37 protein-coding genes are annotated in these 40614 nt (G+C 58.9%); 20 read left to right on the forward strand and 17 right to left on the reverse strand.

Annotated elements, in window-relative coordinates; translation table 11 throughout:
* The coding region (locus QVF59_RS17535) for a response regulator (protein WP_287881478.1) at positions 1-2768 on the forward strand (2768 nt) is incomplete at its 5' end.
* Positions 2769-2780: 12 nt separating this feature from the next.
* Positions 2781-3905, forward strand: a complete 1125-nt coding sequence (locus QVF59_RS17540; RefSeq protein WP_159877340.1) for a response regulator — start codon at positions 2781-2783, stop codon at positions 3903-3905.
* Positions 3906-3951: 46 nt separating this feature from the next.
* Here the strand turns inward: QVF59_RS17540 and QVF59_RS17545 are convergent, their stop codons facing one another.
* Positions 3952-4077: a hypothetical protein gene (locus QVF59_RS17545; RefSeq protein ID WP_287881480.1), complete on the reverse strand. Its 126-nt coding sequence runs from the start codon at positions 4075-4077 to the stop codon at positions 3952-3954.
* A 182-nt stretch (positions 4078-4259) separates the two neighbouring features.
* Here QVF59_RS17545 and QVF59_RS17550 point away from each other — a divergent pair, with 182 nt between their 5' ends.
* Complete coding sequence (locus tag QVF59_RS17550; RefSeq protein ID WP_287881482.1) at positions 4260-5996, forward strand: PHA/PHB synthase family protein; 1737 nt, start codon at positions 4260-4262, stop codon at positions 5994-5996.
* Positions 5997-6060: 64 nt separating this feature from the next.
* On the opposite strand, the gene QVF59_RS17555 is transcribed toward QVF59_RS17550, so the two are convergent.
* On the reverse strand, positions 6061-6369 hold the full coding sequence (locus QVF59_RS17555) for a hypothetical protein (protein ID WP_159877342.1): 309 nt from the start codon (positions 6367-6369) through the stop codon (positions 6061-6063).
* Positions 6370-6650: 281 nt separating this feature from the next.
* On the opposite strand from QVF59_RS17555, the gene QVF59_RS17560 reads away from it, so the two are divergent.
* The 3 genes from QVF59_RS17560 (at position 6651) to QVF59_RS17570 (ending at position 9969) form a co-directional block, all read left to right on the forward strand.
* On the forward strand, positions 6651-6932 hold the full coding sequence (locus QVF59_RS17560) for a DUF3761 domain-containing protein (RefSeq protein ID WP_287881484.1): 282 nt from the start codon (positions 6651-6653) through the stop codon (positions 6930-6932).
* 533 nt (positions 6933-7465) lie between these two features.
* Complete coding sequence (locus QVF59_RS17565; RefSeq protein WP_502866815.1) at positions 7466-8056, forward strand: substrate-binding periplasmic protein; 591 nt, start codon at positions 7466-7468, stop codon at positions 8054-8056.
* A gap of 518 nt (positions 8057-8574) precedes the next feature.
* Positions 8575-9969, forward strand: a complete 1395-nt coding sequence (locus QVF59_RS17570) for a B12-binding domain-containing radical SAM protein (protein WP_287881486.1) — start codon at positions 8575-8577, stop codon at positions 9967-9969.
* Between the two features lie 114 nt (positions 9970-10083).
* Here QVF59_RS17570 and QVF59_RS17575 read toward each other — a convergent pair whose 3' ends face one another.
* From QVF59_RS17575 to QVF59_RS17585, 3 genes are all read right to left on the reverse strand, one after another.
* The gene (locus QVF59_RS17575; protein WP_287881488.1) at positions 10084-10509 is read right to left on the reverse strand and encodes a hypothetical protein; all 426 of its coding nucleotides are present in this window, start codon (positions 10507-10509) and stop codon (positions 10084-10086) included.
* Between the two features lie 270 nt (positions 10510-10779).
* Entirely contained in the window at positions 10780-11127 is a 348-nt protein-coding gene (locus QVF59_RS17580; protein WP_287881490.1) for a hypothetical protein, read from the reverse strand.
* On the reverse strand, positions 11124-11480 hold the full coding sequence (locus QVF59_RS17585) for a hypothetical protein (protein ID WP_159877354.1): 357 nt from the start codon (positions 11478-11480) through the stop codon (positions 11124-11126). Before QVF59_RS17585 ends, QVF59_RS17580 begins: the two co-directional genes overlap by 4 nt.
* A gap of 142 nt (positions 11481-11622) precedes the next feature.
* On the opposite strand from QVF59_RS17585, the gene QVF59_RS17590 reads away from it, so the two are divergent.
* Positions 11623-13731 (forward strand): TonB-dependent siderophore receptor, encoded by a 2109-nt coding sequence (locus QVF59_RS17590; RefSeq protein ID WP_287881492.1) that lies wholly within the window; start codon positions 11623-11625, stop codon positions 13729-13731.
* Positions 13732-13762: 31 nt separating this feature from the next.
* Positions 13763-14857, forward strand: coding sequence for a PepSY-associated TM helix domain-containing protein (locus tag QVF59_RS17595; RefSeq protein ID WP_287881494.1), 1095 nt, complete (start codon positions 13763-13765; stop codon positions 14855-14857).
* Positions 14858-14994: 137 nt separating this feature from the next.
* Here the strand turns inward: QVF59_RS17595 and QVF59_RS17600 are convergent, their stop codons facing one another.
* The 7 genes from QVF59_RS17600 to QVF59_RS17630 all read right to left on the reverse strand — a co-directional run bounded on the left by QVF59_RS17600 (position 14995) and on the right by QVF59_RS17630 (position 22444).
* Positions 14995-15180 carry a hypothetical protein gene (locus tag QVF59_RS17600; RefSeq protein WP_159877360.1) on the reverse strand — a complete coding sequence of 62 codons (186 nt, stop codon included), beginning with the start codon at positions 15178-15180 and terminating at the stop codon, positions 14995-14997.
* A gap of 645 nt (positions 15181-15825) precedes the next feature.
* Positions 15826-16461: a peroxiredoxin gene (locus QVF59_RS17605; RefSeq protein ID WP_287881496.1), complete on the reverse strand. Its 636-nt coding sequence runs from the start codon at positions 16459-16461 to the stop codon at positions 15826-15828.
* A 195-nt stretch (positions 16462-16656) separates the two neighbouring features.
* A complete protein-coding gene (locus QVF59_RS17610; protein WP_287881498.1) occupies positions 16657-17592 on the reverse strand; it encodes a TauD/TfdA dioxygenase family protein in 936 nt (311 codons plus the stop codon).
* 154 nt (positions 17593-17746) lie between these two features.
* Positions 17747-18676, reverse strand: coding sequence for an AEC family transporter (locus tag QVF59_RS17615; protein ID WP_287881500.1), 930 nt, complete (start codon positions 18674-18676; stop codon positions 17747-17749).
* A gap of 139 nt (positions 18677-18815) precedes the next feature.
* Positions 18816-19721 carry a LysR substrate-binding domain-containing protein gene (locus QVF59_RS17620; RefSeq protein WP_287881502.1) on the reverse strand — a complete coding sequence of 302 codons (906 nt, stop codon included), beginning with the start codon at positions 19719-19721 and terminating at the stop codon, positions 18816-18818.
* A gap of 127 nt (positions 19722-19848) precedes the next feature.
* The gene (locus QVF59_RS17625) at positions 19849-21258 is read right to left on the reverse strand and encodes an MFS transporter (protein ID WP_287881504.1); all 1410 of its coding nucleotides are present in this window, start codon (positions 21256-21258) and stop codon (positions 19849-19851) included.
* 70 nt (positions 21259-21328) lie between these two features.
* Positions 21329-22444 carry a porin gene (locus tag QVF59_RS17630; protein ID WP_287881506.1) on the reverse strand — a complete coding sequence of 372 codons (1116 nt, stop codon included), beginning with the start codon at positions 22442-22444 and terminating at the stop codon, positions 21329-21331.
* A 262-nt stretch (positions 22445-22706) separates the two neighbouring features.
* On the opposite strand from QVF59_RS17630, the gene QVF59_RS20880 reads away from it, so the two are divergent.
* Complete coding sequence (locus QVF59_RS20880; protein ID WP_353851354.1) at positions 22707-22979, forward strand: TetR/AcrR family transcriptional regulator; 273 nt, start codon at positions 22707-22709, stop codon at positions 22977-22979.
* Entirely contained in the window at positions 22861-23358 is a 498-nt protein-coding gene (locus QVF59_RS17635) for a hypothetical protein (protein ID WP_287881508.1), read from the forward strand. The genes QVF59_RS20880 and QVF59_RS17635 overlap by 119 nt, the downstream gene beginning before the upstream one ends.
* Before the next feature lie 23 nt (positions 23359-23381).
* On the opposite strand, the gene QVF59_RS17640 is transcribed toward QVF59_RS17635, so the two are convergent.
* On the reverse strand, positions 23382-24752 hold the full coding sequence (locus QVF59_RS17640) for an MFS transporter (protein ID WP_287881509.1): 1371 nt from the start codon (positions 24750-24752) through the stop codon (positions 23382-23384).
* Positions 24753-25488: 736 nt separating this feature from the next.
* Here QVF59_RS17640 and QVF59_RS17645 point away from each other — a divergent pair.
* The 5 genes from QVF59_RS17645 to QVF59_RS17665 all read left to right on the forward strand — a co-directional run bounded on the left by QVF59_RS17645 (position 25489) and on the right by QVF59_RS17665 (position 31380).
* Positions 25489-26328, forward strand: a complete 840-nt coding sequence (locus tag QVF59_RS17645) for a sugar phosphate isomerase/epimerase family protein (protein WP_287881511.1) — start codon at positions 25489-25491, stop codon at positions 26326-26328.
* A gap of 93 nt (positions 26329-26421) precedes the next feature.
* Positions 26422-28173, forward strand: a complete 1752-nt coding sequence (locus QVF59_RS17650; RefSeq protein WP_287881513.1) for an FAD-dependent oxidoreductase — start codon at positions 26422-26424, stop codon at positions 28171-28173.
* Positions 28174-28185: 12 nt separating this feature from the next.
* Positions 28186-29001: a shikimate dehydrogenase family protein gene (locus QVF59_RS17655; protein ID WP_287881515.1), complete on the forward strand. Its 816-nt coding sequence runs from the start codon at positions 28186-28188 to the stop codon at positions 28999-29001.
* 8 nt (positions 29002-29009) lie between these two features.
* Positions 29010-30734, forward strand: coding sequence for an FAD-dependent oxidoreductase (locus QVF59_RS17660; RefSeq protein WP_287881517.1), 1725 nt, complete (start codon positions 29010-29012; stop codon positions 30732-30734).
* Positions 30735-30753: 19 nt separating this feature from the next.
* Positions 30754-31380, forward strand: a complete 627-nt coding sequence (locus tag QVF59_RS17665) for an NIPSNAP family protein (protein ID WP_287881519.1) — start codon at positions 30754-30756, stop codon at positions 31378-31380.
* A gap of 77 nt (positions 31381-31457) precedes the next feature.
* Here QVF59_RS17665 and QVF59_RS17670 read toward each other — a convergent pair whose 3' ends face one another.
* Positions 31458-33383 carry a bifunctional sugar phosphate isomerase/epimerase/4-hydroxyphenylpyruvate dioxygenase family protein gene (locus QVF59_RS17670; protein ID WP_287881521.1) on the reverse strand — a complete coding sequence of 642 codons (1926 nt, stop codon included), beginning with the start codon at positions 33381-33383 and terminating at the stop codon, positions 31458-31460.
* A 235-nt stretch (positions 33384-33618) separates the two neighbouring features.
* On the opposite strand from QVF59_RS17670, the gene QVF59_RS17675 reads away from it, so the two are divergent.
* The 3 genes from QVF59_RS17675 (at position 33619) to QVF59_RS17685 (ending at position 36243) form a co-directional block, all read left to right on the forward strand.
* Positions 33619-34482 (forward strand): shikimate dehydrogenase, encoded by an 864-nt coding sequence (locus tag QVF59_RS17675; RefSeq protein ID WP_287881523.1) that lies wholly within the window; start codon positions 33619-33621, stop codon positions 34480-34482.
* 62 nt (positions 34483-34544) lie between these two features.
* A complete protein-coding gene (locus tag QVF59_RS17680; RefSeq protein ID WP_287881525.1) occupies positions 34545-35378 on the forward strand; it encodes a 4-hydroxyphenylpyruvate dioxygenase family protein in 834 nt (277 codons plus the stop codon).
* Between the two features lies 1 nt (position 35379).
* A complete protein-coding gene (locus QVF59_RS17685) occupies positions 35380-36243 on the forward strand; it encodes a sugar phosphate isomerase/epimerase family protein (protein ID WP_287881527.1) in 864 nt (287 codons plus the stop codon).
* A 117-nt stretch (positions 36244-36360) separates the two neighbouring features.
* Here the strand turns inward: QVF59_RS17685 and QVF59_RS17690 are convergent, their stop codons facing one another.
* A complete protein-coding gene (locus QVF59_RS17690) occupies positions 36361-37278 on the reverse strand; it encodes a LysR family transcriptional regulator (protein ID WP_287881529.1) in 918 nt (305 codons plus the stop codon).
* A gap of 84 nt (positions 37279-37362) precedes the next feature.
* Between QVF59_RS17690 and QVF59_RS17695 the strand changes: the two genes are divergently transcribed.
* On the forward strand, positions 37363-37713 hold the full coding sequence (locus QVF59_RS17695) for a protocatechuate 4,5-dioxygenase subunit alpha (RefSeq protein WP_287881531.1): 351 nt from the start codon (positions 37363-37365) through the stop codon (positions 37711-37713).
* A 2-nt stretch (positions 37714-37715) separates the two neighbouring features.
* Entirely contained in the window at positions 37716-38558 is an 843-nt protein-coding gene (locus tag QVF59_RS17700) for a class III extradiol dioxygenase family protein (protein WP_287881533.1), read from the forward strand.
* Between the two features lie 300 nt (positions 38559-38858).
* Here the strand turns inward: QVF59_RS17700 and QVF59_RS17705 are convergent, their stop codons facing one another.
* Together QVF59_RS17705 and QVF59_RS17710 are read right to left on the reverse strand one after the other, a co-directional pair.
* Positions 38859-39866, reverse strand: coding sequence for an aldo/keto reductase (locus QVF59_RS17705; protein ID WP_287881535.1), 1008 nt, complete (start codon positions 39864-39866; stop codon positions 38859-38861).
* Positions 39867-40047: 181 nt separating this feature from the next.
* The coding region (locus QVF59_RS17710; protein WP_502866816.1) for a Gfo/Idh/MocA family protein at positions 40048-40614 on the reverse strand (567 nt) is incomplete at its 5' end.

A 40614-nucleotide genomic window follows, 5' to 3' on the forward strand; every position in this document is an offset into this window, starting at 1 on the left:
TTTCCATCAGCGGCCTGCTTGGCGCAGGACCACAATCCACTGCATGGCTGTATATGTTCTGGCATGGCGGTTTTCCCCTGCTGCTTGTCGCCTACATGCACCAGGCGAAAAAGACGTCTGCCACTCCAGGCGTAAAAGTAAAAGCGGCCCGAGAAATTGCCCTTGCCATCATGGCCGCACTCTGCCTGACCGTATTGTGTACCCTGCTGGCTACCCGCTTGCATGGCAACTTGCCAAGCATCATGCACGGCAATCACTACACCCCGACCATGCGCATGGTCGTGGGAAGCGTATGGGGGCTCAGCCTGCTGGCATTCCTGCAACTCTTGCGACGCAGCAAGCATACCGTGCTGGATTTGTGCCTGAGCATGGTGATGTTTTCCTGGCTCTGTGATATTGCCTTGTCCGCCATGCTGAATGCAGGCCGGTTTGATTTGGGATTTTATGTAGGCCGGATTTATGGTTTGCTGGCGGCTAGCTTTGTATTGATCATGTTGCTGATGGAAAACAGCTTGTTGTATGCACGGATGCTGAAAACGGCAACCATGTTGCGTGAGGCAAAACTGGTGGCAGAAGACGCAACGCACGCCAAATCCATGTTTCTGGCCAATATGAGCCATGAAATCCGCACCCCGATGAATGCCATCATCGGCCTGTCCTACCTCGCGCTGAAAACCGCGCTGGCACCCCAACAGCGAAGTTATGTCAGCAAAATCCATAATGCGGGCACCTCGCTGCTGGGTGTGGTCAACGATATTCTCGATTTGTCCAAAGCAGAAGCAGACCGTATTGAGCTGGAGAATGTCAGTTTCTGCTTGGACGATATTCTCGACCATATCTCATTGCTGCTAGCCCAGAGTGCTGCCGACAAAAACCTGGAGCTGCTGTTCGAATACAACCAGACAGTGCCGCAAGGGCTGGTGGGAGACCCGCTAAGGCTAGGCCAGATCTTGACCAATCTGGTTGGTAATGCCATCAAGTTTACCGATAGCGGGCAAGTCAAAATCAGCATCGGCGTGCTGGAACAAGTGGGAGACAAGCTGAAAATACATTTTAGCGTTCGCGACACCGGCATCGGCATGGATGAGGCCCAGCGTGCCAACCTGTTCCAGCCCTTCCAGCAGGCTGATGGCTCCACCACCCGCAGGTATGGCGGTACCGGACTGGGCCTGGTGATTGCCAAACGACTCATCGAACTGATGGGTGGAGAAATTCAGCTTGAATCCCGCCCGGGTCACGGCAGCGCCTTTATGTTCAGCATCTGGCTAGGGATGAATACACGGGCAATTAAATGCCTGCAGGATCTGCCAACCAGCCTGAAAGGCAAGCGGGTTCTGGTTGTAGACGATAACGCTTCTGCACGCGACATCCTGTCCGAGCAGTTACGGTCAATGGACTTTTCCGTCAGCGCCACCAACTCCGGCCACAATGCACTGGAATGCTTGCAGCAGGCCAGTACGGACCACCCGTTCGACATGGTTTTTATCGACTGGATGATGCCGGAAATGGACGGCATTGAAGTCAGCAGGATAATTCGTACCCGCTATCCTGAAATATGCATCGTGATGGTGACGGCATTTGGTCATCACGATATCCGTGCACAAGCCGAGGCCATCGGAATCCAGGCATTTCTGGTCAAGCCGGCAAACCAGTCGTCGCTGCTAAATGTCATGCTGCAGCTTGCCGGCATGGAAGCACGCCAGGATTTCAGCCAGAAAACCGCTGACGACCAGTTGCCCAGGCTAAATGGCATGCGGGTTCTGCTGGTTGAAGACAACAAGATCAACCAGCAGATTACGCTTGAGCTGCTGGACTGGGCTGGTGCCAGCACGACGCTGGCAGAAAACGGCCAGCAAGCGATAGATCTCTTGCAGCTACATGGCCCTTCCAGATTCGATATCGTGCTGATGGACGTACAGATGCCGGTTCTGGATGGCATGGAAGCCACGCGCCGTATCAAGCAAGACGCACGCTTCGAGAACCTGCCCATCATTGCCCTGACCGCAGATGCGGTAAACAGGGAAAGGGAGCACTGTGCCAGGGCCGGCATGGTGGACCACATCATCAAGCCCATCGACCCGCATCTGATGTTTGAAACCATGCTCCGCTGGGGGCAAGCTGCCATGAACGACACAAACGGCTTACCACTGACAATGGAAGTACTGGATAAACACGACACTATCCCGGGACTGGCTGAAGTCGCAGGCCTGGACCAGGCGCTGGGGTTGGTCCATGTCGCAGGCAACCAGGCCTTGTATCTTCATTTGTTGCAGCAGTTCATCGCCGAGGAATCCACTGCGGTAACAAGGCTGACCGCAGCACTGCAGCAGGGCGATGCAAGCACCGCCGGGCGCATCGTCCACAGCCTGAAAGGCATTGCCGGCAGCATCGGCTTGTCACGACTGCAGGCCGTGTGCATTGATTTGCAGGAAACAATCCGGCAGGGACAGGATGCAACTCCCCTGCTGTCGATACTGGATCAACAGCTGTCCGAAATCATCACCGCCATGCGCGCTTCCCTGCAGATGCAACAGCAAGCCACGCACACCACCACAAGCCGGCCTGAAACCATATTGCAGACACTGGCGGAACTGCTGGCTAGCGGTGACGGTGAAGCACTAAGCTATTTTCTGGAGATGGCAGTCTCCATCAGGAGCATACTGCCAAGCGATGACTTTAGCGCACTTGAACAGGCAATCCGTCAGTTCGACTTTCTTGTCGCCTTGCATATCGTGACCACGACTCAAGGCCATCTCGACCCAGGATGAGAGCGTTTCACCATGATTTCCATTGCTGAATCCATGGCCCGGCAAACCGTGCTGATTGTCGACGACACCCCGGAAAACCTTACCCTGCTTTACAGTCTGCTGAAAGACAAATACCGGGTATTGGTGGCAAACAGCGGCGAACGGGCCTTGCAATTACTGGCAGCAGAGGCCCTGCCCGACCTGGTATTGCTGGATGTGCTGATGCCGGGAATCGGCGGCATTGAGGTATGCCAGCAATTGAAGAGCACCGCACGCACTGCGCACATTCCTGTCATTTTCCTGACCGCCATGGTTGAGCGTGAAGCAGAACAGGCTGGGTTTGACGCCGGTGCCGTGGATTACATCGTCAAGCCATTCTCACCACTGGTAGTGCTGGCTCGCGTCAGAACGCACCTGAAACTAAAGGCCGCAGCCGACTTCCTGCAGGACCAGGCCGCCTTTTTGCAAAAAGAGGTAGAAAAACGCACCCAGGAAGTCCAGGTCATTCAGGATGTCACCATCATGGCTATGGCCTCTCTGGCCGAAACCCGTGACCATGAAACGGGCAATCACATCCGCAGGACACAAAACTATGTCCGCATCCTGGCCCTGCAACTGCAATCGCACCCACGATTCCAGCATTTTCTGGACGAACAGACCATCGAATTGCTGTATAAATCCGCGCCCTTGCACGATATAGGCAAGGTAGGCATCCCGGATTACATCCTGCTAAAACCGGGCACCCTGACCGCAGAAGAGTTTGAAATCATGAAAACCCATACCATTCTGGGGCGGGATGCCATTGCTGTGGCTGAAAAGCTGCTTGATGCCCCCAGCAGTTTTTTGCGGCTGGCACGTGAAATTGCCAACTACCACCAGGAAAAGTGGGATGGCAGCGGCTACCCGGAAGGATTGGCTGGCGATGCCATTCCAATCTCAGCACGCCTGATGGCTGTTGCCGACGTTTATGATGCGCTGATCTCACGTCGCGTCTATAAACCGCCATTTCCGCACGCCACTGCCGTAGAGATGATTCAGGCAGGCCGTGGTCAGCACTTTGACCCGGACATCGTCGATGCCTTCTTGTATGTGGCAGATGACTTTCACCAGATTGCCTTGCAATTTGCAGATAAACACGAGCAAGACGAACAGGATTAAGCAGTATCTGCCATCCACAGCACGCCGGCATGTTTCTGCTGCCAACTCACCAGGCGTCACCACCAGCGCCAAGGCCGCAGACATAAGGGAGCAAATACTGCTCGCCATTCAGGAAGAACAAGACCGCATTGGATCTGGTGTTGGGATAAGCACCGATGGCATGCACATCCATACCTGACACCAACAGTCAGCCAGGGCCGCCACTTGCCGCCAGGAAGCCGGATGGTTCAATGCAGCATCACCTGCCGAAAAATCAGCCTTGCATCAAACAAAGCCGGTAAAGACATATTCTTGCAGGAAGTGTGCGCTATGCTTGAGACATTCATTTCAAGTGCATGTCTTCGGGAGATATTCATGACAAAACCAGCAGCACAACAGTCTTGGTTTATCGATTCTTTTGAGAATGCACAGCATTTTGGCAATATGCTGGAAAACATCTGCGACCCTTTCGGCATTGGCAAATCCGCCATACACACCCAGTTGGCCTGGCTATGCCACCCCGGCAAGCTCGCCGAGTCCAATGTGCAGCTGGCACAGAAGCTGTTTGACCTGCAACAGTATGCTGCCCGCCGCTACTGGGGAATGCAGGGGCCGGATGTAGAAGAAGCACATCCCGAAGACACCCGTTTTGTTGAGCCGGAATGGTCGGACAGTGTGTCTTTCGATATTGCCAAACAGTGGTATCTGATTCTCACCCATCACATTCAGGACATGCTGTACGAAACCCCAGGGCAGTCGGTACAGGCCAAGCGACAGACTGCTTTCTGGTGCCGTAACTGGCTAAATGCGCTCTCACCCAGCAATTTTTTCTGGACCAACCCGGTTGCCATGCGTCGGGCGGTGGAGAGTAATGGTGAAAGCATAAAGCGAGGCTGGCAGAACTTCCTGGAAGACGCCAAACTGGGCACGGTACGCATGAGCAGTACCGAGGAATTCAAAGTAGGGGAAAACCTGGGCACCACCCCAGGCAAGGTAGTCTTCCGCAATGAGCTGTTCGAGCTGATTCATTACACCCCTACCGCCAAGGCCGTACATCAGGTACCCGTGGTGATTGTGCCGCCCTGCATCAACAAGTTTTACGTACTGGACCTGACACCCAAAAAGAGCTTGATCCGCTATCTGCTGGAGCAAGGGCTGGATACCTACATCATCAGCTGGCGCAACCCCGGAGCCGAACAGGCCGGCACCACTTTTGACCAATATCTGCAAGAAGGGCTGGATCAAGCATTCCGGGTGGCACGCGAATTGTCCGCTCAGCCACAAGTCAATGCCGTCGGCTACTGCATAGGTGGAGCCATGCTGGCCACATGGCTGGCATGGAGCAGCCAGCAATACGCAGGCAGCGTCAACCCCGTAGCCAGCGCCACTTTTTTTGCCACCCTGGTGGACTACCACAGCCCTGGTGATATCGAAGTATTCATCGACCCGGCCACCCTGGATTGGCTGGATGGAAAAATGGCCGAAACCGGCTATCTAGATGGCAAGGACATGGCCATGTCCTTCCGTATGCTGCGCCCCAACAGCCTGATCTGGAATTACGTGGTACACGGCTGGCTGTATGGCGAGAAGTTGTCGGCCTTTGATGTGCTGTACTGGAATATGGATACAACCCGCATGCCGGCAGCCATGCACTCCTGGTATCTGCGCCAGTTTTACCTGCACAACAATCTGATCAAGCCCAATGCACTGAATGTTGCCGGGCATGACATCAATCTGGAAAACATCACACAGCCGGTATATGCCGTTGCCGCCGTGGATGACCATATCGCACCGTGGAAGCAGTCCTTCCGGCTCAATCACCTGTTAACCGGCGACAAGCGCTTTGTGCTGTCTACCTCTGGCCACATCCTAGGCATTGTCAACCCTCCGGTCAGCCCGCCCAAACGAGCATTCTGGGTGGGTCAGGCAGAACGCCACCAGAGTCCTGAACACTGGAAACAATCTGCCGAACACCACACTGGCAGCTGGTGGGAGGACTGGATGCAATGGCTGAAGCCACAATCGGGCGAACTGGCAAAGGCCCCTGCCGTCAGCAGCCGCCAGTACCCGGCACTGGCTGACGCGCCAGGTAGCTACGTGCTGGAGCCCTAAGCAAGCACCATTGCTCTCACCCCCACTGCACTGCCTGAACCGGTAGCAAAGCTCATGCCGGCCATCACGGCCTTTGCTGCCGGGCCGGCACATTATCTTGCCATGGCGGCGGCACCAGTGCGTGTACGCTCCAGCAGGCCAGCACGCCCCACAATACCGCCAGTCCATTAGCCAGGGTAAACAGCACATGAAATACCTTGGGCGCAGCAAGCCAGCCTTCCAGATGATTTTCCCCCAGCAGCAATGACAAGCCACAGAGCAGCAAGGTGACATTGCGCTTGGTGTGCAGATCCGGCTGCCGGGCTGCCCAGCCGAAGATAAAGGCGATAAACAGGTCAAAAAAAGCAATTTCCCGCTGCCAGTGCAAAGACATTGCCCAGGTCGTACCCGCAGCAGTCCACCCAGGCAGGACAATATGAGACACGGCAGCACAGAGTGCAGCCACCGTCCACAGCCTCAGCAGAATGTCGAAGCGGGTGCACGCTGACGAGGTGGTTACCTTCATTTTCTGGATTGCCATCAACACGCGCTTTCTGCAGATGAAGTGTGGGTTGCCCTCCTTGCGGGGCAATGGACAACAGCTATTTCTTAACAATAGCTGGAACATGATAATACTTACATGTCATACTTGGCCATTACCAAGAAAATGCCATCATGAAATATGCTGCCCTGTTCCTGCTCGCCACCCTCACCTGCCAAACACTGTTTGCCCAAACCCCGGCCCAGGTCAACAACCAGCCGGTTGAAGCCCAGCTAATCGAACATGGCAGCTATACCAACAAGGATGGCAACAGCGTACACAGCCCTGCCCACAGCAAATCCGGACAAGCCCCGCGCGGTGCTACCGCAAAATGCCGCGATGGCAGCTACAGTTTCAGCCAACACCACCGCGGCACCTGCTCCCGCCATGGTGGGGTCAGCGAGTGGTTAAGCTAACAAGCCATGCCGGCTGCAAAAGCTTTTTCTGATCGGCAACAAGCCAATTAAATGCTGACACCGACCAAGCTCCACAAGCGCCTCACAAATCGCCTCTCCAGTCCTGACATGGTTTAAACCTGCTCCCCCCCGCCCCTGCGTTGCGCTGTCTTGCCAAACGACCGATACCATCTGCATGGCGTACCTTGGCCCGAGTCCTCTTCGAGCTTTGCTCAGCCGCTTTTAGAACACACCTACGTCTCCCCCTCTCGACCGTCGGTGCTTTAACGCCCCATTTCACCGGTGAAAATACTTAGTTCACCCCGGTCAGGCTATTTCCCCACACAAAACGAGTGCCTGGCACTTATAAAGAAAACAAAAGATATAGCCGCCACAGAGGAGCACCCCTTATGGCTGCCCTGCCAAACAGACTGTTACCAGTACTGCTGCTGATGCCATGCCTTGCACACGCATCACAACCCGACAAGATCATCGATCTTGAATGTGACTACCTGCCCAACGTCTGCAACCAGCCAGGAGAGCCAACACCGGGCATGATGATTGAGATTGGCAGCGAAGCCATACGCCGGGCCGGTTTTATCCCGCGTACGAAAATTCGCCCGTGGAATCGCGCCATGCGCGAAGTCATTGACCGTCCCAATGCAGTCATCATCTACTTTGCCCGCACACCTGAACGAGAAGCATTATTCCGCTGGATTGCCGTCACCAACACCACGGATTTCAAATTTTTCACCAAAGACGGCACCGCGCCATACCACACAGTGCAACAGGCCGCTGCCGCTGGGCTGATTGGTGTTCGCAGCGGCTCCAGCATCATCAGTTGGCTGACCCAGCAAGGCATCACCCAGCGACAGCTGGAACAAAGCCAGCTTGCCGAAATGGCCAAAATGCTCAAAGCCGGGCGTATCGCCAGTTTCCTTGGTGCATCCATCACCTTCAAAACCATCTACCTGCAACAAACCGGAGCACTGCCGGTAGAAGGTGATGTGGTTTACAGCAGCCAAAGCTGGCTTGCATCCGGCCCGCGTTTTCCGGCAGAACACGCCGCCAAGATTGCTGCCGCGCTAAGCCGTATGAAACAGGATGGCATTGTCGAACAGCTCATGCGCAAATACGGCAGATAGCACAGCGTGGCCGATGCCAGCCACACATATCAAGCCGGCTCATGTGCACAATCACCGTCACAAGTGAATACCCTCCACACTGGTCATAAAAAATTCATCTTCATCAAAAATCAAGCCATTGCAAAGACGGGATAAGCTTGGCAGCAGCAAAATCACACACCCACACACCTTGCTCCATATCAAGATGAAATCCGATAGGAAAAACGATACCGTCAGCAACAAGCCTCAAGTATTTCATAAAACACTGATTAATATACACATGGCAAATCCAGCGCTGCGCATTGCACAAGCAGACATGTCTTTAATTACAATTTTCACCAAGCTCGCCATTTAATATATCCTTACAAAAATTGACATCGCCACATTCAGTGATTGCAAACCAGCCCTCACAGTAAATTTTGCTGGCCCGGTGTCAATACGCCCAGCTACCTGCATAGCCGAGCCGATGTATTTTGCATAAAACATGGCAAAGTCAGATACCTTGCCACACAGACAATAATTCAGATGGGAGAGTGCTTTTGAAAGTACTGCTGATATGCCCCTACCTTGATGACCCCAGTATCAAGCGTAACGACTTTCTTCCGTCTGCGGCCCTGCTAAGCCTGGCATCGGTACTGCGTGCAGCCGGACACGAACCGGTATTGCTGGATCTCAACAGCAAACGGACTCACCAGCAGCCCGAACCGACCCGCTACTGTCATGAGCGCATCATCCAGACAATCAGGCAGGAGAGGCCTGGCTTTGTCGGCATCTCTTTTTTGTTTTCCGGCTTCATGCAAACCGCAATGGACTATGCCCGGACAGTCAAGCAGACCGATCCCAGCCTGAAAATCATGACTGGTGGCATTCACGCCACTACCTATCCCAAGGAAATCCTCAGCTTCTGCCATGACTTCGACTACATCGCACTAGGCGAAGGTGAACCGCAAATGGTGGAAATGGCCAAGCGTATTGCCAGCGGTACGCTGGGAAATTTGCGCGAGATAAAATCATTTGCTTTCCGGGATCAGGATGGTGCGGTGCATGTAAACCAGGAGCGGGAATGGATCAACTACGAAGACCTCCCCATGCAGGCCTGGGACATGGTGGATTTCACCGAATTTGAAATGGACCTTGGCAACTACTCCAATTTCAAGAACCATGACATCAAGAATGTGGTACCCGTCATTTCAGAACGGGGCTGTCCATTCAAGTGTACCTTCTGCGACATGTACATCGTGCAGGGAAGAAAGTTAAGACGCCGTTCACCGCAGCGATTTGTTGATGAGCTGGAGTTTCTTGTCAATGAAAAAGGGCAGCGCTTCTTTACCTTCATGGATGACAACCTGACCGTAGACAATAAACATATTCTGGGCATCTGTAATGAAATACTCCGCCGCGGGCTGGACATCCAGTTCACTACCGCCGGAGGATTGGGTATGAACAGCCTGAAAACAGAAGTAATCGACGCCATGGTTGCCGCCGGAATGACATCTGCACTGTTGGCACCCGAACACGGTTCAGAATATATCCGCAATACGGTCATCAAGAAGGGACTGAAGCGGGATACCATTTATCAGGTAGTGGAAGACCTGAAAAAACATCGCGTCAGCCTGGCGGGAAACTGGATCATGGGATTTCCCGAAGACACCAACGAGACGCTGCAAGAAACCATGGACATGATTGATGAACTGCAGCTGGATCGAAACTGGGTTGGTGCACTCATTCCCTTTCCCGGAACACCAATATTCGATCAGTGCGTTCGGGATAATCTGTTTATTGATGGCATTGACACCAGCAATTTATGGCGCGAACCCGTACGCGCCCATCAGGAAGGCTGTGTCATCAAACCCTATAATATGACACTGGAAGATCTATTCAACTGGCGCCGCCAGTTTATTGACATCCGCTTCAAATACATGCGCCAGCTGTAAAACGGGCAGAGTATCTGCCGCCGCTGGCGGCAGATTTTCATCTGAATACTTCCGAGCTTCAACTCCACTGTCGGAAATCTTTTCCACAATATATCCCGGCCTGCCTTGCAATGACTACATCACTCGCACTGGCCGCACTTGGCCGGCCATGTCGGGATTTACCAGCAACGCGATGACAGCGCCGGTACGGTCCAGATCAAAAGCGACCCCATATGCCATGGGGCTTGCATGAACACCATCGCCCAGCCTGAGCTGCTCCACCTCCATGCGCGTCACTGGCAGTGTCAGGTCGACACAAGGTGCTGCGCATGCCAGAACCATGCGGTATTGCCCCGCCCCCTGATAGGCAATGTCCTTCACCCGATAATGTGCAGCATAGTATGCATTGCCACCACCCATGCTTGAGGTGTAGATACTCAACCCAGACGCATCAATGGAAAACATGCTGCTATCGCCAAGAAATGTCGATGCGCACAGCAATGGGCTAGCAGCCAGCAGTGCCAAAGCCAATAAACCGGTACAAATCGGATTTTGCTTCATGTATCCGCCCACGCAGTGATGAATGCACCATACTAGCGTCACTGCTCAGGCATTTTTAATTACTTGCACAATTTTACGTGCCAGCGCCAGCTACCGCTGGCGGCAAACGATGGTAACTTTAACTGTATAAAAAAGCAGGCTTTACAATCAATGTTGCCATCCATTTTCCAGCAACAATCAAACCACCATCTATGCGATAGCAGTTTTCAGATGAAGACTAGAAACCGTAAACAATGATCAGCCTGAGAACAGGCCAGTAATTGTATTTATTCACATCACTTCCCAGCTTCTGCTTTTCAATAGTTGCATTACTCTGGATATCTGCACATGCCAAAACACTGATCCAGGCACCACAGCTGGCTGCCTGATCAATGCTGGGCGAACCAGTAAAGTCACCCCTGCATTCCAGGAAAATCCCAAGCCTTTCTTGCTGGATACCGGATTATCTCCGCCAACGTCCAGGCAAGGAGCTATCTTATTATAATAAATAGCGCCATGCAGATTAAGCACATCAGTGGTGGAACAGATTATGCCATTCAATATAACCGTACCACTCATCCCGTCAAAAGTTGCATTAGCATCTGCCTTGTGGCCGTTATACAGAACATCTGCACTCAAGCGAAAGCTACCGCCCTACGAATAATAATCCGCACACATTTCCGCATTAAATAATTTGAAACGGTAATCGTAGTTGATACTACCTGATTTTCTATTATTAATAGAATAATCAGCACCATAAAAGCCAGCACGTACTTTGTTGGAGTCTTTAACGAGAAGATGTGACAATTCCAGACCAAAACCCTGAGTTCCGACTTTGGCAGCAACACCCAATCAAGATCCATGGCATGCTGTTTGCAGCCGCCAAAGTGCCGGTCACAAATAATAACGCCTTCGCAGATTGATGTATTTTCACTTGATATTTCATTGCTTCCGCCCTGTCTGACCAAGCCTGCCGATGCCAGACCAGGCATCCCGCCCTATCCCTTGCCTCTGGTGCAACTTTTGCCCCGACTGCCGTAGCCAGGCCGGCCTTATGACACCAATGAATGCACGCTACCCCGCTTTTGCAAAATCATGTATGATAATGATTATCATTTATAATAATATTATGTCATGAAACCTGCACATCTTCTCTCCACTTCCCTGCTCATCCTGATTCCACTGACTGCCAAAGCCGACGACACCGCCACACTGGAAACGGTCTCTGTCAGTGCCTCCACTGACAGCCCGCCGACACACAGCTACCAGACCCGCGAAACCAGCGTGGCCGGCTACGCCCAAAGCACACTGGATACCCCGCAAGCCGTGCAAAGCGTCAGTCCGCAAACCATTGCCGACAAGCAGGTAAAAACCCTGACCGAAGCAGTCGGCACTGTCAGCGGCGTAGTGGAAAGCAACACCCTGGCCGGCATCCAGGACAGCTTCACCCGCCGTGGTTTTGGCGAGCGCAATGACGGCAGCATCCTGCGCGATGGCGTCCGCTCTTACCTGATGAGTAATTTCGATGCCACGACCGAGTCCGTGGAGGTTCTGAAAGGGCCGGCATCCTTGCTGTATGGCATTCAGGAGCCCGGCGGCGTCATCAATGTCATCAGCAAAAAACCGGAAAACTCCCCCAAGACCACGCTCAGCGCGCAAAGCTCCAGCTTTGGCGGTGGCTCTGCCACGCTGGACACCACCGGCCCGGTGGGAGATTCCAATTTTGCCTACCGCCTGATTGCCGACAAACAGGACACCGACTACTGGCGCAACTATGGCAGCACCAAACGCAGCATGATTGCCCCTTCCCTGTCCTGGAGCGATGAGCGCAACAAACTGCTGCTGTCTTACCAATACAGCGACTTCTCCACGCCGTGGGACAGAGGCACGGTGTTTTACAATGGCAAGCCACTGAACATCGCCCGGGAAACAAGGCTGGGCGATACGCTGGATGTGGCCCAAGGCCATACCCAGGCTGCAACGGCCAGCTTCAGCCGCTTGCTGGGCAATCAGTGGAGCCTGGACAGCCGGCTGGCCTGGAATGAAATCAGCTACAGCAACTACGAAACCCGCGCCACCGCATACAACGCCCGCACCGGCGTACTGACCAGACGGCTGGATGGCAATGTGGTGAACAACAGCACACTGGCCTTTTCCACCAAATTGCAGGGCGAGCTGTCCATCCTCGGGCAGAACCACAAGCCTGTCATCGGCCTGGATCTCACCCAGTCACGCGAACTGCGCTCGGATACCTTCCGTGGCAGTGCCAGCACCGCCACCCAACTCAATGTCAACAACCCGGTCTACGGCGTGCTCAGCCCGGCCAATACCACGCTCAGTGCCAGCCAGAGCGATAACCGCAGCAGCATCGACACCCAGTCGCTGCTGCTGATGGACAACTGGGAACTGTCACCGCAATGGCGCACCACCTATGGTCTGCGCTATCAGCATTACCGTCAGGAAGATGGCGTGGGCCGGCCTTATGTGGTGAGCGACCGCAGCGATGGCTATACCGCCCTGCCGCAGTTTGGCCTGATCTACAAACTCAATCCGCACTGGTCGCTCTACGGCAGTTACAGTGAGTCTTTTGTCCCCAATGCAGCCAGTGATGGCCAAAGCTTTGAGCCGGAACGCGGCGTGTCGCACGAGGCGGGCCTGAAGCTGGAACAAAATGGCATTAGCGCTACCGCAGCGGTGTTCCACATTGAAAAAACCAATGTTGTCGCCACCGACACCGATGGCATCGACAAAGCCATGGGCAAGGTGTGCTCCCAAGGGGTGGAGCTGGATGTCAGCGGTGAAATCACCCGCAAGCTGTCACTGACACTGGCCTGGGCCTATACCGACGCGGTGGTGACCAGTGATCCGGTCTATGCCGGCAAACAGCTTTACAACGTCCCCAAGCACAGTGGCAGCATCAACCTGGCCTACGATCTGGGCAATGACATGTTTGGCAACCACTGGCGCATTGGCGGCGGCACCCGCTATGTAGGCCAACGTCAGGGCGATGCGGCCAACTCCTTCCAACTGCCGTCCTATTACGTGACCGATGCCTTTGTCGCCTGGCAAACCCGTCTACGTGGCCAGAAGCTGGAAATCCAGGCCAATCTGAAAAACGTGTTCGACAAAACCTACTACGCGTCCGGCACCGGCACTACCACCACCAGCAGCAGTGGCAGCGTGTCCACCGTGCGTCTGGGCGATCCGAGTGAGTTGCTGGTCAAGGCCAGCCTGACTTTCTGACACGGCATACAGACAGCATCGGAATACCATCTTGAAACGTTTCATCATCTTGCTGCACCGCTATCTGGGCCTGGGTGCAGCCCTGCTGGCCATCACACTGGGCATCAGCGGCAGCCTGCTGGTTTTCCGGGCCGAACTGCAGTCCGAGATCAGCCCTGACAGCCGACCTACCCTGGCCACGCCCGTCAGCTACCAGGCCGCTTATGCCATGGCGCGGCTGCACTACCCGCATGCCGATATCAGCCTGCGTTTGCCGGAAAACAGCCGAGACAGCATTCAGGCACGTGTGCGCAGCAAGGGACAGCCAGATATTACCCTGTGGCTGGACCCGGTCAGTGGCCGCATCCTGCAACAACAGGACAGCAATGCCCAAGGCTGGGGCTGGCTGCACGAACTGCATGCACGTCTGCTGCTGCCGGAGGGCAAAATCTGGGTGGGCTGTGCGGGTGTGCTGATCATCCTGGTACTGCTAAGCGGCATCACTCACTGGTGGCCGAAGAACTGGAGCAAGGCCTGGCGTGTACGCCGGGACAAGGGCGTTGCCATTCTGGTGAGCGACCTGCACCGCACCGCCGGTGCCGCCATGCTGCTCTTGCTGCTGCTCAGCACGCTTAGCGGCCTGGTGCTGGCGTTCAATCAGCCCCTGCGTGACTGGCTGACACCAGCCAAACAGGGCAAGCCAGGCAAGCACGCCACCATCCAGCCTACCGGCCAGCGCCTGCCACTGGATGTCCTGGTCCAGCTTGTCCGAACCCGGCTGCCAGAAGGCAGGATAACTGGCATCAACATCAGCGCCAGATCGGACAAACCAGTGGAAATACGCCTGAAAATGCCTGGGGAGATGCATCCGAATGGCAGTACGCTGGTGCAGACAGACCCCTATCAGGGCAAGCAGCTGCGTATCGAGAAAACAGAAACCAGCAACCCCTGGCGTCGCGTCAGCAGTTGGGCGCTGGTGCTGCATGATGGCAGCTTTGCCGGGACCGCCCAACGGGTGGCCACCGCACTCACCGGGCTGCTGCTGATGCTGCTGGGAGGATCGGGTGTCTACCAATGGCTGGCGCGCCGCAGAAAACAGGCCGCGGTACGCACTGCCGGTGTAGCAGCAGGCATTGCCGGACCATAACCATGCATAATCTGGTGCCACCTGGTACGAAGTCATGCGGGACCAAGAAATCGGCCCCTGCCGCACAAGCTGCAGGGGCCGGGTAGGCGGAAACAACCAGGCAGAAACGCAAGTAGGGACATACCGCAAGCGTGGAACTAGAAATCGTCCAGCCCGCAAATCTGCGTATCCTGCTCCATTTCCTTTAGCAGCAGGATTTTGATCGGCACCACCATTTCACGGATGTCCTGCTTGGCGCGGTAGACGTCCGCTTCCAGCTGACACAGTACCAATTGGTATGCCAGATCCAGCATTGCTTCAATATTGGGAGATTCACCGTCCAACGCTTGTTCCTGCTTCTGTAAAAAGTCCGGTGCTCAAAAAAAGACCGGCGGGTTTGCAAGGTGCAGCCTCGTGGTATCAAAGTATCGGCCATTCGACTTGGCCGCGTCCACTCCATATCAAACAAAACGGTACAAGATTTTTAACATGTCCCGAAATGTATGATTCTCAGCCAGGCATCAGGCTACGGATTCAGGGAAGTTTTTATTATCTGGCATGGCATGTTTACCATTCATACCGGAAACCACATATGTATTCTGGCCCTCAACCTGCCGGAGTAAGGCAAGATTATTTGATCTACCAGAGTTTTCCTGTCCGCAACAATCCGGTCAATTGATGAAAATGCTTAGCACATATCAGCTGGGCTTCTGCGACACTCAGCACGCCAAGTGAAATGAGAGCCGTTCAGTCCCGGTGCACAGGAGCTGACACCCTCCGCATGCCAACAAGAAAAGCAGCCATATCCGCACCACAGGTCTGCTGTTTTGCCAGCAGCCATCCTTGTTGACATGATTTTCCGATATTTACGTCCACTCCCACTCCCGCCTTCATCCCATAGATAAAAAAATGCCGGATCGCGAGACCCGGCATGAAGAAGAGACATGCAAGAAGGAGAAACAGAGACAACGGTACAACGGACAACAATATCAAACCGGTTGCGGCGTCAGTCGCAGATAGGGCCGTACGGCACGGTAGCCCTGGGGAAATTTTTCACGGATCAGCGCTTCATCCTGTAGCGACGGCACAATCACCACCTCCTCACCCTGCTGCCAGTTGGCCGGGGTGGCCACGCTGTGATGGTCGGTCAGCTGCAAGGAGTCGATCACCCGCAGGATTTCGGCAAAATTGCGGCCGGTACTGGCCGGGTAGGTAATGATCAGCCTCACCTTGTTTGCAGGGTCGATGATGAACAGCGAGCGCACGGTATGGGTGCTGCTGGCATTGGGGTGAATCAGGTCGTAGGCCTCGGACACCTTGCGGTCCGCATCGGCCACGATGGGGAAATTCACTTCGGTCTGCTGGGTGTCATTGATATCGGCAATCCAGCCATGGTGGGCTTCCACCGGGTCTACCGACAGGGCCAGCACCTTGACATTGCGGCGGGCAAATTCCTGCTGCAATTTGGCGGTGGCACCCAATTCGGTGGTGCACACCGGGGTATAGTCCGCCGGATGGGAAAACAACACGGCCCAGCTGTCACCCTTCCACTGGTGGAAGTTCAGTTCGCCAATGGTGGATTGCTGGCTGAAATCCGGAGCGATGTCGCCAAGTCGCAGAGTCATGCTGGTTTCCTTTAGGGTGTGATTGCGTGATGGGCCTACTGTAAGCACTGTCACGCCGGTCGTGAACCAAGTAAAACTGCGTTGCTTATCAGGCGGCGGCTGGATAAGCCTGGCAAAGGCTGCATAAGCCACCTGTTGCACACCAAAAAGGGCCGCCCACAAGGACGACCCCGGTTTGAAATGCAAGGGCAGCAATTACTGCTGGCTGATAATGCTGCCGGCAGGCTGCGGGCCGTGCTCCAGATAGGCCGACACGCGCTCGCCCCAGCGCTCGAACGGGTAGTAATCCCAGATGGCATGGTGCTGGGTGGCCCAGTTGTCCCACAGCAGCAGCATGTCCGGCTGCCAGTGAATGCGCGCCTGGAAGGACTGGTGTTTTTCGATATGGCGGTACAACAGCTGCAATAGCGCATCGCTTTCGGCGCGGCTCAGCTGCACGATATGCGAGGTAAACGCCTCATTCACAAACAGGAAGGGGCGACCGCTGACCGGGTGCTTTGCCACCACCGGGTGTTCGCTGGCATTGAATACCTGGCCGGGTTTCGGTTCGGCACCATAGCCATTGCTCCAGCCTTCCCGCCCGTCATGCACGGCAGTCAGCCCCAGCAGCAGTTGCTTGATGGGTTCAGACAAGGATTCATACGCCAGATAGAGGTTGGCAAACGCCGTGTCGCCACCGCCGACTTCCGGCAGGCGGGTGACGCGCAGGAAAGACGCCCAGATGGGGTGCGGGTCGCAAGACACATCGTTATGCCAGGCGTCGCCCGCGGTGTAACGGGTGGTGCGGCCGGTTTTCCAGCCCAGGATTTCCGCATCGCCACTGCGCGCGGTCAGCTGGGTGCTGTCGCCCAGCACGTGCTGGTGCAGGCTGCCAAACAGACGGCCAAAGGCCTTGTGCTGTTCGGCATTGATGGCCTGGCCGGGAAAGGTCAGCACCAGATGTTCGGTCAGCGCCTGGCGGATTTCCTCCAGTTGCGCAGGCGGCAAGGACTGGCTGAGGTCGACACCGCGGATTTCCGCCCCCAGTGCCGGGGACAGGCGTTTGAGGTCGAACGTCTGGTACTGGCTCAGTTCGCGGGTGTTCCAGCCTTCAATGGCCAGCTTGTCGTTGTAATCCTGATAAAAGCTCATCCTGGCTGCCTTTCAAAGCAAGGGGAATGAAAACACGGCCTGTCATGACAGGACATAACCATGTGCATGGAATGGATATTAAAAAACCATTCCCGCATTCCCAACCAAGAAAAACTGGATTGCTTATTCCCTCAAGCGCACGGGCAGGATTGCCTCAGCCTTGCAGCCAGAGCATGCTGCTGATGGAGAAAAACGAAGTCACCGTGGCCGCCAGCAAGCTGGCCGCGCACAAGCCTTCATGGCCGTACTTCTGCCCGATGATGGGATAGATGCTCATCATCGGCGCGCAGGCAAACAGCACCGCCGCCATTTGCAGCCAGGCCGGTACCGGCAACAGGAAATGCAGCAGCAGGAAGATCAGCAAGGGGTGCAGCAGCAGCTTGCCCAGCACGATGGGGGAAATCCGGCGCACGATGCCACGGGTTTTCAGGCCCACCAGCGAGCCGCCAATGACAAACAGTGACAAGGCCACCGACGCCTGTGCCATCAGCTCCAGCACCTTGCTGAGCACGCCCGGCAGCTGCAAGCCTGCCAGCGAGCACAACACCCCGGCGCTGATGGCAATCACCAGCGGCGAGCGCAGCAGGCGTCCGCCCACCTGGCGCAGCAGATGCGCCCTGCCCTTGCCGCTGGCGTCCTGGCTTTCCAGCAGGATCAGCACCAGCGGAAACACCACCGCGTTTTCCACCAGCATGGTCATGGCCAGCGCAATACCGGCCTTGGCCCCCAATAGCTGCGAGACGATGGGAAAGCCGATGAAGCCGCTGTTGGACATGGACATGCCCAGCCCGAACAGCGTGCTAAGACGCATGTCGTAACCGGCCACCATGCGGGCAAACAGCATGCCCAAAGCAAGCGCCAGTAAGGAGCCCAGCGCATAGGCCAGCAGGTAATGCAGGTCCACCACCTCGGCAAAGGACTGCCGGGTGAGCGCGCGGAATATCATCGCCGGCAAGGCAAAGGTGATGACAAACTGCCCCAGCGCACGAATATTGGCCTGGGCAAACCACTGCCGCCAGGTTACCCAGTAGCCGAGGGCGATGAGGATGAAGATGGGTCCGGTGATACTTGCAATAGCCAGCACAATGCTACTTTCCGCCCCAAGAACCTCTAACAAAAACCCTGCTGCTGCGTTGCGCCTGCTTGCCGTACTCTTGTACTGTCGGCGTTGGCGCGCCTTGCCCCAGGGACACTACGCTATTTTGTTAGCCGTTCGGAGGCAATCAGGTTTCGGGGGTATAGCCCAGCCATTCGCGGATATGCTCGCGAATCAGCTCAATGAACAGCTGCTGGGTGAGTGTTGATGGATGACGCAGGCTGATGGCCATGGCCAGCTTGCTGGACAGCACCGGTTCGACAATCTTGCGCACGGTAAAGCGTGAGGCATCGGCCAGCGAGGTCACTGCGCTGCGGGTGAGCACCGCCGAGCCATAGCCATCGGCCACCAGCTCCAGAATGGCGGACACACCGTCGATTTCCAGTTCGATGTGCGGACGGCAGCCGATATTGGCCAGCTCGGACTCCACCAACATGCGGATGGAGTTGGGGCGACTGGGGATGATCAGCGGCGTGCTGGCAACATCACGCAGGGTGATGCTGTCCGGGGCATTGTCAAAGCGGGCCGTCATCAGGAACAGTTCTTCTTCCAGCAAGGGGAAGGTTTCCACTTCGGCAGACGGAATCACGTTGTACAGCAGGGCCACATCCAGCCGCCCGGCCACCAGCGCCTCGTGCATGGTGACGGACAAGCCCTCGCAGATGGACAGCGAGGCATTGGGCAGCCGGGCGCGGAAGGTTTTGGTCAGCGGCACCGCCAATACCTTGAGCAGGCTGGGTGGCAGCCCCACCACCACATGCCCGGCCATGGCACCACGCACCTTGCCCAGCTCCTCCTTCACCCGCTCCACCTGGTGCAGGATGCCCAGGCTGTGCTCCAGCAACACCTTGCCCGCCTCGGTCATGGAAACACCCCGGCCATTGCGGATCAGCAGGTTCTGCCGCAGCTCCACTTCCAGCATGCGGATCTGCCGGCTGAGTGCCGGCTGGGCGATGTTCAGCGTATTGGAGGCGCGGGTAAAACTGCCCAGCTCTGCCACGCAGGTAAAGTATTGCAACTGTTTCAAATCCATATGCCAAACCTTCTTGTCGATTGGCCAGCCAGCGCTGTCTGGCGGCCATTGCTATTCTGTCCCGGGGCAAAGACCCAAGGCAGAAGCATGGCACTGCCTCTGCAGTCTGTCCAAGTACATGTTGGCATCATGCGCCCTCCTCGCCGCGCTGGCTGAGCAACTGCCCGGCATTGGCCGGCAGCTGCCACACATCCCACAGCGCCAGCAGCGTCAGGCCAGCCAGGATGACAAAGGCAAAATGATAATGCGCCAGCTGGCTGGCAGCCGGCAGCCAGCGCTCCGCCAGGCGTAGCGCAATGGCGGCAATGGCGATGCCGAAGCCATAGGCCATGCGCAGCAGCATATTGAACAGGGTGTTGGCATGGCTCATCTGCGCCTGCGGCACATCGACAAAGGCCAGCGTACTCAGCGTGGTAAAGGTCATGGAGCGGGCCATGCCGGACAGCAGCAGCACCAGCACCAGCCACGGCAAGGGCGTGGCCGGCCCGAAACCGGCAATCAGCAGGGTAAGCAGCACCAACGCCAGGCCGCTGAGCAGCAAGGTGGTGCGAAAGCCAAAGCGCCTCAGCGTGCTGCTGGTAATCATTTTCATGCCCAGATTGCCGGCAAACAGGGTGAGCAACAGCAGACCGGCGATGAAGGCATCCAGGCCCATGCCCAGCTGGAACATCAGCGGCAGCAGAAAGGGCGTGGTATTGATGGCGGCGCGCAGCAAGGAGCCGCCAACAATGGTGGTGCGGTAAGTGCGGATGCGCAGGATGGAAAAATCCAGCAAGGGTGCCGTGCTGCGACGGCAATGCCAGCGCAAGGCAAGCAGCAGAACACCAGCACAGGCCAGGCTCAGCATGGTCAGCATCAGCGGCCCCTGCCCGCCCACCTGTTCCAGGCCACTCATCAGCAGCAGGCAAGCTGCACCACACAGCAAGAAGCCCACCCAATCGAAACGGCTGGCAGCCTGCTCATCGCCCTGTACCGGAATCAGCCACCATGCCAATGCAAATGCCAGCACACCCAGCGGCAGATTGAGCAGGAAAATCCAGTGCCAGGAGGCATAGGTGGTAATGAAGCCGCCCAGCGCCGGCCCCAATACCGGTGCCACCAGCCCGGGCCAGGTAATCATGGCAATGGCTTGCATCAGGTTTTGTTTGGGTGTGTTGCGCAGTACGGCCAGGCGCCCCACCGGCACCATCATTGCCCCGCCCACACCCTGCAACACCCGCGCCAGCGCAAACTGCCACAGGCTTTGCGACAAGGCACACAGCAGCGACGCCAAGGTAAACACCACGATGGAAGCCATGAACACGCGGCGACAACCCAGCCGGTCGGCCAGCCAGCCGCTGGCTGGTATCAACAGCGTCAGGGTAAGCAGGTAGGCGGTAATGCCGATATTGAGGTCAACCGGATGCACAGCAAAAGATGCCGCCATCGCCGGCAAGGCGGTATTGATGACGGTAGCATCAAGGTTTTCCATAAAGAAGGCACCGGCCACCAGCAAGGCGATCAGCGAGGAGGAGCTAAAACGGTCAGTAAGGCGCATGGGCAGTCAGACGGATAAAACCGCAAGGCGGGTTGTCCCGGCCCTGCGGTGGTAGCTGCTTACATCAGGATCAGAAGTTTTTCCACATGCCCACAGCCAGCGAATGCTGCTTGGCAGCACCAACGGCAGTGGCGCTGGGGTTGCCACCCAGCACGTAAGTGGCGTTGGCTTCATTGTGCAGCTCGGTCAGCAGCACATAAACCTGGGTGGTTTTGCTCAGTACGCGGTTGTAAGCCAGCGAAGCCATCTTGGCCCCGCTGTCCTGCACGGCAGCCGAACCCTTCCAGGATGCTGCCTGGCCATACTGGGCGGAGAAGATATTGGCCCCGTTGGTATAGGTGCCGATCAGGCTGCCGTAGTTGCGGCTGCGGCTGTGGCCGGTGAGGCTGATGTTGTCCAGGATGTCATGTTCCACCAGGCCACCAACATAGATGCTGCCAAAGTTGTAGCCTGCGGCCAGCATGTGCATCAGGCCGTTCTGGTAGAAGTTGCTGGACATCTGCTGCATGCTGCGGTTTTGCTGGAAGCCGTAGCCCACGCGCAGCTGGCCGTCGTCGTAGTTCAGGTTGCCGGATACCAGCGTAGCGCCATGGGTGGCTGTTTCGGCACCGCCGGTGCCGCTGGTGAGCGAGTACTGGATACGTGCGGTGACATTATTGAATTTAGGCGTCTGGTAGCTTACCGAGTTACCGGCACGCACATCGAAACCGCCACTGGCCAGGCTGCCGCCGTTGGCCCACAGTGTGGCATCGTTGGAAATACCGGTGGCGTACTGGAAGTTGTTGCCCGCGATGTAGTGCAAGTCGTCAATTGCCACCAGGAAGTTACCCGCTTTCAGCGTGCCCAGCTGGCTGGAGCTAAGACCGATAAAGCTTTCCCGACCGGCCCAGGTATTGGAACCGGTGCTGGAGCCATCGTCGATCGCCACACCGGATTCCACCTGCCAGATGGCTTTCAGGCCGTTGCCCAGGTCTTCCGTCCCCTTGAAGCCGATGCGCGAGGTATCGTTTTGCACCTTGGTGGTGGTAAATGCTGCCGATGAGCCAGTTGCCGCACCGGATTTGGTATTTTCAAAGTCAGCATGGATACGGCCATAAATGGTAACCGTAGAGTCATCCGCCAGCGCCGCATTGGCCAGCAGCGGAGAGAGAGAAGCCAGCAGCATCAGTTGGGTCTTGTGTTTCACGTCCATCTCCTATCTGTTTATTCACAGATTAATATTTATTTAAAATAAATTCACATAGCGGGCCTGACATACGAGGGGCTATCCCACCCGGCCCAAACAAACACGCCCTTGCCGGCGACTGCCGCCTGATTGACACCTGTCATCAAAAGCGGTCAGATTCTGCTTTTATTGCCACTTCTCCTTTCATTGGTATCCGGTTTTGACCTCACCAGACTGCCCCACCACACCACTGCCTGCCCGGCGCAAGAACGATCCGGAAGGCATGCGCCAGCGCATTCTGGATGCAGCGCAAAATGAATTCGTCCAGCACGGTTTCAGCGGTGCCCGGCTGGACAACATCGCCGAACAGGCCAACACCAACAAGCGTATGGTGGTGTATCACTTTCACAGCAAGAAAGAGCTACACCAACAAGCGTATGGTGGTGTATCACTTTCACAGCAAGAAAGAGCTGTACATCGCGGTACTGGAGCGGGTGTACGGCGAAATCCGCGACATCGAAAAGCAGCTGCAGCTGCAGGGGCTGCCGCCACGTGAGGCCATGGCCCTGCTCACCGGCTTCACCTTCGACTACCACCACAAGCACCCGGACTTCTGCCGGCTGGTGAGCATAGAAAACATCCACCAGGCGCGGCATATTGCCGATTCCGACATCATCCGCCAGCGCAACCGCAGCGTGATCGAGGTGGTGGAAGGCATTCTGGCGCGTGGCATTGCCGACCAGGTATTTCATGCCCAGGCCGATGCCATCGACGTGCACATGCTGATCAGCTCGCTGTGCTTCTACCGCGTATCCAACCGCCACACCTTTGCCTGCCTGTTCGGGCGGGACCTCACCCAGCCCGAACACGCTGCCAGGCACCGGCAAATCATCATCGATACCGTACTGGCCTATCTGCAGCAGCCACCGGCCTGAGCCCGTGGCCACCGCTCAGCCACTCAATGGTGCATGGCCTTGCTGCCAGCGCTGACCGACTGAGCCGGCAGGCCCTTGCTGGCCAGGTTCTTCAACAACAGGGACAGCACGATGATGCCAGCCGGTACGGCCAGGGCTGCAAACACCTGAGAGAAGTCCCAGCCCCAGGCCAGCATCTGGCCACCGGCAAAGGCACTCAGTACCGCACCGATACGGCCCACGCCATGCATCCAGCTGGAACCGGTGGCACGCGCCGCAGTGGGGTAGAAACCGGCGGACAGTGCGTTCATGCCGGTATTGGCGCCGTTGAAGCAGAAGCCTACGGCAAAGGTCAGCGCACACAGCATCGGCAGATGGTGGGCAACCGAAGTGAAGCCGAACAGCAGCACGGCACCCAGGGCGTAAGTCGTAGCCAATACCTTGTGCGGGTTGGCACGGTCCATGCACCAGCCCATGAACAGGGAGCCTGCCGGGCCGCCAAACTGGAAGAAAGCAGCAATGAAGGCAGCATCAGCCAGAGTGTAGCCGGACTCTTTCACCAGGGTCGGCATCCAGCTACCCATCAGGTACACCACGAACAGGGCCATGAAGTAGCCCAGCCACAGCATGAAGGAACCAAAGCGGTACTGACGCGACAGCACGGTACGGATGGAATTGCCCTTGGGTGCGGTTTCGGCATTGCCCATGGTGAAGCTGGCATCCTGCATGGACAGGTCCGGTGCCAGACGCTTGACGATCTTGGAGATGCGCGCTGCCGGGGCATTCTTCACCACCAGGAAACGCACGGACTCCGGCAGAAACAGCAACAAGGCGATCGACACCACGATGGGCAGTACACCGCCAAAAATCAGCACGCTTTGCCAGCCGAAGTGCGGAATCATCCAAGCAGACAGGAAGCCGCCACCGGCAGCACCCACGGTAAAACCACAGAACACCACGGTCACCAGGAAGGAACGACGACGCTCAGGCGCAAACTCCGACACCAGTGTGCCGACATTGGGCATGGCAGCACCCAGCCCCAGGCCGGTGAGGAAGCGGAAGATCACCAGATGGGTGATATCGCCCGAGGTTGCGGTAACCAAAGTCCAGAAACCGAAGAAAAACACCGACAACACCAGAACCACCTTGCGACCCAGATAGTCAGCCAGCGGGCCGGCAAACAGGGCTCCCAATGTCAGGCCCGCCAGCGCGGCGCTGAGCACCGGTGCCAGTTGCGGGTTGGTCACATGCCACAGGCGTTTGAGTTCCGGCGCGATGAAACCCATGATGGCCACGTCAAAACCATCGGCCGCGATAATGCAGAATCCAAAGAACACCACCAACCACTGAAAGCGGTTGATGGGACGATCGTCGATCAATGTGCGTACATTGATGACATTGCTGGCGTTACTCATCTGTTGTCTCCTGTTGCAGCGCTGACTATCAATCGCTGCCTTGTTGTTCTTACTGGCTGCTCTGGCCGTGCCAGTCAGATCCGCTCTTGCCAGTCACCAGCAGGCTGGCGTTCCTGCTGCTGTCCCTTGCCGGCTCACCTGATGAAATGGAAGCCCGGCCTATCGTGACTGGCCACTGCGGCCATGCACCCTTACCCGCTTGGTGCAGCCCGGGCCGGCATGCTTGTTCATGCATCCTGGGCATGGATTGCATTCTGACTTGGCATGAATTCTGAAAACATACCGCAAAAAATCTATCAGTTATACCGATTTACGATAACAGCGCCCCATCCATGTGCAGATATCCATGTCATGCTTTTGGCAGCCTTTTTTGTAGTTTTATTACGTTAAATCAGGGGATTAAAAAAATACAACAGCCGCTTTCAGCTCGAAAAAACCAGCGCAATGCCCCGTTTCAGTGCGGGAAATCCCTGAGTACTGCCACACCACAAATCCAGGCCTGGCCTGTATTTGCATCTTAGTTCAGCAGCTCCTGCCCCATCGTCCGTGCTTGTCATCCTGGTCCTGGTAGTTCCGGCGCAAAATCTCAAATTTCAAAACAAAGTTATTTTTTTGAATTGCATTCCATTTTTTGCGATTGCATACTTCAGCACCATCAGCCACCACAAATCAGGTCGGCCAGAGGTGGAAGCACTGCAATACAAATCCGCCAGCGCCAGCCATACAGGAGACACTCATGCCACCACGCCAGCTCGCCCTTGCTGCCCTCAGCATGCTGGAGCTATCCCCGCCCGACATGGTCAGCTGTGCCGCTGCCGCCGGCTTCAGCCATGTCGGCCTGCGCCTGTTACCCGCCACGGCCGAAGAACCGCAACACGACATGCTGGGCAACAGCCCGCTGCTGCGCGAAACCTTGCAGCGCCTGCAGGACACCGGCCTGCAAGTGTCTGATGTGGAAATACTCAGGCTCAAACCGGAGGTGGATGTGGTCAGCTATCTGCCCATGCTGGAAAGTGCCGCCCGGCTGGGCGCACGAGAGGTACTGGTGGCAGGCAACGACCCGGACTTTGCCCGCGGCGTGGACAGTTTTGCCCGCTTGTGTGAACTGGGCGCACCACTGGGCCTGAGCATGAATATCGAACCCATGCCGTGGACTGACATCCGCAACATCGCCATGGCCATGCAGCTGCTGCAGCAAGCCGGACAGGACAATGCCGCCCTGTTGGTGGATGCCATCCACTTTGACCGCGCCGGGGACACCACGGCCATGCTGGCCGACGTGCCACGCCAGCGCCTGCACTACATGCAGCTGTGCGATGCACCCGCCGCCAAGCCCGACTCCATCGAACAGCTGCTGTACCAGGCCCGTGCCGAACGCATGCCACCGGGCCACGGCGGGCTGGCGCTGGGCGAATTGCTGCTGGCCTTGCCGCCGGACCTGCCGATTGCGCTGGAAGTGCCGATGCACAGCAAGGCCCAGCTCAGTGCCGTGGAACGGGCCAAGCTGCTGCGCAGTGCCGCCGAACAGGTATTGCAGCGAACCTATGGCACAGCACTGGAGTCGGCTGGCACATAACAATCTTCCATTTAAAAAAAGTCAAAAAACGTACCGACTGGTTGCTTTTATGCAACAAAAACGGACGCAAGACAGCAATACGGAGAGACTGACATGTTGTTGCAACTGGAAAACCTGCCGGCACAAGGCAGTGAATATGATGTGGTGGTGATCGGTGCCGGCGGTGCCGGGCTGGCTGCCGCGCTGTTTGCCGGCCTTGCCGGACAGAAAGTGCTGCTGGTGGAGCACAGCGAATACGTGGGCGGCACCACCGCGCTGTCCGGCGGCACCACCTGGATACCCGGCACCCTGCACAGCGCACGGGTGAATCCGCAAGACACCCTGGCCGAAGCTGCCCGCTATCTGGACAATGCCATTGGCGAACGGGCCGACCCGGCACTACGCCAGTCCTTCCTGCAAGCTGGCCCGGCGGTGGTGGCCGCGCTGGAAGCCGCCACCGAGGTGAAGTTCCGCCCCTACCCCAAACACCCGGACTATATTTCCGACCTGGCCGGCTCCACCGTCAATGGCCGTGCACTGGAGCCGCTGCCGTTTGATGGCCGCCTGCTGGGCGAACTGTTTGCCGTGCTGCGCCCGCCGATTCCCGAATTCACCGTACTGGGCGGCATGATGGTGGACCGCACCGACATCAACCACCTGCTTAAGCTCAAATCCTCACTGCCCTCGTTCAAGCACTCGCTCAAGCTGCTGCTGCGTCATGCCAGCGACCGCCTGTCCTATCCGCGCGGCACCCGGCTGGTGATGGGCAATGCGCTGGTGGGCCGCCTGCTGTATTCGCTGTCGCAACTGGGCAATGTGCAGCTGGCGCTGCGCTGCCAGGCCAGCGATATCCGGCACGATGAGGGCGGTGTGCAAGGCCTCACCCTGCGTCAGGGCAAGGCCAGCCGCAGCATCAAGGTGAATCAGGGGGTGATTCTGGCCAGCGGCGGTTTCAACCGCGACCCGGAACAACGCGCCCGCCTGCTGCCGGGCATCTCGGCGGACTGGTGCCCCGGCGCACCCGGCCATACCGGCCAGGCACAGCAACTGGCGCGCGGCCTTGGTGCAAAACTGGCCGAAGGCAGCCTCAGCCCGGCGTTCTGGGCTCCGGTATCACTGCGCCGCCGTGCCGATGGCAGTCAGGCGGTGTTTCCGCACTTCATGCTGGACCGTGCCAAGCCCGGCATGATTACCGTCAATGCCCGTGGCGCACGCTTTGTGAACGAAAGCACCTCCTACCACCTGTTTGGCCTGGCCATGCAGGAAGCCAACCGCAGCACGCCCAGCATTCCGGCCTTCCTGATCTGCGACGCTGCCGCCTTGCGCCAGTACGGCATCGGCATGGTGCGCCCCGGCGGCAAGAACCTGGAACCCTTCCTGGCCGATGGCTACCTGACCGCAGGCAACACACTGGCCGAGCTGGCCGGCAAGCTGGGCATGGACCCAGCCACGCTGGAAGACAGCGTGGCGCGCAACAACCGCTATGCCGCCAGCGGCGTGGATACTGACTTCCACCGTGGTGAAACCGCCTACCAGCAAAACATGGGCGATCCGTCACGCGGCCAGCCCAACCCCAATATCGGCCCGCTCGCCGAAGCCCCGTATTACGCGGTGCGGCTCTATCCCGGCGACATCGGTGCCGCCACCGGCCTGCAAACCGACACCCAGGCGCGGGTGCTGGGCCGCGACGGCCAGCCCATTGCCGGCCTGTATGCGGTGGGCAATGACATGCATTCCATCATGGGCGGGGTGTATACCGCGCCCGGCATCACCATCGGCCCGGCACTGGTGTTTGCCAGTATCGCCGCCACCCATGCCAGCCAACGCAACACCCGCGCCCAGACGCGCGACACCGTTACCCAATAAGGAGAGCACAGCATGACCCAAACCCTGCAACTGGATGGTGCCACCCGCGTACTGGCCATCGTGGGCGACCCGATCGCCCAGGTGAAATCCCCGGCTGGCGTCAGCGCCGCCCTGCAACAGCAAGGCCGCAACGCCATTCTGGTGCCCAGCCATGTCAGCCCGGCCAATCTGGATGCCTACGTCAAGGGCATCAGCCTGGCGGGCAATCTGGACGGCATCATCGTCACCGTGCCGCACAAGTTCGCCATGTTTGCCCAGTGCAGCAGCAGCAGCGAACGGGCGCGCCGCCTGGGTGCGGTCAATGTGATGCGCCGCAATGACGACGGCAGCTGGCATGGCGACATGTGTGACGGTGCCGGTTATGTAGCCGCCATGCGCGAGGCTGGCTGCCAGCCGGAAGGCAAGCGCGCACTGCTGGTAGGTGCTGGTGGTGCCGGTTCGGCCATTGCGCTGGCCCTGCTGGAAAACGGCGTCAGCGAACTAGCCATCCACGATGCCGACACCAGTCGCCGCGACCAGCTGATTGCCCGCCTGTCTGCCGGTTTCCCCGGCCAGCTGCGCATAGGCAGCAACGACCCCAGCGGCTTTGCCATTGCCATCAACGCCTCGCCCACCGGTATGCAGGCCAGCGACCCGCTGCCGATTGATGCCGCCAAGCTGAATGGCAGCATGTTTGTCGGCGATGTGATTACCGCCCCGGCCGTCACCCCGCTGATTGAAAGCGCCCGCGCGCTGGGCTGCCAGACCGTGGTGGGGGGCGACATGTTTGCCGCCGTGCGTGAACTGATGCTGGACTTCCTGCTGGCGCAGGGTCCGCTGGCGCGCTGAGGTTGGCCGTGGACAAGCAAGCACAAGCCAACACCCTGCATTGCGACCTGCTGGTAGTGGGCAGCGGTGCAGGCGGGCTGGCCACCGCCGTCACCGCCGCCCGGCTGGGGCTGAAGGTGGTGGTGGCCGAGAAAGAAGCCGAATTCGGCGGCACCACTGCCTGGTCGGGCGGCTGGCTATGGGTGCCGCGCAACCCGCTGGCCATCGCTGCCGGGATTGAAGAAGACCCGGCCCAGCCGCGCCAGTACCTGCACAGCGAGCTGGGAGAGGACTTCGACGCCGCGCTGGCCGATGCCTATCTGAGCCACGCGCCGCGCATGGTGGACTTCTTCCAGCGCCACAGCCTGCTGCGCTTTATCGACGGCAACCTGATTCCAGACTTCCACGGCCACAGCGCCGGGGCGGCCACCGGCGGGCGTTCGGTGTGTGCGGCACCGTTTGATGGCCGACTGCTGGGCGCGCACATTCACAGTCTGAAAAAGCCGCTGGACGTGATTTCGCTATGGGGCATGGGCATCGCCTCCGGCGTGGAACTGCGGCATTTCCTCAATGCCAGCCGTTCGCTCACTTCCTTTGCCTATGTCACCCGGCGCGTGCTGGCCTACTGGCGCGACTGCCTGCTGCATGGCCGCGGCATGCGGCTGGTGAATGGCAATGCGCTGGCCGCCGCGCTGGGGGCCTCCGCGCTGCAAACCGGGGTGGAACTGCGGCTATCCAGCCCGGTGCACCAGTTGCTGCGCGAGCAGGACAAGGTGAGCGGTGCGCTACTGGACACGCCTGATGGTCCGCTCACCGTGGTGGCCAAGCGCGGCGTGGTACTGGCCTGCGGCGGCTTTCCACACGATGTCGCCCGCAAACGCCAGCTGCTGACCCATGCGCCCACCGGGCAGGAGCACTGGTCTGCCGCACCGGCCAGCAATACCGGCGACGGCCTGCGACTGGGTGAGACCGTTGGCGGCGTGATGGGCGAGATGGAGTCCCCCATGGCATTGGCACCGGTATCGCTGGTGCCACGCGCCGATGGCAGCACCGCCCACTTTCCGCATCTGATCGAACGCGCCAAACCGGGGCTGATTGCCGTTACCGCCAATGGCCAGCGCTTTTGCAACGAGGCTGACTCCTACCACGACTTTGTCTCCGCCCTGCTGCGTGCCACACCAGCAGGCCAGCTGGCAGAAGCCTGGCTGCTGGCCGACCACCGCTTTGTCCGCCGCTATGGGCTGGGTGCGGTCAAACCCGCCCCCATGCCGCTGGGCCGCTGGCTGCGCAGTGGTTATCTGCAACGTGGCAATACGCTGCAAGAGCTGGCCCGCCGCTGCGGCATCAACCCCGTAGCGCTTGAACAGCAGGTGGCGCGCTACAACCAGCAAGCCGCAGCCGGGCAGGACAACGACTTCGCCAAGGGCGACACCCCGTACAACCGCGTACAGGGCGACAAGGACAATGCCTGGCCCAACCCCTGCATGGCCCCGCTGCAACACGGGCCGTTCTACGCGGTGAAGATCGTCCCCGGCAGCCTGGGCAGTTTTGCCGGGCTGGCCACCAATGCCAGCGCGCAAGTGCTGGATGAACAAGATCAACCCATCGCGGGCCTGTACGCAGTCGGCAACGACATGCACAGCATGATGGGCGGCCATTACCCCAGCGGCGGCATCACCCTGGGCCCGGCCATGACTTTCGGCTATCTGGCGGCACACCACGCCGCCGGACGCCAACCTGACGCAAATGTTTGAACTTAACCAAGGACACCCCATGTACTACGAACTTGCCACCCTCACCCTGCCCTTTGGCACCACCGCCCAGGCCGCCCAGAACGTACAGACCTACACCAGCGATGCTGCCGCCGCCGGCGAACTGCTGGGCTGCTGGTATAGCGATATCGGCCAGCTCAACCAGTTGCTGGTTCTGCGGGGTTTTGACAGCCTGGCCGCACTGGAAGCCGAGCAGCAACGCACCCGCCTGAGCGCCGACCCGTACGGCTGCGGCAGCCTCGCCACCAGCATCGACCGGCAGGCATATCAGGCCTTCCCGTGGATGGCCCCGTTGCGCCCCAGCAGTGAAAGCGGCATTACCGGCCCGGTGTATGAAATCCGTACCTACGGCATCAAGACCGGCGGCCTGCAGCACACCATGGACCTGTGGCAGGAATACCTGCCGCCGCGCAGCGCCCTGTCGCCCTGCCTGGTGGCCATGTTCGCCCTGCAAGGCCCGCTGCGTTTCACCAATATCTGGGCCTATGCCAGCGTGGACGAACGCAGCCGCATCCGTGGCGAAGCGGTTGCCGCCGGCATCTGGCCGCCCAAGGGTGGCCCGGCCTGGCTCACCACCGACATGCACTCCACCATTGCCCTGCCCACGGCGGTGTCGCCGCTGAAGTAAGAAGCTGGCAATAAAAAAAGGGACACGTGTTACGTGTCCCTTTTGCATCGTGGCAGGATCAGTCCAGCCCGGTCCTATCAGTCATACCAGTTGCTGCGCGCCTGCTGCCGGGCGCGCGACTGGGCCTGTGCGGCCAGGCGCACCGCCACATTGGCGGCACCGTATTGCTGGTAACCCGCGCGGCGTTGCAGCAGTTCGAAGAAGAAGCGGTCTTCAAACTGGGCGGTGTACACATGCAGCATTTCACCGCCCTGTGCATCGCGGTCGTACAGGATGTTGGCCGCGGCCAGGCTGGCGACAAATTCATCCGGCAGATCGAAGCGCGCTGCCAGGTCGTCGTAGTAATTGCGCGGAATTTCCAGCAAGGGCACGCCGCTTTCCCGCGCCGCTGCCACCGCAGCAAAGATGTCGTCGGTAGCAAAGGCAATATGCTGCACGCCGGAACCGCGATAGGTGGACACCGAGCGGGCAATGGCGGTATTGCGGTTTTCCGAGATATTGAGCGGAATGCGGATGCTGCCATCCGGGCTGTGCAACACGCGGCTTTTCACCAGTCCGTAGGGGTCGGGCAGCACATGTTCGTTTTCGGCCTTGAAGCCATACACAGCGCGGAAGAACAGCATCCAGGCGTCCATGGTTTCCGCTGGCAGGCCCAGCGCGAAGTGGTCGATGCTGGTAAGCAGGCCTTGCTTGCCTGCGGCACCCGGCAGCATGTCGAAATCGGACTGGTAAATGCTGCTGCCATCCGTGCCGGGGTCCACCAGGTATTGCAGGCTGCCATCCGGTGCCCGCACGGCAGGGATTTGCCGCTCGTTGGGGCCGACACGGCTTTCAAACGAGCGGGCGCGATACTGCTTGGCGCGTTGCAGGGCCTGGGCGCTGTCATTTACCCGGAAGGCGGACGCACACAAGGACGGGCCATGCGCCACGAAAAAGGCGTGGGCGAAGGAGTCCGGCTCGGAGTTGAGAATCAGGTTGATGCCCCCCTGACGGTACAGGTTGACGCTTTTGGACTTGTGCTGACCGGCGTGGGCAAAGCCCAGCTTGTCGAACCAGCGCGCCAGGCGGCTGGCGGCGGCCTCGTCCACGGCAAATTCCAGAAACTCCACCCCGTCGTATTGCGGCTGCGGCGCCGGGATGAACAGCTGCGGCAGCACGGCGGCGGCACTGGGTTCCGCGCTGGCAGCCAGCTGCGCGCGGGTGCTTTCTTCCAGATACAGCAGGCCACGGCGGCCATCGGCAGCGGTGCCACCGGTAGGTGCGGCGCGGAAGCCGTCGTTGAAGATTTCCAGACTCAGCGGGCCCTGATAGCCGCTTTGCAGGATGGGGCCGAGGAAGGCCGGCAGGTCAAACTCGCCCTGACCGGGGAAGCAGCGGAAATGACGGCTCCACTCCAGCACGTCCATATTGAGAATGGGTGCATCGGCCAGTTGCAGGAATACGATCTTGTCGCCCGGAATCTCCGGCAGGCGCGACAAATCATCCTTGAGTGACAGGGTGTGGAAGCTGTCCAGAATCACGCCCAGATTGGGATGGTCCACGGTTTTGACGATATCCCACACCTGACGGTAGGAATTGACATGCTGGCCCCAGGCCAGCGCCTCGTAACCCACCAGCACTTCATGCCTTGCCGCCAGCTCGGCCAGCTGGTGCAGGTCGTCGGCAAGCACCGCGTTATCGCGGATCACATCCGGCTGCACATTGCTGCACACCAGGATGCGGTCGGTACCCAGCTCGTGCATCAGCTCGAACTTGCGTTCGGCCCGTTCCAGATTGTGTTGCAGACGGTCGCGGCGGCAGCCTTCGAAGTCACGGAAAGGCTGGAACAGCATGATCTGCAAGCCCAGCTCCTGACACAGGCGGCGCACATCCCGTGGCGAGCCATCAAAATACAGCAGGTCGTTTTCAAAGATTTCTACGCCCTGAAAGCCGGCAGCGGCAATCGCCTCCAGTTTCTCGGGTAGGGTTCCGCTCAGAGAAACGGTGGCAATACAGTGTTGCATGGTGGTCATCCTCAATGGGGAAACTGGCGCTGGCGGCGCACCGCTCTGGGTCTGTGTGCAGTACTGGCGATGCTGCCGGTTTACTTATTTCGTACCAACAGGTACATTTCAATCTTAGCGTGAAAATTTTCACTGCACCAGTGCGTTTCCCTGTTCCCGCCCTCCCGCTCACGACCAGTGCCGTGTGCGGGATGCATGCCGCCCGCTGCGGCAATCAAGCAAAAAAGACCAACACATGCCTGCATCCACATCCGCTGCCAGCACGCTGCTGCTGGGCCTGATCGGCCAAAGCATCCAGGGCTCGCGCTCGCCACAGCTGCATGAAGAAGAAGCACGCCAGCTGGGCCTGCGCTGTCTGTATCAATTACACGACCTGCCGCAGGACACCAGCGCTGCCGAGCTGGACACGCTGCTGACCGCCATGCAGACCGTGGGCTATGCCGGCTGCAACATCACTCACCCGTTCAAGCAAACCGTGCTGGCCTGTCTGGACAGCCTGTCCGACGACGCGGCCGCCATTGGCGCGGTGAATACCGTGCAATTGCGTGACGGCAAACGCATTGGCCACAACACAGACTGGTGGGGCTTTGCCCAGTCCTTCCAGCAGCAATGGCCACAGGCCAGGCTGGACAAGGTGGTACAAGTGGGTGCCGGTGGTGCCGGTGCTGCGGTGGCCCACGCCATCCTCACCCTGGGTGCGCAAAGACTGGCCCTGCACGATGCCGACCCGGCCCGTGCCAGTGCGCTGGCGGCACGGCTGAACCAGCGCTTTGGTGACGGACGGGTGGTGGTGACCGACGATGTGGCCGGAGAACTGGCCAGCGCCGACGGGCTGATCCAGGCCACGCCGATTGGCATGCAGGGCCACCCCGGCCTGCCGCTGCCGGTGGAATGGCTGCATCCGGCGCTATGGGTGGCGGATGTAATTTATTTCCCACGCGAAACCGCACTGCTTCAGGCCGCAAATGCGCTGAGCTGCGCTACCATGAATGGCGGTGGCATGGTGGTGTATCAGGCTGCGGGCGCATTCCGCCTGTTCAGCGGCCTGACCCCGGATGCCCAGCGCATGGTCCGGCACTTTGCCAGCCTCAGCGACTGAAACTGACAGATTGAACCGGCAAGCTCTTGTTGAACCCGCAGCCCTTACCAGACAGGTTCCCCATGTCCGACACCCTTCCCTTTAGCAGCCGGCCCAACCCCATGGGTACGGACGGCATCGAATTTGTTGAATTTGCCACCACCGACCCGACAGCCCTTGGCCAGCTGCTGCAGGCCATGGGTTTTCGCTGTACCGCCCGGCACCGTTCCAAGCAGGTGCTGTTGTACCGTCAGGGTGACATCAATTTCATCGTCAACGCCGAGCCGGACAGTTTTGCCCAGCATTACGCCCAGCAGCGTGGCCACAGCATTTGCGCCATTGCGCTGCGGGTGAAGGATGCACGCGCAGCCACCTTGCGCGCCCGCGAGCTGGGGGCATGGGAAGTGGACACGGGCACCGGGGTGATGGAATTGCATATTCCGGCATTCCAGGGTGTGGGCGGTTCGCTGCTCTATCTGGTAGACCGCTATGGCGAGCACTCCATTTACGATGTGGACTTCCTGCCGCTGAACGCGGATAGCCAGGCTACGGATGCCGGGCTGAGCCGCATCAGCCTGCTGACCCAGAGCATGCCGGGCGAGCGCATTGGCGACTGGCAGGACTTCTACCAGCACCTGTTCGGCTTTGCCGAATCCGCCACCGCCAGCACAGCCGACAGCCGCCTGCTGCTAAGCCCCTGCGGCAAGATCCAGCTGCGCTTGCAGGCCGCCGTGCTGGAGCATGGCATCAGCGAGGGCATGACCGGCGTCACGCTGGCCAGCCATGACATGGCCCTCACCCGCCAGCAACTGCAACAACAGGGGCTGGGCCTGTCCGGCCCGCAACAGCTGGTCCGGCACGCGCTGGAGCATGCCGGCTTGCTGCAATTTGCCATCAGCAAGGAACAGGGGAACTGAGATGGACGCCAGCCGCTTTGCCATTGATACCGCCCCCTTGCAGGGCAAGCTGCAAGACAAGCTGCAGGCCATGTCCGCCGCCGGCTTCTCCCGCCTCACGCTGTGGGCGCAGGACCTGATGAACGAACAGGAAGGCGGTCTGGCACAAACCGTGCGCACGGTGCGTCACAGCGGCATGAAGGTGATCGGCTTCGAGGCGCTGCGCGACTTCGAGGGCATGAGCGGCCGCTTTCTGGAATACAAGATAGACCTGGCCAAAACCATGATGCGCATGATGCAGCAGGTGGGGGCCGAGCTGCTGGTGGTATCGGCCACCACCTCGCCCAATGCGGTGGGCGACCTGGAAACCACCGCCGCCCATCTGCGCCTGCTGTCCACGCTGGCCACGCCCCTGGGCATCCGCATCGGCTTCGAGCCGCTGGCCTGGGGCCGTTATGTGCATGACTACCACGCGGCATGGCAGGTGGTGGAAATGGTAAACCGGCAGAACGTGGGCCTGGTGCTGGACAGCTTCCACCTGTTTGCCCGTGGCATCCCGCTGGACGACCTGTACCGCATGCCCATGCACAAGCTGTTTCTGGTGCAGTTGTCTGATGCCATGAGCGACTACCTGCCGCTGCTGGAAGAAATGGTGCATATCTCGCGCCACCAGCGCTCCTTCCCCGGCGAGGGCGTGCACAGCATGGCGGTTGTAGACATGCTGGTGCGGCTGGAAATGGCCGGTTATCAGGGCAATTACGCCTTTGAAGTGGCCAATGACGAATTCCTCACCCAGGACGCGCACAGCGTGGCCAGCCGCGCCGCCCGTTCGGTAGACTGGCTGTGCCGCACCGTCAGCCAGCGCCTGCAGGACAGCGGCTGCTAAGAGCGGCTGACAAAACCCCTGCTGCTGCGTTGCGCCTCCTTGCCATACATTTATGTACTGTCGGCGTCGGCGCGTCTTGCCACACGGACGCTCGGCTGATTTGTTAGCCGCTCAGTATCATCCAGGCAGCTGTGCCGCCAGCGCCTGCTGCGTCACCTGCTCCAGCCGCTGGCGCAGCCAGATGTGCAGCGGATCGTGGCGATGGCGCTGGTGCCATACCAGATACATCGGCATGTCCGGGCAAGTCAGTGGTGGCGCACAACTGGCCAGCCCTGCCAGCAGGTTGCTGGCCAGCAGACCGGGCAAGGTGGCCAGCCTGCTGCTGCCCTGCACGAAGGGCGCGATGCCGGCAAAACCCGGCAGCCAGGCGCTGATGCGCCGCCTCACCCCCTGCCCGGCCAGAAAATCATCAATATCCAGCATGCGCGGTGGCGTATAGCCCACTGTGACATGTTCGGCCGCCAGATAGTCGTCCAGACTGGCCGGTGCCGCACGGCAGCCTGCGTCGTAAAACACCCGGTAGTGATCGGCAAATAGCCGCTTTTGCACGATGTCGCTGCCATCCGGCGGGCGCGGGGTAATCACCAGATCGCACTCATCGCTGCGCAGCATCTCCACCGTGGGGATGCCGGAGGGCAACACCCTTAGCGACACGCCCGGCGCTTCGGCCTGCAACAGGTTCAACAGGCGCGGCAGCAGCAAATCCCGTTGCAAATCGTTGGCGGCGATGCTGATGGTGCGCTGCAAACGGGCCGGATCAAAACTGGCGGCACTGACAAAGCGGCGCATGTCTTCCAGCAGGCTGCGTGCGTGCTGGGCCAGCGCCTCGGCCCGTACCGTGGGCGAAATGCCGCGGCCGGACTTCACAAACAGCGGGTCGTCCACAATCAGCCGCAGCTTGTCCAGCGCATGGCTGACTGCGGACTGGGTCATGTCCAGCCGCTCTGCCGCACGGGTAACCGAGCGTTCTTCCATCACCGTCAGCAGTAATTGCAGCAGCCGGCCATCCAGCTGCAAATGATCGAAATTTTTCATGTATACCATCCGGTTTACCGCATTTATCTCCACACCGCAAACAGGGACACTGAATTCACCAGAATCAACAAGGGAGAACAAGTGATGGCGGAGCAACAACGCGTTTCCATTCCGGGAACCACCCTGTTTGACGACATTCAGGCGCAGAAGGGTTATGCCCTCAACAAGATGTGCTTTTCCTTCAACGACAAGGCCAACCGCGACGCTTTCAAGGCCGACGAAGCCGCCTACTGCGCCCGCTTCGGCCTGACCGCGCCGCAACTGGCTGCGGTACAAAACCGCAATGTGCTGCAACTGATTGCCGCTGGCGGCAATGTTTACTACCTGGCCAAGTTTGCCGGCATTTTCGGCCTCGACGTGCAGGACATCGGTGCCCAGCAAACCGGAATGAGCAAAGACGAATTCAAACAGAAACTCCTGAACGCGGGACAATAATCATGGCAAAAATCGTAGGCAGCATCGTTACCTCCCACGTTCCGGCCATCGGCCGTGCCATTGCCGGCAATCTGCAGAATGAACCGTACTGGAAGCCGTTTTTCGACGCTTTCCCGCCCATCCATCGCTGGCTGGACGAAGTGAAACCCGATGTCGCCGTGGTGGTGTACAACGACCATGGCCTGAATTTCTTCCTGGACAAGATGCCCACCTTCTCGGTGGGTGCCGCGCCGCAATACCGCAATGCCGACGAAGGCTGGGGCATTCCCACCCTGCCGCCGTTTGCCGGTGACACCGAGCTGTCCTGGCACCTCATCAACCAGCTGGTGAACAAGGAATTCGACCTCACCACCTGTCAGGAAATGCTGGTGGACCATGCCTTCACCCTGCCCTTGAAACTGCTGTGGCCGCAAGAAGGCGCCTGCCCGATCAAGGTGGTGCCGGTGTGCATCAACACTGTGCAGTTCCCCATTCCGTCTGCCAGCCGCTGCTACAAGCTGGGCGAGGCCATTGGCGAAGCCATCAGCGCCTGGGATTCCGACGCCCGCGTGGTGGTGATCGGCACCGGCGGCCTGTCGCATCAGCTGGATGGCGAACGCGCCGGTTTCATCAACAAGCCCTTCGACCTGCAATTCATGCAAAGCCTGGTGGACAACCCCAAATGGGCCACCCAGTACACGGTGGAGCAGTTGGTGGAACATACCGGCTCGCAAGGCATCGAGCTGCTGATGTGGCTGGCCGCCCGCGCCACCATCAAGGGTGAGGTACGCGCGCTGCAAAACACCTACCATCTGCCGATTTCCAACACGGCAGCCGGTGTGATGTTGCTGGAACCGCTTGCCTGAGGCCCGACCACAAGCCGTCCCGCTGGCTGGCATACGCTGTCAGCCGGGACGGCAGGCCTCAAAACCACACACTGTTGTCAGCATTTCTCCTCCTTCGCTGAGCACCCGGCCCCGTGCCGGGATTTTTTTGCCCTTGCCCTGCCAGTTGAAGAAGGAAGCCCCGCTCTCTTGTCAGAAGGCGAGATAACGCAGGCGATTGCAGGCGGCTTTGCAGGCAAAAAAAGGCCGACAGGAACACCCCGTCGGCATGGGTTCACACCCCAGATGGAAGCAATGGTGTGGTCATCTCCTGTCCGGCTATCAGGCTGGCTGAACAGAAACGCCAAATTCCTCGGTGTCGATTTCCTGCTGGGTGGCGGCGTTGTAGCGCGCACCGCTCACCGTGTTTTCATTGACGATGGCGTCCAGACGGGTCAGCACTTCCATGTCCAGCGTCACCGTGTCGGCCGACAGGTTTTCCTGCAGATGCACCACATTGCTGGTGCCCGGAATCGGAATCACCTGCTCGCTTTGCGCCAGCAGCCAGCCCATGGCCAGTTGGGCCAGGGTGAAGCCGGTTTCGGTGGCCAGCCCCTGCAATGCATCCAAGAGGCGCAGGTTGCGGCTAAAGTGTTCGGCCTGAAAGCGCGGCATGGCGCGGCGGATGTCGTTGGCGGCAAAGCCGGACGGGTCGCGCACGCCACCGGCCAGGAAGCCACGGCCCAGCGGGCTGAAGGCCACCAGCGCCACTTGCTGCTCGCGGCAGGCATCCAGCAGCGCGATTTCCGGATTGCGCGTCCACAGCGAATATTCGCTCTGCACCGCGGCAATCGGGTGCACCGTCTGGGCGCGAGCCAGCGTGGCGGCGGATACCTCGGACAGACCGATGCTGCGGATCTTGCCCGCGGCCACCAGATCAGCCAGCGCGCCAACCGAATCCTCAATCGGCACCTGGCGGTCCCAGCGATGCAGGTAGTAGAGGTCAATCACATCGGTTTGCAGACGGCGCAGGCTGTCCTCGCAGGTCTGGCGCAGGGTATCCGGCCTGCCGTCTATCACCCGTTTGCCTTCCACCCCGGTCATGCCGCACTTGCTGGTGAGCACAATCTGCTGGCGATGCGGCTTCAATACACGGCCCACCAGCTCTTCATTGGCACCAAAACCGTACAGTGCGGCGGTATCAAACAGGGTGACGCCCGCATCCAGCGCTGCCAGCAATACCTGGCCGCCCTGCTCGGCAGACGGTGGCACGCCATAGGCGTGACTGAGATTCATGCAGCCAAGGCCGATGGCAGAAACGGTAAACGGGCCAAGCTGTCGCTGTTTCATGGAACTGTCCTTGCACTGTCTGACGGGGACCCTGCAAGAAAAAGACAAGGTCAGCCGGTTCTGGTGAACCGGACTGCCTTGTTCAGGAGGGTCGCTTACAAAGGGATTTCAAAAGAAACTTATCAAGAGCCGCTAAAAAAAAGCAAAGCGTGCTGTGGCGCAGCTTTTTGTCAGCAGCGCCTCACACCAGCTGCTGCTCCAGCGCATGCAGCACCTGATAGCACGGCAGAACCTGACGCAGGCTGGAATTGGGCTCGCGGCCTTCGCGGATGGCGGCAAAGAATTCGCGGTCTTGCAGCTCGATGCCGTTCATCGACACGGCCACATGCGATACGTCGATCTTCTCTTCCTTGCCGTTGAACAGGTCGTCGTAGCGGGCAATATAGGTGCCGGTGTCGCCGATATAGCGGAAGAAAGTCCCCAGCGGGCCGTCGTTGTTGAACGACAGGCTGAGCGTGCAGATGGCACCGTTGGCCGCCTTCAGCTGGATGGACATGTCCATGGCGATGCCCAGTTCCGGGTGAATCGGCCCCTGGATGGCATTGGCCTTCACGATGGGGCTGCCAGCCTGATAGGCGAACAGGTCCACGGTGTGGGCGGCATGGTGCCACAGCAGGTGGTCGGTCCAGCTGCGAGCCTGGCCCAGCGCGTTCATATTGGTGCGGCGGAAGAAGTAGGTTTGCACATCCATCTGCTGGATGTTGAACTCGCCGGCTGCTATCTTCTTGTGCACCCACTGGTGGCTGGG

Source organism: Aquitalea sp. (genome assembly GCF_030150775.1).
GTDB classification, from domain to species: Bacteria; Pseudomonadota; Gammaproteobacteria; order Burkholderiales; family Chromobacteriaceae; genus Aquitalea; species Aquitalea denitrificans.

Excerpts from the sequence above, each read along its gene's own strand:
- QVF59_RS17540 (WP_159877340.1), top strand. The coding sequence starts at position 2,781 with ATGATTTCCATTGCTGAATCCATGGCCCGGCAAACCGTGCTGATTGTC.
- QVF59_RS17545 (WP_287881480.1), bottom strand. The coding sequence starts at position 4,077 with ATGGATGTGCATGCCATCGGTGCTTATCCCAACACCAGATCCAATGCG.
- QVF59_RS17550 (WP_287881482.1), top strand. The coding sequence starts at position 4,260 with ATGACAAAACCAGCAGCACAACAGTCTTGGTTTATCGATTCTTTTGAG.
- QVF59_RS17555 (WP_159877342.1), bottom strand. The coding sequence starts at position 6,369 with ATGTCTTTGCACTGGCAGCGGGAAATTGCTTTTTTTGACCTGTTTATC.
- QVF59_RS17560 (WP_287881484.1), top strand. The coding sequence starts at position 6,651 with ATGAAATATGCTGCCCTGTTCCTGCTCGCCACCCTCACCTGCCAAACA.
- QVF59_RS17565 (WP_502866815.1), top strand. The coding sequence starts at position 7,466 with ATGATGATTGAGATTGGCAGCGAAGCCATACGCCGGGCCGGTTTTATC.
- QVF59_RS17575 (WP_287881488.1), bottom strand. The coding sequence starts at position 10,509 with ATGAAGCAAAATCCGATTTGTACCGGTTTATTGGCTTTGGCACTGCTG.
- QVF59_RS17585 (WP_159877354.1), bottom strand. The coding sequence starts at position 11,480 with ATGCCTGGTCTGGCATCGGCAGGCTTGGTCAGACAGGGCGGAAGCAAT.
- QVF59_RS17590 (WP_287881492.1), top strand. The coding sequence starts at position 11,623 with ATGAAACCTGCACATCTTCTCTCCACTTCCCTGCTCATCCTGATTCCA.
- QVF59_RS17605 (WP_287881496.1), bottom strand. The coding sequence starts at position 16,461 with ATGACTCTGCGACTTGGCGACATCGCTCCGGATTTCAGCCAGCAATCC.
- QVF59_RS17610 (WP_287881498.1), bottom strand. The coding sequence starts at position 17,592 with ATGAGCTTTTATCAGGATTACAACGACAAGCTGGCCATTGAAGGCTGG.
- QVF59_RS17620 (WP_287881502.1), bottom strand. The coding sequence starts at position 19,721 with ATGGATTTGAAACAGTTGCAATACTTTACCTGCGTGGCAGAGCTGGGC.
- QVF59_RS17625 (WP_287881504.1), bottom strand. The coding sequence starts at position 21,258 with ATGCGCCTTACTGACCGTTTTAGCTCCTCCTCGCTGATCGCCTTGCTG.
- QVF59_RS20880 (WP_353851354.1), top strand. The coding sequence starts at position 22,707 with ATGCGCCAGCGCATTCTGGATGCAGCGCAAAATGAATTCGTCCAGCAC.
- QVF59_RS17635 (WP_287881508.1), top strand. The coding sequence starts at position 22,861 with ATGGTGGTGTATCACTTTCACAGCAAGAAAGAGCTGTACATCGCGGTA.
- QVF59_RS17640 (WP_287881509.1), bottom strand. The coding sequence starts at position 24,752 with ATGAGTAACGCCAGCAATGTCATCAATGTACGCACATTGATCGACGAT.
- QVF59_RS17645 (WP_287881511.1), top strand. The coding sequence starts at position 25,489 with ATGCCACCACGCCAGCTCGCCCTTGCTGCCCTCAGCATGCTGGAGCTA.
- QVF59_RS17650 (WP_287881513.1), top strand. The coding sequence starts at position 26,422 with ATGTTGTTGCAACTGGAAAACCTGCCGGCACAAGGCAGTGAATATGAT.
- QVF59_RS17655 (WP_287881515.1), top strand. The coding sequence starts at position 28,186 with ATGACCCAAACCCTGCAACTGGATGGTGCCACCCGCGTACTGGCCATC.
- QVF59_RS17665 (WP_287881519.1), top strand. The coding sequence starts at position 30,754 with ATGTACTACGAACTTGCCACCCTCACCCTGCCCTTTGGCACCACCGCC.
- QVF59_RS17670 (WP_287881521.1), bottom strand. The coding sequence starts at position 33,383 with ATGCAACACTGTATTGCCACCGTTTCTCTGAGCGGAACCCTACCCGAG.
- QVF59_RS17675 (WP_287881523.1), top strand. The coding sequence starts at position 33,619 with ATGCCTGCATCCACATCCGCTGCCAGCACGCTGCTGCTGGGCCTGATC.
- QVF59_RS17680 (WP_287881525.1), top strand. The coding sequence starts at position 34,545 with ATGTCCGACACCCTTCCCTTTAGCAGCCGGCCCAACCCCATGGGTACG.
- QVF59_RS17685 (WP_287881527.1), top strand. The coding sequence starts at position 35,380 with ATGGACGCCAGCCGCTTTGCCATTGATACCGCCCCCTTGCAGGGCAAG.
- QVF59_RS17690 (WP_287881529.1), bottom strand. The coding sequence starts at position 37,278 with ATGAAAAATTTCGATCATTTGCAGCTGGATGGCCGGCTGCTGCAATTA.
- QVF59_RS17695 (WP_287881531.1), top strand. The coding sequence starts at position 37,363 with ATGGCGGAGCAACAACGCGTTTCCATTCCGGGAACCACCCTGTTTGAC.
- QVF59_RS17700 (WP_287881533.1), top strand. The coding sequence starts at position 37,716 with ATGGCAAAAATCGTAGGCAGCATCGTTACCTCCCACGTTCCGGCCATC.
- QVF59_RS17705 (WP_287881535.1), bottom strand. The coding sequence starts at position 39,866 with ATGAAACAGCGACAGCTTGGCCCGTTTACCGTTTCTGCCATCGGCCTT.